We start from the raw sequence: 57,671 nt of genomic DNA on the forward strand, positions 1-57,671 counted from the left end.
GGAGAACGACGGAAACTCTTTGGATACGTAGAGCAGACTTTTCACATGGTGCCGGGAACCGTACGCGACCAGATTACATTATATGATGACCGGATCTCTGAGCGTCAGGTAAAGGCTGTTGCAGAGCTTACAGGTTTAAAAGAGGCGATTGAGAGTCTGGAAAATGGTTACGATACTTATTGCACCCCGGAGATTTTTTCCCAGGGACAGTGGCAGCTGCTATCCATCGCCAGGGCAGCAGTGGCAGAGCCCAAACTGCTTCTTCTGGATGAGATTACTGCAAACCTGGATGCGGAGACAGAGAAGGCTGTTCTGGCCGCATTGAAACGTGTGGCAAAGGATCGTACCGTTATTTCCATTTCACACAGAACGTCCGCAGAACTGGGAAGGACGATTCAGATTTAATCTGAGATTGTGAAAAGCACTTATAAAATTTTTATAAAGTGCTTTTCACAGTGGACTTTAAATGTTATAATTCTGATTACATTCTTAAATGTCTGATTCGAAGCTTTTTCAATCGCGCTTCGGAATAGCGGATATTTCATAATCACTAATTTTTTATCTTATTTATATTTATCATTTGCCGGAGATCGCCGACAGTATTCACTTAATTTATGCAGACAACGAGCTAGAGCCTGTTTGAAAAATCATTCCCGCAATCTGCACGCCCCACTTTGCGGGAGATTTCACCCGAATTCAGTTGCCGTAGCCCACTACGGCGCCCTCATCCGGGCGAAATCTCCCACAAATTGTGACGCACATCTTGCAGAAAGCCTTTTTCAAACACGCTCTAAAGCCTGTGCTTGCGTCAGACCTTGAAGCGTGTTTTGTCTCATTTTTGTTATTGAAAATAGTTACATGTTTTTATGAAAAAGAGGTGATTATCATCAATCTTACAGGTATGATCTTGAAAATGCGTTACTGTATCCTGGAGCAGGTGGGCGCAGGCGGGGAAGGGCATTTGTACCTTGCCAGGGATATGGAGCTTGGAAATTACTGGGCAGTAAAAGAGCTTCCCCTTGAGAAAAAACGTGAAGCCAGATTGCTGCGGCTTCTGGAACATCCATCCATTCCACGGATGGTAGATTATGTGGAAAATGGAGATCACTGTTATCTGATCATGGAATATATTCGTGGAAAGTCCCTTGGACAGATGTTAAAGGAGGGACATGTTTTTGCAGTGGATGAGCTTCTTTCCTACGGAGACACTGTGCTTGCAGTTCTGGAATATCTTCATGGGCAAAAACCGCCGGTATATTATGGGGACTTGAAACCGGATAATCTTATGCTTTCAGATTCAGGCAAATTGTATCTGGTGGATTTTGGGAGCGCGGTGTTTGGATTTGGAGAAAATCAGCGGATCTGTATGGGAACAGAAGGCTTTGCCGCTCCAGAACAATATGAGGGAAAAGTAAACAGCTCCAGTGATCTTTATGCTTTGGGAAAAACATTACAGGCGCTGGCAGGAAAAAACTGGTTATCCGTTTTGTGGAAAGCTCCGGGATTTGCTTTGTTTCTCTATAAATGTACCCGGCCTCAGGGGAAAAGACGATTTGAAAATGCGGCACAGGCAAGAAAAATGCTTTCTGGTATAGGAAAAAGAAAAGGGCTTGCCAGAAAAAATGCAGCGGTGGTGATTGGAACTACGGGGATTTTGCTGGCTGCAGGTGTATTTCTTGCAGGATCAGAGCAGCAGGCAACTTTCGAAAGTGCATTGGCAGAAGTAACGAAAGGATATTACGAGATAGAGGAAAATGAGTCTTCTTCGTTGTCAAAGAAATTTGCAGCAGAAGCGGATAAAAAAAGTACAGACAAAGAAGCAGATAAATTTCTTCTTAAAAAATGCGAGCATGCAGAAAGTGCTTTGCAAAAACTGCAAAAAGAATATACGAAAGATGAAGAGCAGAGAAAATTGCTTTTATTATTGGCGGTAAATGCGGAACTTCAGAAAGAGTGGGAACGGGCCGCCGTGTATTATGAGCAGCTGCTTTTGTATGCGCCGGAATTTGCAGAAGGGTATGGGAAATATGGACTGTTCCTTTTGCGAAGAGGTCAGAAGAATTCCAGCAGGAGACTTTATGTTTTATACAGAAGCAGTAAGGCAGATGGGACGGATTGTAAGAGCGTTGAAATCTGGGAAAAACAGATGGAAAGTGAAACAGGTAAGGGAAAATGAAAAGATGGAGAAGCATAAGGAGAAAAATTGCGAAAGGCTCAAATCGAAGAGGTATATATTCGCACAGCATCTGGAATAACTTTCGGAAACCTGGAATTTTTCTGGTGGTGACCGTGATTTTACTTATTACCAAAGGTGGTATGCTTTACACCTATGGTGGGGAATTTGGGGGATTTGATATCGATATTGGTGCTGATGAAGGTATATTTGATAATTGGGAGGAGGCTGAAGGAAATCAGGAAACTACGGAGCCAGAGCAGAAAGAAAATGGGGGCAGTAATGGTAATGAAAGTAATAACAACAGCAATAATGACAGCGCGAATAGCGGTACTAGCAGTAATGACATAGAAAATGACGGTAATAATAACAGTCATAATAGCGGTAGCAGTAACGATAACAACAGCGGAAATAATAACAGTAACAACAATAATAATAACAATAATAGCAATAATAGCAACGCAGGAGCTGGCTTGTCGAAAACAGAGAACGGTGACAACACAGGTGATAAGGAGGGCTGGGAAAAACCTCAAGCTGCGGGTTCTGAGAGAAGACCAAAAGAAAATAGGAAAGAAATAAAGAAAGAAAACAGTGTCACGGCAGCCTCACCGGCAAACAAAAACGCAGAGAATAAGAAAACGAATATAAATGCAGACAACAGTGCCAATGGAACTGAGTCTAAAAGCAATACTACAAAAAACACTTCTCGTGTAAAGAAGGATAGCTCAAAAAGCAAAGAAGAAAAGTCAGAAGATACCGCAGCAGATGAAAATATAAGTGAAAGCAGGATTACTGCCAGAGAAACAAAGAATACTTATCGGAAAAAAGAGAATAGGGTCAAAGCAAAAATTACGGAAAGTTCCAAAAAAGAAAATACCAGTGAGTACTTGAAGCTCACGGGGGCCGGCACGGTTTTTACAGCAGTAGGAATGGCAAAGACATCTCATGGACTTGGATTCTATAACAGAAATGATGAAAATAGAGAAAAAAATGAAAACATAAATAAAAACAATAACATAAATGATAATGAAAATGGCACAATACGTTTTGTACACGAAGAAACAGTCCCTGTAAATGAATATCCTGAAATACAAGTTATAAGAACTACCGGTGAGCAGGATGTTACAATTCTGTCTTTGAACTTAAATGGTGATGAGATTTTCTGGCACCAGGAGGGGGATACCCTTATATTTGACCAGCCGATTACAGCGAAGGAAAATACTGTGAAAGTGATTGCTGTAATAGATGGGAGAAGAATTGTGCATATGCCTATATGGGAGTTTTGAAAGTGTGCGTCAACTGTTACTGGTCACGGAGTGGTTACTGTTCACTGGTAACGTTCCGCGAGGCGTTTTTTGTGAACAAAGTTCACAGAAAACCCGAGAATTGCGGCGCGAAATCATGCGAATGCATGATTTCTGTGCATTGCGAAGCGCGTTACTGTGAACGGAGTGAACAGTAACACGGAGTGAATGGTAACCCTCAACTAAGATTTTGCCATCTGGACGTTATAAAGAAATGATGTTATAATTAACACCCATATAGCGAAAGACTTGAAAAATCAACGACAAAAATTACATGACGGTACAGGAGGCAAAACACAGATGTACAAAGCTATTTTATTTGATCTGGACGGAACTCTCACCGATTCCGGGGAGGGAATCACCAAATCCGTACAATATGCTCTGGAGAAGGTAGGAAAACCAGAACCAGATCTTCAGAAGCTGCGCATTTTTGTGGGACCGCCCCTTTTGGAGCAGTTTCAGGAATATGCGGGAATTGACGAAGAAACAGCAAGAAAGGCAGTTGAGATTTACAGAGAACGATACGCACCAGTGGGGATTTATGAGAATGAACTGTATCCTGGCATTCCGGAAATGTTATCCGGACTGAAACAAAGAGGATACAAGCTTGCCATTGCGTCTTCCAAACCAGAGAATTTCGTGAAGATCGTTGCGGAATATTTCCATATTGATTCTTATTTTGACGAGATGGTTGGAAGTGAGCCTGAGGGTAGACGAACCAATAAGACAGAGGTGATCGAGGAAACTCTGAAGCGGCTGGGATTTTCTGAACACCGTGACCAGGTGATCATGGTGGGGGATAAAGAGCATGATGTATTTGGGGCAAGACGGGCCGGATTGGAATGCATTGCAGTTTCCTATGGGTACGGAACCGAAGAAGAACTGAAAAATGCCCATCCTTTTAAAATTGTGAATTCGGCAGAGGAAATACTGGATTTTTTCGCCTGAGCCCCAGAAGAAAACAGAAAATGCCGGTTTTGGCATGGAAGTGTCTGTATCCGGTGGGAATCCATTTTGTGCTTTCCCAGCTTGTCTCCTATCTGGGACTGTATTTTCTGGTGCAGCGGACTGGCGCAGATATGAGTGCATATTACCAGCATGTGCTTATGCTGACTGGTCTGACAGGGATTTTGGCTGCAGTTCCCTGCATATTGTTGTATCGGGGCGATTTTTCAAGAAGAAAAGAAACCGGGATATTATATCCTGCAGCTGATCGTCACCTTCCTGTTCCTGAAATTCTGGGGTTTCTTATAATTGGCGCATTTCTTGGTCAATATGGAAACATTCTGGTAGGGCTTTTTCAGCAATATTTGAATCCGGAAGCTTATCAGGAAACTCAGTCCTTGATTTCCGAGGGGAAAAGTATCTGGAGTCTGATTTTCTGGATGGGGATTGCAGCACCTTTTGCAGAAGAGGTTATTTTCCGCTGGCTGGTATTTCTTCGTATGAGAGATAATATGCGCGTGATCACAGCTGCACTGTTTTCAGGACTGACATTTGGAATTTACCATATGAATCTGCTCCAGGGAGTGTATGCAACTATTATGGGATTGCTTTTCGCATTGATCCTGGAATGGAGAGGAAATCTGTTTGCCAGTGTATTTCTTCATATGGGGGCAAATATCTGGAGCCTGCTGGTCAGTGATGTGATGCTGTACATGCTGGATCATACAGGAGCCACATCCGTAATTGCACTGAATCTGTTTCTTGTTTTTGCAGGAACTTATGGTATCTGGAGATGCTATAAGAATTATCAGAAACGAGGATGTACGAGGCTGATATAAAGCATAATCAGAAATATATTAAGAAAAATAGAAGACCTTCTTACAAAATCCTGGAAAAACAGGGGAGATTGTGAGAAGGTTTTTTGTTGGCGCATTCCACTTTATAAACATTTAAGAATTTCCCGTCTTGAATTTAAAGTACACATATGCTATCTTAAGTGTATTAAACGTATTAATACACTTAGAAAGGAGGAGGCCTGTCTATGATCGTTTTAGATTATCAGGACAGAAGGCCACTGTACGAGCAGGTGGAGGAGAAATTCCGGAACCTGATCCTGAAGGGAGTACTGGAGCCAGGCTCCAGAATGCCCTCTGTGCGGCAGCTGGCCATGGAATTATCGATCAACCCCAACACCATCCAGCGAGCCTACATGCAGCTGGAACAGGAGGGACTGATCTACCCGGTTAAAGGAACAGGAAATTTTATCGCAGACAGTGAAGAAGTGCGTAAGCTTAGCAAAGCTTCCTATACAAAAGAACTAAAAGCCATGATTCAGAAGGGAAAGGCTATGGGAATGAATGAGGAAGAGCTGATCTATATTATCGGGGAGTGTTACAAGGAGGAGAAGCCATGATAGAAGTCAAAGAATGCAGTAAGGCGTTTGGCACTGTCAAAGCGGTCAATAAAGCAACTCTGGATGTTGGAGTGCGGGAAGTGTTTGGTCTTGTGGGCAGTAACGGCGCCGGGAAAAGCACCCTGCTTCGGATGATGGCTGGAATTATAAGGCCAGATGAAGGGGAAATCCAGATTGACGGTATGCCAGTGTATGAAAATGAAGAAGCAAAGAAACTGTTTTTCTATATCTCAGATGACAGTTATTTTCCGGCAAATTATACAGCAATGGATCTGGTGCGCTTTTACCGGAACTTCTATCCTCAGTTTCGAACCAGGTTTTTTCATGAACTGATGGAACAATTCCATCTGGAAGAAAATCGCAGAATTGCAACTTTTTCCAAAGGTATGAAAAAACAGGTTCTTGTAATCATCGGTGTGTGCGCGGCAACGAAATATCTGTTTTGCGATGAGACCTTTGATGGACTTGATCCGGTAATGCGTCAGGCAGTAAAGAGCCTGTTTGCGTCGGAGATTATGAACCGGGAATTTACTCCTGTGATCGCGTCTCACAATCTGCGCGAACTGGAGGATATCTGCGACCATGTCGGGCTTTTGCATAAAGGGGGGATTCTTCTTTCCAAAGATCTGGAAGACATGAAATTTCACATTCACAAGATACAGTGTGTGCTTAGCGGAAGACAGCAGGAAAAAGAACTGGAAAAGGAACTTCAGGTTTTGAAGGTGCAGCATCAGGGGTCTCTTCTTATGATAACAGCCCGGGGAACCAGAAGTGAGATCATAGAGAAGATCCAGGCCAAAAATCCTCTCTTTATGGAGGTGCTTCCTCTGACCCTGGAGGAAATTTTTATCAGTGAAACGGAGGTGGCAGGCTATGAAATCAAAAATTTATTCTAGCAGATATATGAAGGTGTCATCAAAAGGCATGATGTGGATTCCGGCTTTTGTGACCATCGGATTTCTTCTGGCATTTCCGGTGGCAGAGCTGATCATGCTGGGAAACTGGTTTGGAATGGGATACACCACCAGTGAGATCAATGCACTTTATGCAAATCTGTGGCAGGATGGATTTATGCTCACCGGACTTGCAGTTGCGGCAACTGCAGCATTGTTTAACGGAATCAGCCAGTTCTGGTATCTTTATTCACCGCGGAAAATTGATTTCTATCACAGTCTTCCGGTGAAACGAAGCAGAATGTTCTGGCATAAGACTTTGCAGTCCCTTTTGTATTATTTGCTTCCATATCTGGCAATGGAATTTTTCTCCGTCTGCATCGGGGCAATGAGGGGATTTTTCAGCCTTCATCTTATGAAACTGGCATTTTTGATGATGGTATTTCATTTGCTTTTATATCTGCTTTTGTATTTTTCGGTTGTGTTTGTAATCTGCATTACCGGCCATCTGCTTATGGGAGCTCTTCTGCTTATTGCAGTGGCTGCTTATGGACCGGTGCTTTCTGTTACTCTGCAGTTTTACGAAAAAGTTTTTTATTATACCAGCAGTGTAGGTGTCTATGGCTTTATAAAAGGCTTGAGAGAAATGGCGTCACCAGTCATCCTTGCCTACACCTTTGTGGGAAAATATGCAGAAGGAAATTATGGTGGCATTCTGGGAATTGTGCTTCTGGTGACAATCACTTTTGGCGTTCTTGGATATTATGCATTTGTAAACAGAAAATCCGAAAGAACCGGTATGGCCTTTGTTTTTCCATGGGTTGGCACAATCATAAGATTTATGATTGTGGTTCCCGGAGGACTTGGAATCGGACTTATTTTCTATATGCTTCCAAGTGACAATTCCAGAATTGTATGGTGGATTTTCGGATTGATTTTTGGAACCCTTCTTTCAGGAGGGATAATGGGAATTATTTATTACAGGGATTTCCGAAAATTTTTCTCCAATAAAATACAGTTTGTGGTAAGCGGGGCCTGTGTAGCATTTGTGGCCTGTATGTTCTTATTTGACCTGACTGGATACGACAACTATATCCCTTCTTATGATAAAATCGAAAATATTGCAGCTGAATTTACGGATGGCGGTGGATGGGAGAATACTTATAGCGTTGAAATAAATGAAGATGGCAAGATTTCCACACAGGATTCCGGATATTATAGGAATGGAGATCTTCTGGGCAATAATCTGGGCATTAGTCCTGATATTTATGCATGTGTGGAGCAGATTGTGAAGGAAAACAAGGTTATATGCCGATCCCTTTCAGAAGATAGTGACAACAGAGCGCTGTGGAACGGCGATATATGGGATTCTTCTAACGATACATCAAGACTTCAGATGCGTTATGACCTGAAATCCGGAAAAACTGTTTATCGCTCTTATATGGTCAGCACAGAGAATCAGAAGAACTTGTATAAAGAGGGATATGCGGAGGGAACCTTAAAGTCTGAGCGCTATTCCATTTTAAAGCTGGATGATAAATATGTGGATGAGGTGCGCTGTGATTTTATTACAGGAGAATCTATTTCCCTTTTCCAGGACAATAAGGCAAAGAGACAGCTGTTGGTGGATGCATTTCGTCAGGATGTAGAGGAGGCGGATCCGGAAGTGCTGACCGGAGAGCCATGTGCAAGCCTGAACATTGAGTATTCCGGAGTACCATCTGCAGAATCTGTTGATGCCATGGTGCCTGGCAGAACCGGAGACTATTATTTTTACGCATGCTTTTATGTATTCCCGCAGTTCAAAAGGACAGTTGAAATTTTGAAGGAAACAGGGTATCCTGTCTCTATGGAGGATGTGAAGCTGAGCGCTGTGGAAGTGGAATATTATATGAATGAGGAGCACAATGAATATTCTTCTCCTGTGGTTTACGATCAGCCGGAACAGCTGGAAGAACTGAAAAAGGTTCTGAGATGTTACCAGATGGTGCCATTCTGGGAAAAAAGGGAAGCTGATAAATGGGCCAGACTGAAGGTTGTGATTGACGGAGTGGAATCAGAGGCAGCGTGGTCCATAATGGCGAAGGATGTTCCGGAATTTATGAAAGAGGATTCACAGCGGGCATTATCCTTTGAGGTTTTTGAAAAGGAATAAAGAAGGAGAGCTACTATAAAGAATGGGAAAAGCAGTGAGACTGGACAGATTTCTGGCGGATTCAGGAGCAGGTACGAGAACGGAAGTGAAGAAGCTGATCCAGAAGGGATTGGTTCAGGTAAATGGTGAGAAGGCGAAAAAGCCGGAACTGAAAATAGATCCGGAGACGGATGTGGTAGAATTTGACGGAGAGCATATTGGAGCAAGGGCAGAGTTTGTGTACTATCTTTTGCACAAGCCTGCCGGATATGTAAGTGCCACAGAAGATACCAGGGAAAAGACAGTTCTGGATCTGGTGCCAAAGGATGGCAGACGGAATCTTTTTCCGGTAGGACGTCTTGATAAGGATACGGAAGGCTTGCTTCTTATTACAGATGATGGACAGCTTGCCCACAGACTGCTTTCCCCGAAGAAACATGTGGATAAGACGTATTTCGCGGTGACGGAAGGAAAAGTGGTGCCAGAGGATATAGAGAAGATCCGGTTAGGTGTGGATATTGGAGATGAGAAGCCGACCTTGCCGGGGAAACTGGAGATTCTCAGAACATGGAAAGAGGATGCTGACCGTAAAAATGTCGAAGGTGAATCAGGAGCAGTGATAGCCAATTCAAATGCTGCAGGACATAAGGCAGATCCGGAGGGCAGCATCTGGTGTTCTGAAATTCTTCTGACAATCCACGAGGGCCGTTTTCATCAGGTGAAGCGAATGATGGAAGCTGTTGGAAAGAAAGTAATTTATCTGAAACGGATTTCTATGGGGGCGCTGACTTTGCCAGATGACCTGCCGAAAGGAAAGGCCAGGGAACTGACGCCTGATGAACTGGCGGCGCTGAAATGCGAAAACTCCTAAAAGGGTATGTCTGCTTACGCAAATATTGTTGAATATGAAAGTCAGCTGCTTTGCAGCTGTTGACTGTATTTGTAATTCGGGCTATCGTCCTACTTACTCATACGGTATAGCCCGCCCGATATCCATGAATTCGCTCATGCAAGCCTGGCTCATTCATGGCTGCCGTCTGGGACTTTCATTGTAAAATAGCGGAAAAATTTGCAAAAACCCTCTTTACACGGAGGGTTTTGTCATGTTATAATGCAAAAGTTGCAAACCATCAAACACGCATGGAGATTCCCAGGATGGTGCCCTGCGGTGTGAGGCTGGGTCCGAGAGGAAAAGGATTCATGCGGAAGAATTTAACCAAAAGGAGAAAAAGACATGAGCGTTATTTCAATGAAACAGCTTTTAGAGGCAGGTGTTCATTTCGGACATCAGACAAGAAGATGGAACCCTAAAATGGCTCCATACATCTACACAGAGAGAAATGGTATCTACATCATCGACTTACAGCAGTCTGTAGGAATGGTTGACGATGCTTATAATGCAATCGCTGATATCGTAGCTAACGGCGGAAATATCCTTTTCGTTGGTACTAAGAAACAGGCTCAGGACGCTATCAAGACAGAGGCTGAGCGTTGCGGACAGTTCTATGTAAATGAGAGATGGTTAGGCGGTATGCTTACCAACTTCAAGACTATCCAGAGCCGTATTGCGAAACTGAAAGAGATTGAGACCATGGAGTCTGATGGAACATTCGATGTTCTGCCTAAGAAAGAAGTTATCGCTTTAAGAAAAGAATTAGATAAACTTCAGAAGAACCTTGGCGGTATCAAAGAAATGAAGAGACTTCCAGATGCTATCTTCGTAGTAGATCCTAAGAAGGAAAAGATCTGCATTCAGGAAGCTCATACACTGGGAATTCCGCTTATCGGAATCTGCGATACTAACTGTGACCCAGAAGAACTGGATTACGTAATCCCGGGTAACGATGACGCTATCCGTGCTGTAAAACTGATCGTTTCCAAGATGGCTGACGCTGTTATCGAAGCAAACCAGGGACAGACAGACGCTGAGGGAGAAATCCAGGCTGAGTCTGAAGAGTTCGCTACAGAGGAATAATTTGTGAAAATTCTGGACGTCAGCTGTGAATGAGCTATGCCTGCATAGGTATATCCGCAGCTGACGGACAGGTCCTTACAACACACTATTAATCAGGAGGAAATGAAAATGGCTATTACAGCAGCACAGGTAAAAGAGTTAAGAGAGATGACCGGCGCTGGTATGATGGACTGTAAGAAAGCTCTTACAGCTACAGAAGGCGATATGGATAAAGCAGTAGAGTTCCTTCGCGAGAAAGGTCTTGCTACCGCTCAGAAGAAAGCAAACCGTGTTGCAGCAGAGGGTCTTTGCAAGACACTTGTTGCTGACGATGCTAAGAATGCAGTTGTTGTTGAGGTTAACTCCGAGACAGACTTCGTTGCTAAGAATGAGAAATTCCAGCAGTATGTTGCAGATGTTGCAGCTCAGGCTCTGACAACTACAGCAGCTGATATCGATGCTTTCCTTGCAGAGGCATGGGCACTTGATACCACTAAGACTGTAAAAGAAGCTCTTGCAGCTCAGATCGCAGTTATCGGTGAAAACATGAACATCCGTAGATTCGCTCAGATGAAAGAGGAGAACGGTTTTGTTGCTTCCTACACACATATGGGTGGAAAGATCGGTGTTCTTGTTGACGTTGAGACAGATGTTGTAAACGACGCTGTCAAAGAGATGGCTAAGAACGTTGCAATGCAGGTTGCAGCTCTGAAACCTCTTTACACAAGCGACAGCGAAGTAAGCGCTGAGTATATCGAGCATGAGAAAGAAATCCTTATGGCTCAGATTCAGAACGATCCTAAGGAATCCCAGAAACCGGAGAAGGTTATTCAGGGAATGATCACAGGACGTATCAAGAAAGAGCTTAAAGAGATCTGCCTTCTTGACCAGATTTACGTAAAAGCAGAAGATGGAAAACAGTCCGTTGGAAACTACGTAGCACAGGTTGCTAAAGAGAACGGCGCTAAGATCACAATCAAAGGCTTCGTTCGTTACGAGACCGGAGACGGAATCGAGAAGAAAGAAGAGAACTTTGCTGAGGAAGTTGCAAAGCAGATGGGTAAATAATCCATTAACTTAAGTTTTCTTTCTATTATTTTAATAAGTCTGAATTTAAGTATTTAAAGGCCCTGAAAGCCTTATAAACACTACGTTTCACAGTGATTATAAGGTTTTCGGGGCTTTTTTCTATATTTTTCTAAAAAAGTCCTAAATACCGCCAAGCATCGCTGGAAATCACCAAGAATCTCCAAAAATTGAGTATTGAGTAAGGAAAAACTGAGTAAAAGCAAAGGCTTGCAATCTTCAGCGAAGTTACTCAAATTATCAGCGGTTTCATCAGATCGCCATAATTTTCAAAAATCAAATTATAAACTTAAAAACTAATTGCATAAGGAGGAAATCAATATGGCAAGTACAGCGATAGGCGCAGCTGGCGAGGATGCTCGCACAATAACTTTTATGAGCAAAGAACATAAGGAATTCTATTTGGAATATCTGCCTAAATGCAGATGGAAAGACGTATATCATGAAGCATTGGTATATTGTCTTGGAATTGACAGAGATACACGAAAACACGTTAACAAAATTTATGATTTTAAAAATGGCAGTGTGAAGCCAGAATGTCTGCAGGAAGGTGGAGGAAAGACCACTACCACTATCAATCTTGGAGTAGTGTTCCGATTACTTAGCCAATTATGTTGTAACATCGGAATGATTAAAACGCATTGCCATGAAAAGAAAATGGTTTTATTATAATGATATAGATTTTATGTGTGAAAATAATTCTATATTTTTTATTAACTCCATCGTAACTCCATATATCTAATGTATAATTACAGGAAATATTAAAAAGAAATTGTGGGGAGTGATTTTATGTATCGAATATTGGTTGTTGAAGATGAGGATGACATTCAGAAAATATTAGAAAACTATTTGATAGATCAAGGATATGCAGTTACACTGGCGTATGATGGTGTGGATGGGATTGCAAAATTTCACAATGGCGAGTTTGATCTTGTGCTGTTGGATGTTATGATGCCAAAGATAGACGGTTTTGGAGTATGTGAATTAATCCGTAGAGAATCGAATGTACCAATTATCATGCTTACGGCATTAGATGAAGAAGCGTATCAGATCAAAGGCTTTGATATGAATGCAGATGATTATGTCACCAAGCCGTTTTCTATACCCATTTTATTGAGAAAAATTGCAGCAATCTTGAGAAGGACACAAAGAGAAGATGAATTGCAGGTGATTTCTTATAAAACGTTAAGCGTGGATGTGAAGGGGCATCATGTTTATATTTGTAAAGCAGAAAAGGGAGAACAGATAGAGGTTGAATTAACACAGAAAGAATTTGAAATGCTATATGTTCTGCTGATTAACAAAGGAATCGTTTTGACACGCCAGAAACTTCTAAATATGGTATGGGGAGAAGATTATTATGGGGAAGAGCGAATTGTGGATACACATATTAAGAATATCCGCAAAAAGCTGGGAGTAAATCTGATTAGTACAATAAGAGGGGTGGGATACCGGATTGATAAAGAGAATTAAAAACAGTCTGACCATAAAAATTTGCACACTGATTGCTGTCTTACTGGCAGTATCCAGTGGAATTACATATGCGGTAATTGTAGGATTCCTTCCAACCTATTATAGTAAACAGCTACAGAAGGATATTGATTCGGTTTCACAGGAAATGATTGAAACCATTCATTCTTATGAAACGATTAATGAAGCTTCTTATGCCATTGAATTGTTTGAAGCAGGTTCGAAAGTTTCAGTCGTGATTTTGGATGAACAGGGAAATAGGATATGGCCGGCTGAGAGTACAGCCGTGACAGAAGATGTATTGGATAATGGTGTGGTAGAGCAGGTTTATATGGGTGATATGATATTGACACACGAAAATAGCGCAGAGCAAACCACTATCGTACAGGAAGAAAATGCGGCCTATGAAGAGGGAGTAATCGGCCAGGCGGACGTCGTAACAGAGGATGTCGTCCAACAGGCTGATGGAATTGCAGAAGTTGGAGATAATTCAGCAGTGAAACGGTACAGCGTTAAAGTGGGTGGAGAAACATATACAATGATTGTTTCTGGGGGAATGCAGCCAGTCAATCAGGCTCTTGAAATATTATATCAGATACTGCCGTATATCCTTGGAATCGCTATTGTAGTTTCCATATTGTTTGCACTGGGGGCATCCCTTTATTTGACATTTCCGATCGTTAGGTTAAGTCAACTGGCTCAAAATATGGCTGCGCTTGATTTTGACAGTTCCTATCAGGGGAAAAGAACAGATGAAGTAGGAGTATTAGGGGAAAGCTTGAATGAGCTTTCCAAAAACCTCTCACGAGCATTGGAAGAACTGAAGAGTGCAAATGAAAAGCTTAAGTCAGATATCGAAATGGAACGCAAGATAGAGAAAAAGAGAATTGCATTTTTTTCAGCAGTGTCCCATGAACTGAAAACACCGATTACAATATTGAAAGGGCACTTGTCCGGAATGCTGCAGGGAGTAGGGGAATACAGGGACAGAAATTACTATTTGCAGCGGTCACTGGAAACCACAGAAAAAATGGAAGACATGGTAAAGGAACTTCTGACTGTTTCACGGATCGAGAATAACAAATTTATTACACAAAAGACCGATATAGCAGAACAGCTCCGCTTGCAGATTGCTGATATGGCTGAACTGATAGAAAATAAAAAACTGGAACTGCAAGTGGAGATCCCAGAACATTTGTATGCAGATGTGAATCCGGTGATGATGGACAAAGTTTTTTCTAACCTTCTGCTTAATGCCATCCGTTATACGCCGGAAGAAAAAGGAAATTATATCAGAGTTTTGCTGAAACCGGGAACAGATACCGAGACGGTATATTGCCAGATTGAAAATACCGGGGTGTTTATTCCGGAAGAAGCATTAGTCCATTTGTTTGAAGCATTTTATCGTGTGGAACAGTCCCGTAACCGCCAGACCGGTGGAAGCGGATTGGGTCTTTATATTGTAAAAATGATCTTGGACCAGCATGGAGCAAGCTATCGTATGGGTAATACATGTGATGGGGTTTGTTTTTCCTTTTCTCTATAAATCACACACGAATCACATATAAACTCCAATTACATTACAAAATTCAATGGTATGGTATGGACATAATAAAAAATGTAAAGGAGTTGGATGTACAATGAAAAGAAAAATTGCAGCTTTATTAATGGGAACTACCTTATCTGTGGCAGTATGCGGCTACAGTGTGCAGGCAATGACTTACGGATATGATATGGGAGGAAAGGTATTTATCTCCGAAGATTCTTCATCTTCCAATCTGACAGAGGAAGAAAAGGAAAAATTATCCGACTGGCATAAGGAAGAAATGCGTAATGAACTTGCTTATCTTGAATGCTACGGTGTTACTTATGATGCAGACAGTGATACACTGTATTATCAGGGGAAAACCGTAAGATGGCTGATTGACCGACAGCTTGAGGATACTTATAAGTCGATCCAGATGCCGGAAGGTGAAATTGATGTCTATACGGTAAGGGAAGACGATTACAGATTAACGGGCGTTCGGATTGCTACACAGGAAGAATATGACCAGCGGACAAAGGAAATGGAAGCGTTGGAAGCAGCGGCTGGAAAAGAATCATCTTATGTACAAGAAGCTGTGGATACAGAAACGGGAAGTAGTATTCATATGTTTGCTTACGATGAGGAAACAGTAACGGAAGCCAATGATGGGTCAGCGACGGAAACAGCAGTAGTGACAGAAGATGTGGTGTCAAATTATGCGGAACAGAAGGATACAGTTGAAAATGCAGTGGAAACAGCAGAGGGTACCTGTGTAGTAGGAGATAATCTTAATTCAGAAATAAAGATTCAGGAATATAAGCAGAATGGCATAGACCTCGATTCTGCGACAGGTAGCTGGATGTGGCATGGAAAAGAAGTTCATTTACTAATGGACGAGGATGGAAGTTTTTACCAGAATGGAAGCAAGGAGGCAAAAGATAATAAGATATATCTGATAGTGAAACGGGAAGATGATGGCAGGATTAAAACTGTGAGACAGATTACAATGGAAGAAGTTATGGCAAGTATAGCGCATTTGAATTAGAAATTAGATATAAACGTTTGCAAGGTGAAGCATATTGGGAAAATGTTGATTTTGACATTTGAGGATCATGAAGAGAACATGATTGACTGGATTGTGTCATGTTTAGGCATAGGTGTAAAGTCTTTTCAGATTCAGAATACTAAAACGGAAAAATTAAAATTTCGAGATCTAAGAATAGATTTTAGTTGTCGTAAGGTTATAAAAAATAATAGACAAGAATGCACCACAGCTGCGGCTGTGGTGCGAGTTTTAGGCGGAAAATTTCTGGAAGTTCACATAGAATAAGAATTTACACCGACTCATAATTATGATACAATTATAGCACAAGAAAGAGAGGTGTTCATTATGCCAACAATTATGCCGATTAGAGATTTAAGAAAAACCAGTGAAATATCGGAACTGGCACATAAAAAGCAGGAACCAATATTTATTACGAAAAATGGATATAGTGACTTAGTTGTAATGAGTTCAGAGCTGTATGAACGTTTTGCCCAGACAAACAAGATTGATCAGGCAATTTATGAAGCAGAACAGGAAGTAACAGAAGGAGCAGAGCCGATTTCATTAGAAAGTGCAATGGAACAGCTCAACAAGAAATATTATGGATAAATATGAGATAATGCTGTATCCAAGAGCGTACCGGGATATTCATGATATTTATGCTTATATTGCACTTGAAAAATTGTCACCTGAAACTGCAAAAGAACAGACGGATCGGATTTGGCAGGCAATAAAAAAGCTGGAACTGTTTCCAAAATCGCACCAGGACCGTCTGGTAGGTCGCTATGCCGGAAAAGAATATAAACAGCTGATCATTGACAATTATATTGCTATTTTTAAAGTTGATGAAAACAAGAAAAAAGTATTTGTATTGACAGTGCAATATCAGGGAAGGCAGATGTAAACGAAAGGGTTGAACTGCTGTACAAAATAACATTTAAGAATGATAGTCAGATATAAAAAGGACACAGACAGTCAAGTTTCGATTGCCTGTGTCTTGTTTTGTAAAAATAAAAAATTTTTGAAAGCAAATTCCCATATTTTAAGTCTAATAGTTACAAAAACAAAAAGGGGGAATAAAATGGAGGCTTTGGTAACAGCTGCTAAAAATGGAGATAAAGAAGCGTTCGTTCAGCTGATCCGGATAAATAAGCAGAGCATGTATAAAGCTGCCTGGGTTTATCTTCGGAACGAACAGGACATTGCAGATGCACTGCAAAATACGATCCTGTCCTGTTATGAAAAGATACAGGGATTAAGGGAAGTGAAATATTTTAAAACCTGGCTGATGCGGATTCTGATAAATGAATGCAAAGACATTCTCCGTCAAAAGAACCATGACGCGGAACTGGATAATATCTCAGAAGGTGTACAGTGTGAAGATCTGGATCTCTGCGAATGGAAACAATTGCTTTTATGTCTGGATGAAGAAAGCCGGAAAATCGTGGAACTCTATTATTTTGATGAATTTTCCGTAAAGGAAATTGGTAATCTTCTTGAAATGAACAGCAACACCGTATCAACCAAACTTTCCCGGGCAAGAGCAAAATTAAAAAAGGTGATCAGGAGGTGAAGACTATGGATGAAAAAGAAATCAGAAAAATTTTAAAAGAAGAAACTGTGATACCGGACAATATTGATAAAGCTATGGAAGATGTTCTGAAGGGAATTTTGGATTCTCCAGATGAGAGAATGAGCAGCACGAAGAATCTAATTGTAAAATCAGATAAAGGAAGATCAAAAAATTCAGGGAATAAGAAAAAAATAATCCGGATTCTTCTTCCTGTGGCTGCTGTATTAGGCGTCAGCACCGGCGTACTTGCAACAAAACTTGGATGGCTTCACAAAGAACTGGAGCAGCAGGGTGTTACAGAACAGGAAGCTGTTCAAATGGTTGTCACAGAACCTGATTCAACTGCAGAAAATGTGGAAGATGTGACTTCTTATCATATAACGCCAAAGGAGAGGGATTGGAACCAGTCTATGCTGTCTGTTACAGAAGCGTATTTTGATGGCAGCGGTTTCAGCTTTCTTGGAGAGCCTTCCGGGGCGGTGGAGAATTATACGCTCAGCTGCCGTGACCATGCGACAGTGAATGGAGAAGATGCACTTGCAACTTTGAATAAGATAGACGGGGAAGATCTCTATTATGGACATATTACCCTGTATGATGATGCTTTGACAGAGAAAATATTAAATGAAGATTCCCAGGTAGAGGTTTCCATGACCATTCAGGCATATCCGGATTATAACGGCAGGATCTATTACACTTGGAAAGATGATGAAGCTTTCAGAAAGATTTTTAAAACTGGTTCTTTTACAGATTCAGAAGGAATGCTGGCTTATGCACTGCCTGCGGAGGATGCTTACAGAGGATATACGCCGCAGACCCTTACAGTAACCCTTCCGTTAAATGATGAAGTACGGGATATTATAGAAAAATACAGAAAAGAAGGAAAGATGCAGGCGGAAGATACTGGTGTAGAACCCATTTCGGATTCTACGGAAGAGAGTACACAGGAAACAACAGACTCAGAAAATCCTTCAGATGCTACGGGAGCGAATGAGAAATATGATCCGGAAACAGCAGTATTACAGGTAAAGGAAAGCCATGTAACAGCTTCTTTGCCGGGAAAATCTGGAACTCTTACGATAGAGGCTGATATTACCGGAAGTACCACCGATGTTTCGAAAGGAATTCTGGAAAAACGCAGCGTATCAGAGGAAGAAATCTGCTCCTGGTTTGGCGGGGAAGATGGCTGGGAAAAATCTGAGACAGATGAAACGGTCTGGGAAAATAAAGAGAAAGGATTGCAGTTATTCATTTCAGACGGAAGAATACAGTGTGACGGATTAAGTGAAAAAGACCTGGGAGCTTTAGAAAACAATACGGAAGGGGAATTAAATATTATAAATCAGCTGCTTTCCAAAGCTAATTTAACGGGAACTTCTGTAAGAAAATCAATCAGCAACATGACGGAGGGATATGATTATTACGATACAGAGATTCTGTTGAATGGGATCCCGGTGGGCGGGCTTTCTCAGCATGGTTATCTGGGAACTGCAGGCTTTGGCCCTGCGCCTGAAGACTGTTATTTCAACATACCGATTCCGCTTCAGTTGAAAGTGGAAGAAACAGTTACTATGCTTCCAATGGAAGAAATTATGAAGTCAGTGGAACAATATGTAAAAGAAGGCAAAATTGGTCTCTTCACGGAACAGGACACTGCGGAGGAAACAGAATCCACCACGATTCCAGTTACAAAAATATGTTTGGAATACTATATTGATGAAACCGCAGACGGAATCACATACAGACCTGTCTGGAGCTTTCGCTGCCCTTACCAGTGGAAAGATTCCCCGGACGAACAGGAACTGTTTTACATAGACGGGGAAACGGGGGCACTGATTCGTGATGCGTTTGGCTGGTAGGTATGAAAAAAAGAGCCGGATCCATTCCGAATTAGAATAAGTTCAGAACCCCCCCAGTTTATTCAGTAAGTTGCGTCAAATTTGCGTAAGCTTTATGGGCAGAACCTCGCAAATCCATATAAATAAAGGCTGTTCACAAATACTTTGCAAAGCAGATGGGTAAATAATCCATTAACTTAAGTTTTATTGTGCTGACCGGGGACAAACTGGGGGCAGATCCCTCCAAATGTGTGTTTTTCGGACAGGGATATTATGAGAAAACTGTCAGTGCATTGCAGGAATATGAGAATTATACGGAAATTGCTTATAATCCGGGTACTGATATTTAATGGAAATTTAGAGCACATTTTTTCAGGCATGATGCAGACCGCAGATACATATGGAGTGGACCTGCCGGGGAAAAGGTGGCTGTAAATCTAATATAATTTTAAGGAGGATTTGACTATGGCAGAGAACAAAATGACAAAGGAAGTTTTAAAAGCTGCAAAGGGAACCGGATCTGTGGAAGAACTTCAGAAACTGGCGAAGGAAAACGGCATGGAGCTTGATGCTGCACAGGCAGAAGAAATGTATGCCAGATTACACCCGGTAACCCAGGAACTTTCAGATGATGAGCTGGACAATGTAACAGGCGGTGATTCCTGCGACGTAGGATACAGCTGCCCGAAATGCGGAAGTACGGAGGCTTCTTCCAGAGAGCCGCTTTATGGCTGCACCTATGTAACCTGCGCCTGCTGCGGTGCAACCTACTGGGATCCTACTTCCACCAAAACACAGAATTAATTGATTTTGGATGGAGGGATATTTTTGATGGAAGACGAAATAACAAAAAGAGAGCTTTCAGATGATGAGTTGGACAATGTGTCCGGTGGAGGATGCGAGGAGAATGCGCGAAACTGCTGTCCACAATGTGGGAGTACAGAAGCGAAAACAATTTTCAGTAGAGAAGACGGTTCTCTGGTTGAATGCGCTGTTTGTGGTACGGGGTACTGGAAAATTTAAAGCGCATTCCCAAAGTCCCTGGCTCGCAGCCTTTTAGTGGAAAATCCCGCAGTCCGTATTGATGATAACGGATTGCGGGATTTTTTATAAAAAAGATACTTTAATATTGCTCTTTACAATAGGTATAATTATTTTAAATATGTTTAACATTGGCAATACACAGAATTTAACATAGACAGCTATAATATCTTTCAGAAAAGGAAAAAAGAATGATATTTTTGAGTTGCTGCGAAGTAACCGAACAGTAACGCTTTTTAAGGCAAGGAGGCTTCTTTTATGAGAAAGATATTACAGAGAAATGAGAAAGTGGAGCTTAACAGTTTTATAGATGAATTTGTAAAGGCAAGACAGAAATACTTTACACCAGGTCAGGAATGGCTGGAAGCAGAGCTGGCGGAGGAAAAGATTAGCGTGTATATGGATAAAGCACAGCTGGAAAAAGATCTGGATGAGCTTGTAAAGACCAGTTTGATGTATGGCAAGGTACGGAATCTGGAAATGAAGATTCAGGTGAAAAAGACTGCAGATGGTGCTGGAATCTGTTTCTCGGATAATGGTGTTGGAAACTGGAGAAATAAGAGCATCTGTGTAACAGGAAAGCCTGGCAGAGGCCTGGAAACAAAGAAAATCTGGGGCGTGCAGGTTGCCTGAGTGTCAGTTTATTAATGGTTTGAAAAAGGTTCTTTGCAAGACAAGTCAATATGGAAATCAGATCGCAGAGGATTATGAAAATACAGGATTTCTGCGGTCTGTTTTTATAGTATGTGGCAAAAAAAACGGCAGCCCGGTACTTTCCGGGCTGCCGTAAATTTTTCAGACACGCTTTAGAGCCTGTTTGAAAGATCAGATGTTCAGAAGATCGCTGAATACCTTAAGAGCACCGTCTGTATTGTGTGCAAGTACACGTTTCGCAAGAACTTTACCAAGCTGAACGCCTTCCTGGTCGAAGCTGTTCAGATTCCATACGAAGCCCTGGAACATGATCTTGTTCTCAAAGTGAGCAAGCAATGCACCAAGGGAAGCAGGGGTAAGCTGCTGACCGATGATAATGCTGGACGGACGTTTACCCTTGAAGTTCTTGTTCAGGTTCTCATCCTCTTTACCGCAGGCAAATGCAACAATCTGAGCTGCCACGTTAGCGCAGAGCTTCTGCTGGCTGGTGCTGTTCTCAATGTCAACATCTACGCCAAGCTGGCTGTTCTTAAAGCCGATGAACTGAAGCGGGACAATGTCAGAGCCCTGATGCAATAACTGATAGAAGGAATGCTGACCGTTGGTTCCTGGCTCTCCGAAGATAACCGGACCTGTTACGTAGTTAACCGGCTCGCCGAAACGGTTTACGGTTTTACCATTGGACTCCATGTCACACTGCTGAAGGTGTGCCGGGAAGCGGCTTAATGCCTGTGAATATGGAAGAACAGCTGTGGAAGGATATCCCTGCACATTTCTCTCATAGATACCGATCAGGGCATCCAGCATATCTGGGTTCTTCATAAGGTCACGGTTTGTTGCAAGCTGATCCTCAGCTGCAGCACCTTCAAGGAGCTGAGCAAATACTTCCGGTCCGAATGCCAGGGAAAGGATTGCTCCGCCTACGCCGGAAACAGAAGAGTAACGGCCTCCGATGTAGTCATCCATGAAGATGGCGGTAAGATAATCTTCACTCTTTGCAAGAGGGGAAGTCTCACTTGTAACGGCAAGCATGTGTTTGGAAGGATTCAGACCTGCTTTTGTCAGGGCATCCTTTACAAATGCTTCGTTGGTCAGTGTCTCAAGGGTTGTACCGGATTTGGATACAACGATGAATAAGGAGTGTGCAAGGTCTACAGAAGCAAGTACTGCAGCTGCATCATCCGGGTCAACGTTGCTGATGAACTTCGCTTCCATCTTGAATGTGTTATTGGCCTTCGCCCAGTTCTCCAGTGCGATGTAAAGAGCACGGGGACCAAGGTCACTTCCGCCGATACCAATCTGAACGACTGTGGTGAATTTCTCACCAGCTTCGTTGGTGATCTCACCAGCATGAACCTTATTTGCAAAATCAGCAGCTTTTTTCTGCTGGGCAACGTAGAATTCACGTTTGTCTACACCATCTACAACAACCGGGTTACCAAGCTGCTTACGTGCAAGGTGATGAAGAACCATACGGTTCTCTCCGGTGTTGATCACTGCACCATTATATAATTCCTGAAATTTGTCGATCAGCTGTGCCTCGTCAGCCAGTTTCGCAAGTGCGGATAAAACGGTTTCGTCTACTTCTTTGGCTGCATAGTTGTAAGAAAGACCAGCTGCCATTGGTGTACTATAATCAGCTACACGCTTGCCACCTTCTTCACCAGACAGAGCTGCCGCAATGTCTACGTGATTCTTAAGCTCTTTCAGTTTGCCAAAAGAATCAAGTGTGTCAAGATTTTTCCATGTTGCCATAATATAATTCCTCCTTTAAATGGTTGAGACTATAGTTGCTGTTCAAAGCTTGTTCAGCAACGGATTATGCTCTCAAAGGAGTCTCACTGTGAGACCCGTATCGAAATCATTATACTGAAAAATTTATAGAATTTCAATGCAAGGATGAAGATTCTTGAAAAATTAACATTAATATAAGAAAGAATGGGGCTGATATGAAAAAAAGAACATAAAAGCTGGAGAAAAAGAGGGGATAGAAGTAAAAAAACAGCCGACAGAAGCTGAAAAATGTTTCTGTCGACTGTTTGAACGGACCTTTGCAATAGGTTTCTGCATTGGTCAAGTTGAATGTGAGGGATGGATTACTCCTGTGTAATTCCGGTTACTTCATAGCCAGCGTCTTTGATTACCTGGCGGATTTTGTCCTCGTCCACTTTCTCTGGTGCTGAGAAAATAGTAGTTCCGGCATCATGGGAGGATACAACATCCTGTACCCCAAATGCTTCCTGGATTGCTTTGTTTACGTGTGCTTCGCAATGTCCGCACATCATTCCTGTTACATTAACTGTCACTTTTACCATGGTATTATTCTCCTTTTTGTTAGTATTGTTATTAATATCGCTGCATTCGTTCAAAAGCTTGCAGCTGTTATTAATCGTCTGTTCTGCGTCTGAAGTTTTATCTGTATTGAATGATTTTGAGAAAATCGCAGATAACGCTTCAGGGGAATCGGTAATATTTCCAGAATTGGATTCTATGGAAACCGGATTCTTGATTTTTTTATCTTTGTCTGCATCGTGAATCTTAAATAGGTTCAGTCTCAACGCGTTGGTAACTACACAGAAGCTGGAAAGGCTCATGGCAGCAGCGCCGAACATCGGGTTCAGGGTCCATCCGAAAATTGGAATCCATACGCCGGCAGCCAGCGGAATACCAATTACATTGTAGAAGAACGCCCAGAAGAGATTCTCGTGGATGTTGCGAAGAGTAGCGCGGCTCATACGGATAGCAGCTGGCACGTCGGAAAGCTGGCTTTTCATAAGGACAATATCTGCTGCATCGATGGCTATATCCGTTCCGGCACCGATGGCAATACCAATATCTGCTCTGGTAAGGGCTGGTGCGTCGTTGATTCCGTCGCCAACCATGGCAACCTTGCCTTTTTCCTTCAGGGAGCGGATGACGCTCTCTTTTCCATCTGGAAGGACGCCTGCAATAACCTGGTCAACACCTGCCTGTGCGCCGATGGCTCTGGCCGTGCGCTTGTTGTCTCCGGTAAGCATAACTACGTGGATACCCATATTCTGAAGCTCTTTGACTGCCTGTGCACTGTCCGGTTTGATTACATCAGCAACTGCAATGATTCCAAGAAGTTTTCCATCTTTTGCGAAAAGAAGAGGAGTTTTTCCTGCTTCGGCAAGCTTCTCGGCCTGGTTCATAAGAGACGGAGAGACAGCTGCCAGAGTGTTGATGTATTTCATGCTTCCGCCGATAAGCGTGGAAGCGCCAAGCTTCGCAGAGAGTCCATTGCCGGGAAGAGCCTGGAATTCTGTGACTTCCTGGGCTGTAAGACCAAGGCTTGCAGCTTTTTCCAGAATGGCTTTCGCAAGAGGGTGCTCGCTCTTTTTTTCAAGGGCGTAGGCAAGGGTGAGAAGATCGTTCTCAGATACGTCGTCTGCAGGGAGAATGTCAGTAACCTCCGGCTGACCGTTTGTGATGGTTCCGGTTTTGTCAAGGGCTACGATCTGAACCTTTCCGGCTTCCTCAAGGGAGACGGCTGTTTTGAAAAGGATACCGTTTTTGGCACCCATTCCGTTTCCAACCATAATGGCAACCGGAGTGGCAAGACCAAGGGCGCATGGGCAGCTGATGACCAGAACGGAAATTCCTCTTGCCAGGGCGTAGCCAGCCTCATGACCGGTAAGCAGCCAGACAATAGTTGTTATAATTGCAATGGTGATAACAGCAGGTACGAAAACACTGGAAACACGGTCTGCGATTTTTGCAATAGGAGCTTTGGTGGCTGCAGCATCACTGACCATTTTGATGATCTGGGAGAGGGTGGTGTCTTCGCCAACGCGGGTAGCTTCACATTTGATGAAACCAGACTGGTTGACTGTGGCTGCAAAGACAAGATCTCCGGCAGCTTTGTCAACAGGGATACTCTCACCTGTAAGGGCAGATTCGTTGACTGCACTGGAGCCTTCGATAATCACACCATCCACCGGGATGTTTTCACCAGGGCGAACAACAAAGGTGTCACCTTTTACAACCTGGTCAATGGGAACGGTGGCTTCCTGGCCGTTTCGGATGACAACGGCAGTCTTGGGAGCAAGCTTCATAAGACCTTTTAAGGCATCCGTGGTCTTGCCCTTGGAACGGGCTTCCAGCATTTTTCCAACGGTGATCAGGGTCAGGATCATAGCGGCAGATTCGAAATAGAATTCCATCATGTAGTGCATGACAAGTTCGGAATTGCCGTCAACCTGGGCTCTGGTCATGGCGAACAGGGCGTAGACACTCCATACAAAGGAGGCCATGGAGCCGAGAGCTACTAGGGTATCCATGTTCGGAGAGCGGTGCCACAGACTCCTGAAGCCACTGATGAAAAATTTCTGATTGATGACCATGACGATTCCTGCAAGAAGCAGCTGTACAAGTCCCATGGCGATATGGTTGCCATCAAACCAGGCTGGCAGCGGCCATCCCCACATCATGTGTCCCATGGAAAAGTACATCAGCACCAGAAGAAAACCTACTGAGGCAATAAGCCGTTTCCTGAGGAGTGGCGTTTCGTGATCTTCCAAGGCTTTCTCAGCATCGGAAACGGATTCCGTCTGACCGGAAGCACCCTTCAGGCTGCAGCCGTATCCGGCTTCTTCTACAGCTGAGACAATGGCAGAGGCTGAGGCAGTTCCTTCCACTCCCATGGAATTGGTAAGCAGGCTTACGGAGCAGGAAGTAACTCCCGGAACCTTGTTTACCGCTTTTTCCACACGGGCGCTGCAGGCTGCACAGCTCATGCCGGTGACGTTGTATTGTTCCATAATAAATTCCTCCTTCGAATACAGTGTTTCGATACCAACGGACTGCTCTGCGCATTCGTACCTCCGCAGGCAGGTACACATTCGGAATGCGCTGGTATCTCACTTCATTAGCTTCTGCAAAGTTGCAACCAGCTCATCAATGGTTTCGTCTTTACCATCACGGATATCTCTTGCCACACAGGTTCGGATATGATTGGCGAGAAGTTCCTTATTAAATGCATTCACAGCGGCATTTACAGCTGCTGACTGAATAAGAATATCGTTGCAGTAAGCGTCATTCTCCAGCATTCCTATAATCCCCCTTATCTGGCCTTCAATACGTTTCAGACGGTTTACCAGCTTCCTGCGCTCTGCTTCGGAACGATCGGTGTGCTTGGTACAACAGCAGGAACAGACCTTCTTGGTAGGTTCCTGGCTGGAAAGAGTTGCAGGATCGGCTGCGGTGTGGCTGCAGCAGGATTCGGATTTATAATCAGCTGTCATAGGCGGACTCCTTTCCTTATATACCCCTTAGGGGTATGTATTTGATGAAACCAATATATACCCTGGCGGGGTATTTGTCAATAAGTAATTCACAGAAAACCTGAGAATTGCGGCGCGAAACCATGCGAAAGCATGATTCCTGTGTATCGCGAAGCGTGTTGCTATGAACGGAGTGAATAGTAATCTGTTTGAAAAATTATTCCCGCAATCTGCACGCCCCACTTTGCGGTATATTTTGCCCGAATTCAGTTGCCGTAGCCCGCTACGGCGCCCTCATCAGGACAAAATCTCCCACAAATTGTGACGCACATCTTGCAGAAAGCCTTTTTCAAACATACTTTAGTTCATAAAAAATACATAAAAAGTTCATAAAAAATATATAATAATATGGTACATATTAAATATCCGAGTCGAATATGTATAATGGTTATAGCGCGAAGGTTGCATCATGAACATGATGCGCAAAAGAGAATCCGGTGAGAGTCCGGAACGATGCCGTCACTGTGTAAGGGAACTGCTTCAGAGCCCACTGGGAAACCGGGAAGGGGGAGCAGTGTTGACCGAAGTCAGGAGAACTGCCTTGGCGTGGAATCTTAGGTCTGCGGTACACAGAACCTGTATTCTCATAACGATACATGAATATTTCCTGAATGTTTTTTGGAAGAAAAGTGTGTATATGAGAATGTGTGCAGTCGCAGAAAATGCGGCTGTTTTTATGCAATGGGAGATTGGTGATAGATTTCCCATGGGATTCTTTATACGTGATTCTATCCGGAAATACAAAAAAAAGAGGAAAAAGAAATGAAAAGAAAATCTTTATTAGCAATCCTTCTTGCAGCTTCTATGGCAGCAAGCATGACAGCAGCAACAGCAACTGTTGCATTTGCAGAGACAGAGGAAGCAGCAGAGGAGACAACAGACGATGCTGAGACAGCTGATGATGCTGAGGCAGCTGACGATGCTGAAGCAGCTGATGATGCTGAGACAACAGACGATGCAGAAGCAGCTGATGACACTGCAGATGCAGATAAGGAAGCGGCTGATAAAGTAGCAGCACTTATCGATGCTATTTATGTTCAGGAGAGAACAGATGATACAGATGAGCAGTGCAAGGAAGCTAAAGAAGCATGGGATGCCCTTACAGATGCTCAGAAAGAGCTTGTAGAGGGAGAAGAGGCAAGTCCAGAGTATTTCGGACGTGACACAGGTGATGCTTCCAAGGATGATCCGCGTAATCAGGACGAGATCGGTGAGAATGAGCTTCTTGTAGTAAGCTTTGGTACTTCCTTTAACGACAGCCGTGCAGAGGATATCAAAGGAATCGAGGATGCTCTTGCAGAAGCATTCCCGGATTGGTCTGTAAGAAGAGCATTTACCGCTCAGATCATTATCAACCATGTACAGGCAAGAGATGATGAGAAGATTGATAACATGCAGCAGGCACTTGACCGTGCAGTAGCAAACGGTGTTAAGAATCTTGTAGTTCAGCCTACACATCTTATGCATGGTGCTGAGTACGATGAGATGGTAGAAGCTATTGATGCTTACAAAGATAAATTTGAATCTGTAGCAATCGCTGAACCAATGCTTGGTGAGGTTGGCGATGACGCTACCGTTATCAACGATGACAAAGCTGCTGTTGCTCAGGCAATCACAGATGAAGCTGTAAAAGAAGCTGGATATGACAGCATGGAAGCAGCTGCAGAAGATGGAACCGCATTTGTATTCATGGGACATGGTACTTCCCATACAGCAAACGTTACATATGATCAGATGCAGACCCAGATGGAGAAACTTGAATTCACAAACGCATTCATCGGTACTGTAGAAGGTGAGCCAGAGGATACAGCTTGTGATGAAGTTATCAATAAAGTAAAAGATGCCGGATTCAAGAAAGTAATCCTTCGTCCGCTTATGGTTGTTGCTGGTGACCATGCAAACAATGATATGGCTGGTGATGATGATGACTCCTGGAAGAGCATGTTCGAGGCTTCTGGAGATTTCGATGAGATTGACTGCCAGATCGAAGGTCTTGGAAGAATTGACGCTGTTGAGCAGCTTTATGTAGCTCATACTCAGGCAGCTATTGATTCCATCGCGAAATAATTATCCTGGTATAAATTGTTATTGCAACAGAACAAAAGCAGCTGCTCCTACACTGTGGGGCAGCTGTTTGAGTAATAAAACAAATACGGCACACACAAGTGTACCGTAAATAAAGAAAAAGCAAGGAGAGTTATTATGAAACGTTCATTAGTCATTTTATTAACAGCTGTAAGTATTTCCGCTATGACAGTAGGAACTGCATTCCCGGCATTTGCAGAAGCCACAGAGGCTGAGGCAGAGGAAACCACAGATGGTGCAGAGAATGCCGCAGACAGCGAACTTGAAGACGGTGTTTATGGTGTAGAGTTTGACACAGACAGCAGTATGTTCCATGTAAATGAGGCTTGCAACGGAAGAGCTACCCTCACTGTAAAGGATGGTAAAATGACCGTTCATATTACTCTCGTTTCCAAGAATATTGAGAATGTTTTCCTTGGAACAGCAGAGGATGCACAGAAAGACGGTGCCGAACTGATTCAGCCTACTATTGATAAGGTAACTTACAGCGATGGCATGACAGAGGAGGTTTATGGATTCAATGTTCCAGTAGAGAAGCTTGATGAAGAATTTGACCTGGCAATCATTGGTAAAAAGGGCAAATGGTATGACCATAAGGTAAGCGTTACGGATGTGCAGGAGCAGACTGAGGAAGAAAAAAATGCAGTTGAGATCGGTGAGGAAGAGAAAAGCGAAGATGCTGATACAACTACAGATGCAGCTGCCGAGGAAGAGAATAAGGATTGATCAATAATCTGAAAGGGACATCACATGAGCGAAAACGGTTCATGCGATGTCCCTTTTTATATTTATTTTGTTTTGCCCTCACCGGCAAAATATTCTTTTGTCAGCTTCACAACTGTACCGGAAAGCAGGAACAAAGCAATCAGGTTGGGAATTGCCATAAGACCGTTAAATGTCTCGGCAATGCTCCACATCAGTCCAAGGTTGGCAGTTGCGCCAAGGATGGCAACCAGGGAATAAATAACCATAAAAGGTTTGATCACTTTTTCAGAGAACAGGAACTCGATGCAGCGGGCACCGTAAAGTCCCCATCCGACTGCTGTGGAAAAAGCGAAGCAGCACATGGCAACTGCTGTAAAAATGGATACCCAGCTTCCATATGTAGAAGTAAATCCAAGGATCGTAAGCTCTGCGCCAGCTGCTTTTCCATAATCAACAGCAACGCCGCTGCAAAGGATAACCAGTGCAGTCAGTGTACAGATCACGATGGTATCTGTAAAGACTTCGAAAATACCGAACATACCCTGTTTTACAGGCTTTTTGGTATCTGCACACGCATGGGCAATGGATCCGGTACCAAGACCAGCCTCGTTAGAGAAGATACCACGGGAAACACCTTTTTTTAAACTTGTGAACATACTTAAAACAATGCCGCCTGTTACAGCTCTGGGCTGAAATGCCCCTCTGAAAATAGAAACGAATACAGCTGGTACATTCTGAATGTTCAGAAGGATAACTCCCAGTCCGAGAAGAATGTAAAGCAGAGCCATAAATGGGACCAGCTTTTCGGTGACATGGCCAATTCGTTTGATTCCGCCAAGAAGGATCATGGCGATCAGAATGGCAATTATGATTCCGATGATCAGGTTGGAAGTAGAAACGGCGCTTTCGCTGATCACGTTATAATTCAGCAATGCAGAATTGATGGCAGTGGTGATAGTATTGACCTGTGTAGCGTTACCGGTACCAAATACAGTGAGCACGCCGAATGCTGCGAACAGATAAGCCAGCCAGTGCCATTTTTTGCTAAGACCGTTCTTGATGTAATACATGGGACCGCCTACCAGTTCACCGTTGGCATTGATCTCGCGGTAGTGTACCGCCAGAGTAACCTCAGCATATTTGGTACACATGCCAAACAGTGCAGAAACCCACATCCAGAATATGGCTCCGGGACCGCCAATTGCGATAGCACCTGCTACACCGGCAATATTGCCAGTACCGACCGTGGCTGCAAGTGCTGTACACACTGCCTGGAAAGGCGTGATAGCACCGTCAGATGCGTCACGTTTGCGGAAAATACGTCCAAGGGTTGTTTTGATTGCGTAGGGGAATTTGCGAATCTGAAGAAAATTGGTGCGGATACTAAGATAAAGACCAACTCCGAAAATACAGACCATTGCAGGAACGCCCCAGATAAAATTATTTACAGCGGTGTTGATGGTTTCGATTATTTGCAGCATAAAATACCTCTCTGGAAGTTTTTTTTGATGTATGCGAACGGAACTTCTTCCATGTCACACACATTATTAAACTGGTGCAGCCAGAGCCTGTTTGAAAAATCATTCTTGCAATCTGCACGCCCGCTTTGTGGGAAATTTTGCTCGAATTCAGTTGCTGTAGCCTGCCACGGCGCCCTCATCCGAGCAAAAACTCCCACAAATTGTGACGCACATCTTGCAAAAAGCTTTTTTCAGATATGCTCTGGAGCTCCATTTATGTGAAGACATGACAACTACTGCACCATATTTAGCGGATAAAATTTGTCTTGATCTTATCTTCCGCCTGAGGAACTGCAATACCTGCCGCTTTCCCTGCTTCCAGGGATTTCAGAAGCCATGCCATATTGTTTCCAAGTGAGCGCATGATCTGAAGTCCTTCTTCATCCTGTGCAACTTCTGCAGGAGTATTTCCGTGAACCATGTTCCAGTAGTTAGCAGATACAACAGGCATTTCATGATAGCTGAAATATTTCTGAAGAACGTCTAAAGTAGCTGTGGTGCCGGCTCTTCTTGCAGAAGCAACTGCTGCAGCTGGTTTGTGGAGCATGTCTTTGCCTGCCATGGAGCAAAGCTTATCCATAAATTCAATGATCTGTCCGGATGGGGAAGCCCAGTATACCGGAGAACCAACTATAAGCGCATCTGCTTCTTTTAATTTCGCCGCGGCGGCTTTTACATTATCTGTATCCGGATTTCCAGCTTGGAAAATCTCAGTATCAATTCCATTATGATTCAGTGTTTTTGCCACTTCACTAAGTGCGGTGAACGTACAGCCTTCCTTGCGCGGGCTGCCATTTAAGAGTAAAACCTTCATGTTTTTCATCCTTTCTGAAGTAAGTTATATCAGACTGCGATAGCCGCAATCTGCATGCATCATCTCTCTAAAGCGGTAATGTATCTTCTTATTATACGATAGAAATAGTTGGATTTCAAGAGAATGGTTTTATTTTAAAAACACAATATGTTCACAATTTAAGATTATAATAAAAAATATTTGAACTATTCAGCAAATATTATTCCGCAAGGTATTTTATGTGAATCTGACTCACATAAAAATCGAAATCTTCGGCGCCCCACTTTGCGGTATATTTTGCCTGAATTGGTGAATGGTTATAAACATTTATTATGCGACAGAAAGGAAGTAGTAAGTGCTTCAGATCAAAGACATACACAAAGAATACAGAACAGGAAATTTGGTACAGCGTGCCCTGGACGGAGTGAGCCTTAGTCTTCGGGACAATGAATTTGTGGCAATTCTTGGTCCCAGCGGTTCGGGAAAAACCACTCTTCTGAATATTATTGGTGGTCTTGACCGGTACGATAGTGGCGATCTGATCATCAATGGGATTTCTACGAAAAAATATAAAGACAGGGACTGGGACTCTTATCGAAATCATACCATAGGATTTGTGTTTCAGAGTTATAATCTGATCCCACACCAGACAGTTCTTGCAAACGTGGAGCTTGCCCTTACCATTTCCGGTGTATCAAAAAGTGAGCGGAGACGCCGTGCAAAAGAAGCTCTGGAAAAAGTAGGCCTTGGTGCCCAGATCCACAAAAAGCCAAGTCAGATGTCAGGCGGTCAGATGCAGCGAGTGGCAATTGCCAGAGCACTTGTAAATGACCCGGAAATTCTTTTGGCGGATGAGCCAACAGGAGCCCTGGATTCAGATACCAGTGTACAGGTTATGGATCTTTTGCAAGAGGTCGCAAAGGAACGATTGGTAGTAATGGTCACCCATAATCCGGAGCTTGCTCAGCTTTATGCCACCAGAATCGTGACGGTAAAAGATGGGCGGATCCTTTCTGATACAGATCCGTTTGTGATAGACAGCGAGAGCATGGCACCTCCTGTTCACAAGAATATGGGAAAATCCTCCATGTCCTTTTTTACTGCACTTTCCCTTAGCTTTCAGAATCTGAAGACTAAGAAAGCCCGGACCTTACTTACTTCTTTTGCAGGCTCCATCGGTATTATCGGAATTGCGCTGATCCTTTCCATATCAAATGGTGTAGACAAATACATTACAAATATGGAAGAAGAAACACTTTCAGAATATCCGTTGCAGATACAAAGCACAGGAGTGGATCTTACCTCTATGATGATGGGAGCAGCCACAGCGCAGAGTGGGAAAAAAGATGGGGAAGTAGGAGTTGCCCAGATGGTGACTAATATGTTCTCCAAAATGAATTCCAATGATCTGGAGTCTCTGAAGGTTTACCTGGACAGTAATGAAAGCAGCATTTCCCAGTATGCGAATTCAGTGGAGTGTACATATTCTGTATCTCCCCAGATTTTTTTGGAAAATAGAAAAAATATCCGACAGGTAAATCCGGACAAATCTTTTTCGGCTATGGGTTTGGGCTCTGGTTCCTCCAACAGCATTATGTCTTCTACCATGAGCACTGATGTTTTTCATGAAATGCCGGAAGATGCTGATCTTTATAAGGATCAATATGACGTGAAAGCGGGAAGATGGCCTGAAAATTATAAAGAATGTGTACTGGTGCTTACTTCACAGGGCGATATCAGTGATTTTCTCCAGTACACTCTTGGGCTTCGGGACGGTAAGGAACTGGATGATATGGTTCAGAAATTTATGGCAGAAGAGGCAGTGGAAACGCCAGAAAACGAGGGCCCATACACCTATGATGAAATCCTGGGGAAGAAATTTAAGCTGGTAAACAGTACCGATTATTATGAATATGATGAAGAATATAAGGTCTGGAAGGATAAATCAGACAACAGCTCTTATATGAAAAAACTGGTGAAAAACGGAGAAGATCTGACAATTGTGGGAATTGTCCAGCCTGTGGAAGGTGCCACTGCTTCCATGCTCACTGCAGGAATCTGTTATACCCCGGAGCTTACCAAACATGTGATCGAGAAGGCTGCTTCCAGTGAAATTGTGAAGCAGCAGCTGGCGGATGAAAAGATAAATGTTTTTACCGGAGAGGAATTTGGAAAAGAAGACAATGAGAACAGTAAGTTTGACATGGAATCCCTTTTTTCCATTAACGCGGATGCCCTGCAGGAGGCCTTTCAGGTAGATCTCAGTGGATTTAATATGGACCTGTCCAGTCTTTCGGGGCTGTCCTCCGGATTGAATGTGGAAATGCCGGATATGCCTGACATGTCAGCTCTGGCTGGAAATATAAATCTGGATGAGAGCAGTATGCCGGATCTTTCCAAGCTTATCAAGCTGGATGACCTTGATCTGGATCTTTCCCATATGATTGATCCGGAAGAAATTCTGAAAAATCTTCCGGCAGACCAGGTTCCGGATATGAGTCAGGCGCTGAAGTCAGTGAAGTTTGATTTTACAGAAGAGAAGGTAACTGCTTTGCTGAAAGAGGTTCTTACTGGTTATCAGGAAAGCATTAAAGATAAACCGGAAGCAGATATGGATAAAATGCAGGCAGCATTGAAGCAGTATCTGACATCAAAAGAGATGAACGAACGTCTGTGCAAGGATCTGCAGGAGCTGGTGAAAAATAACGTGAACGTGGATATGTCTTCGGAAAAACTGATCGCAGTGGCTGTGGGGCTGATGAACCAGTATCAGGAGTATGCCAAGGCAAATGGTATCACCCAGACAGATGTGGCTAGCATTCTTGCCTTTTTAAGTCAGGGGGAAATCCAGCAGCAGATCAAAGAGGAAGCAGAGAATCTGGTTAAAAACAGCGTGACAGTGAATATTACCACAAAACAGATACGGGATCTTCTTATGCAGGACGTTGTAGCTGCTTATCCGGAGTATGCCAGAAATAATTCCCTTCCGGACCCGGCTAATCTGGGAACCTATTTTCTGGAATATATGCAGACAGAGGATGGGCAGAATCGTCTCATGAATGGACTTATGACTCTTGTGGATACCAGCGAGGTGCAGACGCAGTTTTCCCAGGCAATGGAAACTTACATGAAATCCATGATGACTTCTTTCACAGATGCGATCGCAAAGGGGATTGAGTCAAAATTCACAGAGATAATGGAACAGGTGGAAAAACAGCTTACGAAGGGAATCCAGACTGCTATGGAGCAGATGATGGGAAATATCAGTTCCGGTATGCAGGAGGCAATGCAGTCTGTGATGACCAGTGTATCATCGAGTCTTACTTCTGCCATGAGCCAGGCTATGAGCGGACTTGGCGGATTGGGAAGCGGCATGGGAAATATGGAAGATGCGCTTTCCATTAATCCGGAGGCTTTTGCAAAAGCAATTCAGATGAACATGAATGAGGACGACCTCTCAGAGCTCATGATGTCCCTGCTGTCATCTGAAAATTCTTCTTATGACGGAAATCTGAAAAAGCTTGGATATGCAGATCTAAATGTTCCTGGCGGAATTAATATCTATCCAAAGGATTTTGAAAGTAAATCAGAAATTGTAGGTATTCTGGATCAGTATAACGCGGATATGGAAGCGGCAGGAGAGGATGAGAAGGTGATCACTTATACGGATCTTGTGGGAACGCTGATGTCGTCAGTTACGGATATTGTAAATATTATCAGTTATGTTCTGGTGGCTTTTGTAGCGATTTCCCTTGTGGTTTCTTCCATTATGATCGGTGTTATCACGTATATCAGTGTTCTGGAGAGGAAAAAAGAAATTGGTATTCTAAGAGCGATTGGTGCTTCCAGGCACAACGTGTCACAGGTGTTCAATGCGGAGACGTTTATTATCGGATTTTGCGCAGGTGCTATGGGGATTGGAATTACATTGCTTCTTCTCATTCCTGCGAACAGCATTATCCGGTCACTGGCTGACGGAGTGAATGTGAAGGCGGCTCTTCCTCCTGTGGCAGCAGTAGTTCTGATTGGACTGAGCGTGGTTCTGACTCTTCTTGGCGGACTGATCCCATCAAGAAAAGCTGCTAAAAGTGATCCGGTGACAGCGCTTCGAACTGATTAAAATAACAGAATTTGATGACTGATTTTGACCATCATTATAAAATACAGAAAAATGCAGGGTTCAGGTTGGGGCACAGCCTGATATCTGCATTTTTTTTGTGATTTATGGATATTACTATTCGTACAGCCAATAGTAAATAACCGCCATATTGATCTGTCTGATCTGTCATATACTGCGCCAATGTGGCAGATACTTAATTTTCACTGTACTGGAGCGCGTCTGAAAAATCATTCCCGCAATCTGTACGCCCCACTTTGCGGTATGTTTCGCCCGAATTCGGTTTCCGTAGCCTGCTACGACGCCCTCATCCGGACAAAATCTCCCACAAATTGTGACGTACATCTTGCAGAAAGCTTTTTTGAACATGCTCTGGCACATCGTTGCATATAAAAAATCAAAAAACAGTCAAAATAATTCATATTTGTGCAATTGGAATAAATCATAAGTGAAAATCTTGTGAAAAAGATTGATTGACTTTGACTGTATATGAAAGTATAATAAGCACAACAAATCAAAAACAAGCAAAAATAAGCAGGAGGCAGAAATGATTTACACTGTGACTTTTAATCCGTCACTGGATTACATCGTGTCGGTAGAGAACTTCCAGCTTGGTCTTACCAATCGAACCAGTTCGGAGATGCTTTTGCCGGGAGGCAAGGGAATTAATGTTTCTACAGTTCTTATGAATCTGGGAATTGAGAGTACAGCCCTTGGATTTACAGCCGGATTTACCGGAGATGAGATTATCAGACGTCTTGAGGAGATGGGTGTGAGGAATGGTTTCATCCAGGTAGGGGAAGGCTTTTCCAGAATCAATCTGAAGCTGAAGAGTATAGACGGTACAGAAATCAATGGACAGGGACCGAAGATCGGAACTGATAAGGTGGATCTGCTGATGAAGCAGTTAGGAGAGCTTGGACAAGGCGATGTACTTTTCCTTTCCGGAAGCATTCCATCATCCATGCCGGATGATGCCTACCAGAAGATCATGGCTATGCTGGACGGCAGAGGCGTAAGAATCGCAGTGGACGCGACGAGAGATCTTCTGATGAAGGTTCTCCCCTATCATCCATTTCTTATTAAGCCAAATAACCATGAACTTGGTGAGATCTTCGGCGTAGAACTGAAAGACCGCCAGTCCGTGATCCCATATGGTAAGAAACTCCAGGAGATGGGAGCTGTGAATGTACTGATTTCCATGGCAGGAGAGGGCGCGGTCCTTATTGCTGAGAATGGAGACGTTTATGAGGAGCCTGCACCGAAAGGCAAGCTGATCAATGGTGTTGGAGCCGGAGACTCCATGGTTGCCGGATTTATGGCAGGATATATGGAGAAGCAGGATTATGAATATGCGTTCCACATGGGAATCGCAGCTGGAAGTGCCAGTGCGTTTTCTGAGAATCTTGCTACCAGAGAAGAGATTGAAGCTGTATATCAGCAGATCACAGGAAAGGATCAGGAGGAAAGGAAGAAATGAGGATCACAGATTTACTGGACGTAAGAAGTATTTCGTTAAATGCTGCCCCAGCAGATAAGTCTCAGACTCTGGATGCAGCGGTTTCCCTTATGACCAGAAGTGGCAAGATTAATGATGAGGAAGCGTACCGTAAGCAGGTCTATGCCAGAGAGGAAGAAAGTACTACAGGAATCGGGGAGGGAATCGCCATTCCTCATGGTAAATGTGATGCAGTAGAGAAACCAGGACTTGCCGCTATGGTGATCCCGGGAGGGGTTGACTTTGACTCTCTTGACGGAGAGCCGGTTACCTTGCTGTTTCTTATTGCTGCGCCAAATACAGAGGATAATGTTCATCTGGATGTGCTCAGCAAGCTTTCCATGATGCTGATGGATGAGGACTTTACCAAGAGCCTTCGTGCAGCGAAGACACCAGAGGAATTTCTTGCGATCATTGATCAGGCAGATGAGGAGAAGAAGAGCGTAGATGAGCGTCTGGCCGATATGGGAGAGGCTGAAGCGGATCAGTTTAAGATTCTGGCTGTTACTTCCTGTCCTACAGGAATTGCCCACACCTACATGGCAGCAGAAGGAATTGAGAAGGCTGCCAAGGCGAAGAACTGTTTTGTGAAAATTGAGACAAGAGGCTCTGGCGGAGCCAAGAATGTGCTTACAGAGCAGGAGATTCAGGATGCAGACTGCATTATCGTTGCGGCCGATGCCCAGGTTCCCATGGATCGTTTCGATGGAAAGAAAGTGATTCAGCGTCAGGTTTCTGATGGAATCAATAAGGCTGATGAGCTTGTAGAGCTTGCCATGTCTGGAAACGTACCGGTTTATCACAGCGGAAATGCATCAGCCTCATCACAGAGTCAGAATAAGGCCGGCGGCAGTGTGGGACACAAGATTTACACCCAGCTGATGAATGGTGTTTCCCATATGCTTCCGTTTGTAGTTGGCGGTGGTATTCTGATCGCCATTGCCTTTTTGATCGATGGTCTTATGGTAGATATGAATGCCCTGGATGTAGCCGAGCGCTCTAATTTTGGGTCTATTACTCCGGCGGCAGCTATGTTCAAACAAATCGGTGATGTGGCATTTGGTTTTATGCTTCCGGTTCTGGCGGGATTTATTGCCATGGCAATCGGTGACAGACCGGCACTTGCACTTGGCTTTGTGGGTGGAATGATGGCACACAGCGGAACTTCAGGTTTTCTGGGTGCTCTGGTAGCTGGTTTTGCAGCAGGATATATTATTCTGGGACTTCGTAAGGTATGTGAGAAGCTTCCGGAAGCCCTTGAGAAGATTGCGCCGGTTCTGATTTATCCGGTTGTTGGTATTCTGATCATGGGACTTCTGATGCTGTTTGTTGTAGAGCCCATCATGGGGGGTATCAATACAGCACTGAATAACGGACTTACCTCCATGGGAAGCTCCAGTAAGATCATTCTTGGACTGATCCTTGGCGGAATGATGGCAATCGATATGGGTGGCCCGTTTAACAAGGCAGCATATGTATTTGGTACTGCAGCGATTGCAGCTGGTAACTATGATATTATGGCAGCCGTTATGGTTGGTGGTATGGTTCCGCCATGCGCCATCGCACTTGCTACACTTCTTTTTAAAGACAGATTTACGAAAGAAGAAAGGGAGTCTGGTCCTACCAACTTTATTATGGGACTTGCCTTTATCACAGAGGGAGCCATTCCTTTTGCAGCAGCCGACCCGCTTCATGTGCTTCCGGCATGTATTGTGGGATCTGGTCTTGCAGGTGCAATGTCCATGGCATTTGGCTGTACCCTGATGGCACCTCACGGTGGAATCTTCGTAGTTCCGGTTATGGGAAATGCAGTGCAGTATGTGAGTGCACTGGTAGTGGGAACTGTTGTTTCCGCAGTGCTCCTGGGAGTTCTGAAAAAGAAAAATGCCTGACAATGGATGTTCAAACAGGCTCTAATATTGGCTGCGGAATGAATGGTAACTCATGTCTGGAAAAGATATGCAGGTATAATCGTGTTATTGTGAAGGTCATGAACAGTAACATAATCGTGAATAGTGATTGACACAGAATGTGAAATCAGATATAAAGAAATCAAATAATAAGAAAATCAATAGAGACCAAAGATAAAAAGAAAAATGGAGGAATGAATCATGAGAGAATTTAAATATGTTGTAACAGACCCGGAAGGAATCCACGCACGTCCAGCAGGAGAGCTTGTAAAAGCAGTAAAGGCTTTTTCTTCTGATATCAAGATCGCAAAGGGCGGCAAGGCTATGAATTGTAAGGCAATCTTCGGAATTATGGGACTTGCAGTGAAGAAAGGTGACGAGGTTACTCTTACATTTGAAGGTGCAGATGAAGACGCTGCATATGAGGCAGTGAGCAAATTCATGCAGGAAACTCTGTAAGACAGGAAGGGGACATACCTGCGGGTATGTCCCTGTTTGTTTGTAAACAGCTTGTCAAAGTGATATTTGCGTGAGACTTTGGTGAGTATCACGAGAACGGGATAGGATGGCAGGAGCGTTTGGTCTCCTGTCAGCAGATCAAATAAGTGGGAGAGAAAAAATGCAGATATATAATGGAAAAAGTGTTTTCGGTGGTATTGCCATCGGTAAGATCAGCGTATATCAGAAAAAAGAGCAGCAGGTTAAGCGTGTGAAGATTGATGATCCGGAACAGGAGATGGCGCGCTATGAGAAAGCTAAAGCAGAAGGGATTAAACAGCTTCAGGGACTTTACGATAAGGCCTTGAGAGAAGTCGGGGAAGCCAATGCAGCAATCTTCGAAGTTCATCAGATGATGATGGAGGACGATGGATATAATGAATCTGTAGAGAATATCATTCGCAGCCAGGGCGTAAATGCAGAGTATGCAGTGGCAACTACAGGTGACAATTATGCGCAGATGTTTTCGGCAATGGACGACGATTATATGAGAGAGCGTGCAGCTGATGTTCGTGATATTTCTGAGCGGCTTCTCACCATTTTAAATGGAGAAGAGACAGGGGCTGTAGATGCAGACGAGCCGAAGATCATTGTGGCAGAGGATCTGGCGCCATCAGAGACTGTACAGCTGGATAAGGATAAAGTTCTCTCTTTTGTTACAGTGAAAGGCTCCTTGAATTCCCATACAGCGATTCTTGCAAGGACCATGGCGATTCCTGCACTTGTAAATACTTCCGTGTCTCTTGAGAGTGAGATGGATGGCAGACTTGGAATTGTAGACGGGGCAGACGGTACATTTTATGTAGATCCGGATGAGGAGACTCTGGCAGAGATGAAGAAGCGCCAGGAAGAAGATCTTTCCAGAAAGCAGCTTCTTTTGACCCTTAAAGGAAAAGAGAACGTTACACTTGACGGACAGAAAGTAATGCTGTACGCTAATATTGGCAACATCAAGGATCTGGCAACAGTCATTCAGAATGATGCCGGTGGAATCGGTCTTTTCAGAAGTGAGTTTATTTATCTGGAGAAAGAAGATTTCCCAACAGAGGAAGAACAGTTCCAGATTTACAGACAGGTTGCACAGACTATGGCAGGCAAGAGAGTGATCATCCGTACATTGGACATTGGTGCAGACAAGCAATGCGATTATTTCCACATGGAGCATGAAGAGAATCCAGCACTGGGATGCAGGGCAATCCGTATCTGTCTGACAAGACCGGGGATTTTCAAGACACAGCTTCGTGCTTTATTCCGTGCCAGTGCATTTGGCAAGATCGCAATTATGTATCCTATGATCACCAGCGTACAGGAAGTGCGTAAGATCAAGGAAATCGTAGAGGAAGTGAAAGCGGAGCTTACCTCTCAGGGCGTAGAGTTTGGTAATCCGGAACAGGGAATTATGATTGAGACTCCGGCAGCAGCAATCATCAGTGATGATCTTGCGAAAGAGGTTGATTTCTTCAGCATCGGAACCAACGATCTCAGCCAGTATACTATGGCAATCGATCGTCAGAATCCTCAGCTTGACCTGTTTTTTGATCCTCATCATCCGGCAGTGTTGCGCATGATTTCCCTGGTTATGGAGAATGCTCATAAGGCTGGTATCTGGGCTGGAATCTGTGGAGAACTTGGTGCTGACCAGTCACTTACAAAAGAGTTTCTGGCAATGGGAGTGGACGAGCTTTCTGTTTCACCGGGAAGTATTCTTCCACTGCGTAAGATCATTCTGGAAACCAATGTTACAGATTATAAGGCGGGAAAAGAATGTTAACACAGCAGCGACATGAGATCATTTTGGAGCTTCTGAGAGAGAAAGGAAGTATTACTGTCACAGAAGTGAAGGATCTTTTAGATACATCAGAGTCAACAGTGAGAAGAGATATCACTGCACTGGATAAGGAAGGCAAGCTGGAGAAAGTTTTCGGTGGTGCCGTGGAACTGAAGGAGCGGGTAACTGCATATGAATATTCAGTTGCCGAGAAAATGGGACTGAAGCTGGAGGAGAAGGACCGGATCGCAAAATATGCAGCAGGTCTTATCCAGGATGAGGATTTTGTCTATATTGATGCAGGTACTACTACTGGGGATATCCTGAAGTTTCTTAAGGTTACAAGGGCAGTATTTGTTACCAATGCAGTGGTACATGCCCAGACACTGGCAGGAAGAGGCTTTAAGGTTCTTCTTGTAGGTGGAGAGCTGAAGAGCACTACAGAAGCAGTAATTGGTAATCAGGCTATGAATACGATTCGTGGTTATCATTTTACCAAAGGCTTTTTTGGAACCAATGGACTTACCAGAAAGAGTGGCTGTACTACCCCGGATGCCAATGAAGCGGCAGTTAAAGCTGCTGCCATGGAGCAGTGCAGGGAGTGCTATGTGCTCTGCGATAGTTCCAAGTTTGACAATATCAGTTCTGTGACCTTTGCAGATTTTTACAGATCTACGATAATTACAGACAGGATTCCGTCTGGCTATGAAGATTGTGCTAATATTATAGAAGTACAGAAGGAACAGTAACTGTCTTGTTACTGTTCACTGGTAACGTTCCGCGAGGTGTTTTTTGTGAACAAAGTTCACGGAAAACCCGAGAATTAAGTTTGCGCAGCAAACGCTACTTCTTGTGCTTGTCACAAGAAGGTTCGTCTTTCTGTGCATCGCGAAGCGTGTTACTGTGAACGGAGTGAACAGTAACACTGTCTTTGGAATTGCAGGAATGATTTTTTTAATATACTCTAGATAAAGTGTTCCTTTCATAGTATAATAGTCCACAGGATTTCTGACAGATAAAGGTTGGGAGTTCTGTGGATTTTTATGGAATAGAAAATATGTTGGAATCCCCTGTTATGTACTAGCAGAATACATGAGGTAGAGCTATGATAAAACTGATCGCATCAGATCTGGATGGTACACTTCTGAAAGAAGGCACCATGGATATTAATCCGGAAATTTATGACATTATCCGAAAGCTGAAGGCTAAGGGAATTGTATTTGCGGCTGTCAGCGGCAGAGAATATGACAGTATTGAAAGAGTGTTTGCACCTGTAAAAGATGATATTTATTTTATTGCAGGAAATGGTGGAATCATTTCCTATCAGGGAGAAATTATTGAGAAAATGGCAATTCCTGCAGATATACTCAAAGAGGTTGTGGAGTATGTGAGAGCCCAGGAGGGAGCTTCTTTCATGACAGCAGGCAGTGCCCAGGCATACGTGGAGCGGGCAGACCAGGCTTTTGTGAAGAAACTTCGGGAAGGGTACAAGCTTCATGTAAATGAAGTGGACGATGTACTGAATGCTCCAGAAACTATGACAAAAGTTGCCATGTACAATGAAGAAGTGGATGCAGCTGTAGGAGCAGAGGAAGCGAAGCTGCGTTTTGGAGATAAGATTCAGATCATGGCTTCCGGTGATTACTGGGTGGATTTCGTGGATGTACATTCCGGAAAAGGAAATGCTCTTCAGAAACTTTGTAACCGTCTTGGAATTACGAAGAGAGAAGAGGTTGTTGCTTTCGGAGATAACTGCAATGATGTGAGCATGCTTCTGGAAGCTGGAAAGAGCTATGCGGTTACCACAGCCCGTGAGGAAGCCAAGCAGGCCGCCAGATACGTACTGGAGAAACCAGGTCCGGACAGCGTACTGAATGTGTTAAAGATGATTTTGGAGTTATAAGAGAAAAGAAGAATAAAGAAGAATAAAGAAATGGGAGTACATTCAATTTTGTAATTCCATTGGAGAAATCTTTGATATTGTAGTGGAAGATATGATTCATCAATCAAAGGGATTACAGGGATAAAAAATCCGGGCTGTGTGGAGCAGTCCGGATTTTTGTGGGGCAAAATCAGGCAAGAATCCTTCCATCTGTGGAGATGGTGTACACCTGCCATGGAAGAAATTTTCCGCTGGCTTTCATGGCATTTATGGCTGCATTCTGGATTCCGCCGCAGCATGGAACTTCCATACGCACGATGGTAACACTCTTGATATTGTTCTGACGGATGATTTCGGTGAGCTTTTCGCTGTAATCTACAGAGTCCAGTTTCGGACAGCCGATAAGAGTAATCTTACCTTTGATAAAATCCTGATGGAAGTTAGCGTAAGCATAGGCTGTGCAGTCTGCAGCAATAAGAAGGTCAGCATCGTCAAAATATGGAGCATTGATAGGAACTAACTTAATCTGTACCGGCCACTGTTGAAGCTGGGAGTGTGCTTCCAGCTTTTTCTTATTTTCCAGAACTGCGGTTTCGTCGTAAGCAGCTGCCTCCTTTTCTACAAAAGAAATGGCATTTGTTGGACAGGCAGGGAGGCAGTCGCCCAGACCGTCGCAGTAATCTTCACGAAGCAGTTTTGCTTTACCATCTATAATTCCAATTGCACTTTCGTGGCAAGCGCGGGCACAGAGCCCGCAGCCGTTACATTTTTCTTCATCTATATGAATGATTTTTCTGATCATGAGAGTATCCTCCTTATCCCAACAACGTTTTCAAGTCTTCCTCTGGCGTAGTAATCGCAGCGATCCCAAAGTTTTCTACCAGATAATTCAGCACATTCTGTGATAAAAATGCCGGAAGGGTCGGGCCAAGACGGATGTTTTTGATTCCAAGGTGAAGCAAGGTAAGCAGAATGGAAACTGCTTTCTGCTCATACCAGGAGAGCACCATGGAAAGAGGAAGCTCATTTACCCCACATCCAAATGCTTCTGCAAGAGCGCCCGCAACCTTGATCGCGCCGTAAGCATCGTTGCACTGTCCCATATCCATCAGTCTTGGAAGCCCACCGATGGTTCCAAGGTCCAGATCGTTAAATCTGTATTTTCCACATGCAAGTGTAAGAATTACGGAATCAGAAGGAGACTGCTTTACAAAATCGGTATAGTAATTGCGTCCGCTTCTTGCGCCGTCGCAGCCTGCTACCAGGAAAAAGTGACGGATAGCACCTGCTTTTACAGCATCAATTACCTGATCTGCAACGCCAAGAATGGTTCCATGGGAGAAGCCGGTTGTAACGGAAGTTCCGCCGTTGATTCCGGTAAAATGCTGGTCTTCCTGATATCCGCCAAGCTCCAGGGCACGCTGGATAACTGGTGTGAAATCTTTTTCTTCATTAATGTGAACAGTTCCAGGGAAAGTGACAGTTCCTGTAGTAAATACCCGGTCCATGTAGCTTGGTTTCGGCGGCATCAGGCAGTTTGTGGTAAAAAGAACAGGAGCTGGGAGCTCTGCAAATTCTTTTTGCTGGTTCTGCCATGCAGTACCGAAGTTTCCTTTCAGGTGACTGTACTTTTTCAGTTCCGGATAAGCATGACAGGGAAGCATTTCACCGTGGGTGTAAATATTAATGCCTTTTCCTTCTGTTTGTTCCAGAAGAAGTTTCAGGTCATGCAGGTCGTGACCGGTAATGACGATGAATGGGCCTTTTTCCACAGTAAGAGGTACTGTAACAGGAGCTGGTGTGCCGTAAGTGGCAGTGTTAGCGCGGTCAAGAAGCTCCATGCAGGAAAGATTGTATTTACCTGTTTCCATTACAATAGGAAGAAGCAGGTCCATATCCCAGTCCTCGCCCAGTGCAAAAAGTGCTTTTGCGAAAAATTCGTTTACTTCTGTGTCAGTATATCCAAGTGTCATTGCATGGTAGGCATAAGCCGCCATTCCGCGGATTCCAAAGAGAATCAGGGATTTCAGGGAGCGGATGTCTTCCTGGGCGTTCCAGAGAAGCTTCATATCGTAGTCGTCGTTATGTCCGCAAGGGGAAGCGCAGCCGCCACAGTCTGGGCGAAGCCGGGCTTTTTCCTGGTGGATGCGGTCTGTGATTTCTGCGATGGCTTTGTCATCGAAGCTTACGTTGGTAAGGGTAGCAAACAGACCTTCCACCATCAGTTTCCATGTGGTTTCTGCAAGTGGTGTATTCTCATCTGCTGCATGGGCAAGTCCGATGAGAGCTCCGGTAAGTTCATCCTGAAGTCTGGCTGTATCAGCGGTTTTTCCACAGACTCCTTTGGCACCTGTACAGCCGGTACATCCGGCAGTTTGTTCACACTGAAAACAAAACATGTTCTGTTCCATAAATAGTTTCCTCCTGAATTTGATCATATTGTTCTATAAGGTATAAGTATTTCGTAAAAATAAGTTGATTGGGTTCTGAATGTTTTGTAATTGCAAAAGGAAAAGTAACAGGAAATTCTTTTCGCTTCGCATGAGAAAGTCAGAGATGGATAATTTATTTCTGCCACCGTCCTTGACTTTGTACGCATACTATAATATAATCCAACCAACAAGTATGTTGTTATAACAACAAAAGGAGAAAAATGAATTATGAATTTCTTTCCAGGACTTTTCTCTTTCAGGGAACAAGTCCAGAAGAAACAAAGCACATGCTTTCCTGTCTGAAAGCCACTCCGCAAAGCTTTGCCAAGGGCAGCACGATCTGGCAGGTGGGAGACCAGGTGAAGATGATGGGACTTGTGCTTAACGGCAGTGTTCATATTGAGAGCATTGACATGATGGGAAACAAGAGTATTCTGAACCGGATTGCGCCAGGCCAGGTTTTCGGAGAGACATATGCCTGCATTCCAGGGGAAAAGCTGCTCATAGGGGTGACGGCTGCAGAGGATTGCCAGATCCTTTTTCTGGAGGTGGGAAAGATTTTTCACACCTGTCCGGATACCTGTCCCTGCCATGAGAAACTGATCCGTAACATGCTGATGGTCATGGCGAAGAAGAACCTGGAACTTTCCAGAAGAAGCCTTCATACGGCACCGAAATCCATCCGGGGGAGGCTGCTTTCCTATTTTTCCCAGGAGATGGTGCAGCAGGGCAGCAGCCAGTTTATGATCCCCTTTAACCGGCAGGAACTGGCTGATTATCTTGGAGTAGACAGAAGTGCGCTTTCCAATGAGCTTGGCAAAATGCGAAAAGAAGGGATTATTGAAGTAAACAGAAACCAGATCCATTATCTGGAGCGTGTTTGAAAAAGGCTTCATAGCAGGAGGGAAAATTTAAAATGAATCTGACACCATATTTTAAAAGTATTATCGATCAGGATGTTGCATCCGTTGTTATCTGCAACCTGAAGCATGAAATTATCTACATGAATCCGAAGGCTGTGGAGAGTTATCATAAATGGGGTGGTGAGGCACTGCTTGGAAAAAGTCTTATGAATTGTCACAATCCGAAGTCTAAGGAAATAATTGAAAAAGTGGTTGCCTGGTTTGAAGAAGATAAGGAGCATAACCGGATCCATACTTTTTATAATGAGAAACAGGCGAAGGACGTATATATGGTGGCCCTGCGTGATGAGGATGGAGCTTTGATCGGCTATTATGAGAAGCATGAGTACCGGGCACGGGATGAGGAACCGTATTACAATTTCTGAAGCTAAAAACATGTTGCTGTCTATGATCTAACCGGCAGCACGCTTCGTGATGTACAGAAATCATGCATTCGCATGATTTTGCGCCGCAATTTTCGGGTTTTCTGTGAACAGGAACAAAAACATTAATTAAAAAATGAGTGGGAAAAGAAACTAGAGCGTGTTTGAAAAAGGCTTTCTGCAAGATGTGCGTCACAATTTGTGGGAGATTTTGCCCGGATGAGGGCGTCGTAGCGGGCTACGACAACCGAATTCGGGTGAAATATACCGCAAAGTGGGGCGTGCAGATTGCAGGAATGATTTTTCAAACAGGCTCTAAGACGAGCGAAAACGACAGAGGCTTGTTTTAGTTTCTTTTAAGGCATAAAAAAGTATATGAGTTTATTCGTAATCAGATAAACTTCATATACTTTTTCTTGTAATCCTGTCAGCTGAATACTGCAAATAATGCCCCAAAAAGTCCTGCACTTGCAGCGCCCATAATAAGACCAGCCAGAATGACACCAAGCATTACAGCCAGAACACTGGACTTAAAGTCCATGTCCAGAAGGCTGGCAGCCAGGGTTCCGGTCCAGGCACCTGTGCCGGGAAGAGGAATTCCTACGAAGAGCAGAAGTGCTACGAATAATCCGCGGCCGGCCTTTGCCTGAAGGGCCTTTCCTCCTTTTTCTCCTTTTTCAAGACAGAAGGTAAAGAAGCGCCCGATCACCGGTTTATCCTTGCCCCACTCCAGAACCTTGCGGGCGAAGAAGTAGATGAACGGTACTGGAAGCATGTTTCCGATAATGGCGATAATATACGCCGGAACCAGCGGAATTCCGAAACCTACAGCATACGGAATCGCGCCTCGCAGCTCGATCAGCGGTACCATAGAAATAAGAAAAACGATTAGATAACTTTTCATGTTTAAAATCTCCTCTAATTTCAATCCAATAATATCTGACTTATTATACACGAAAAAAAATGAATTGAACAGCGCAAAAAAAGAAATTACTATATTAATACAGGAAAAAGAAAGCATTTATGCTAAATCATAGAAAAAGAAAGATTTTATGCCAAACCTATTGACAGAAGTTATTTAAATGCTATAATAAAAACAAACATATGAATAATTGTTCATATGAAAAAGAGAACATTTTCTAAAGGAGACCACTACCATGAAAAAAACTTACAAGATCGATGTTGACTGCGCAAACTGTGCAAACAAGATGGAGGAAGCTGCTAAGAACACTGCTGGTGTTAAGGATGCGACTGTAAACTTCATGACTCTGAAAATGATCGTTGAGTTTGAAGATGGACAGGAACCGAAGGCTGTTATGCAGGAAGTCCTGAAGAACTGTAAGAAAGTAGAAGACGACTGCGAGATCTTCTTATAAAAACAATGAGGAAAAGCAGTTACTAGAGCGTGTTTGAAAAAGGCTTTCTGCAAGATGTGCGTTACAATTTGTGGGAGATTTTGTCCGGATGAAGGCGCCGTAGCGGGCTACGGCAACTGAATTCGGGCAAAATATACAGCAAAGTGGGGCTTGCAGATTGCGGGAATGATTTTTCAAACAGGCTCTAGGCACAGAGTGAACAGTAAGACAATAACCGGACAGGATGTACTCTGTTCAGTCACGCAAATGAATTAAGCGAATATGTCGCGTGCCAGCGACATCATTATAATGGAGGCCGTGCCCTCAAGGCATGTGAAAGAATATGAACAAGAAGCAGAAAAAAGTATTGACCAGAATTATTATTGCTTTTGTCCTTTTGGTTTTGCTGCGCTTTCTTCCGGTAGATGGCTATCTTCGAATGGCACTTTACATGGTCCCGTATCTGGTGATCGGTTATGATATTCTGAAAAAAGCGTTTAAGGGAATTAGGAACCGTCAGGTATTTGATGAAAATTTTCTGATGGCAGTTGCCACAATTGGTGCCATTGCTCTCGGCGATTATCAGGAAGGCACTGCGGTTATGCTGTTCTACCAGATCGGAGAACTTTTCCAGAGTTATGCCGTTGGAAAGAGCAGAAGAAATATCAGCGAGCTGATGGATATCCGTCCGGATTATGCAAATATCGAGCAGGACGGCAAGCTGGAAAAGGTAGACCCGGACGAGGTAGAGGTTGGAACTATCATTGTGGTTCAGCCAGGAGAGAAGATTCCAATTGACGGAACGATTGAAGACGGAAATTCCACATTAAATACAAGCGCATTGACAGGAGAAAGCCTTCCGCGAGATGCGAAAGTGGGAGATGAGATCATCAGCGGCTGCATTAACATGACAGGTGTATTGAAAATCCGCACCACGAAGGAATTTGGTGAATCTACGGTTTCCAAGATCCTGGACCTTGTTGAGAACTCCAGCTCCAAGAAATCCAGATCTGAAAACTTTATTTCAAAATTTGCAAGATATTATACCCCGGCAGTCTGCTACAGTGCTCTGGTACTTGCAGTTATTCCGCCTCTTTGCAGAATGCTGTTTATGGGACTTTCTCCGGAATGGGGAGACTGGATCTACCGTGCCCTGACGTTCCTTGTAATCAGCTGTCCATGTGCACTGGTGATCAGCATTCCCCTCAGTTTCTTTGCTGGAATCGGTGGTGCCAGCAATCAGGGCGTTCTGGTAAAGGGCTCCAACTATCTGGAGACACTTTCTCAGACGAAGATTGTTGTTTTTGATAAAACAGGTACTATGACAAAGGGCGTATTCGAGGTCAACGGAATCCACCATAATGAGATGGAGGATGCAAAGCTTCTGGAATATGCAGCATATGCAGAGTGCTCTTCCTCACACCCCATCAGCAAGAGCCTTCAGAAAGCATATGGCAAGCCAATTGACCGCAGCCGTGTCACAGACATTGAGGAAATCGGTGGAAACGGTGTTATTGCAAAGGTGGACGGTGTGTCTGTAGCTGCCGGCAACGCGAAGCTGATGAACCGTCTTGGTATTGCGTACAAAGAGTGCCATCATGTAGGAACGGTTGTCCATATGGCTGTGGATGGAAAATATGCAGGTCATATCCTGATTTCTGACATTATCAAACCTCATGCCAAAGAGGCAATTGAGAACCTGAAAAAAGCAGGCATTACAAGAACGGTTATGCTCACTGGTGACGGAAAAAAAGTGGCAGAGTCTGTAGCAGCTGACCTTGGAATCGGAGAGGTTCACAGCGAGCTTCTTCCGGCGGATAAGGTTTCCAAGGTGGAAGAGCTTCTTTCAAACAAGTCTGAAAAAGAGAAGCTTGCCTTCGTTGGAGATGGAATCAATGATGCACCGGTTCTTTCAAGAGCGGATATTGGTATTGCAATGGGTGCTCTTGGTTCTGATGCTGCAATCGAGGCGGCTGACGTTGTCCTGATGGACGATGACCCGTTGAAGATTGGGAAAGCCATTCGCATTGCCAAGAAGTGTATGCGAATTGTATATGAAAATATTTATTTTGCAATTGGCGTGAAACTGATCTGCCTGGTACTTGGTGCCCTCGGCATTGCAAACATGTGGATAGCCATTTTTGCAGATGTAGGAGTTATGGTACTGGCAGTGCTCAATGCAATCCGTACTTTGTTTGTGAAAAATCTTTGATGATGATATCGAGGTATTCAGAATGAAAAAAGACATAGATAAAGAAGTGGAAATTTGTGATTGCTGTGAGGTTCATGAAAATCTTCTGCAAATTGTAAACGAGACCATCCCGGAGGAAAACGAGTTGTACGATCTGGCAGAGCTGTTCAAGGTGTTTGGAGATTCTACCAGGATCCGGATCCTGTTTGTACTTTTTGAAGCAGAGGTGTGCGTGTGTGACCTTGCAAAGGCATTGAACATGACTCAGTCAGCTATTTCCCACCAGCTTCGTATCCTGAAACAGAATAAACTGGTAAAAAGCCGCAGGGATGGAAAATCTATATTCTATTCTCTGGCAGATGAGCATGTTCGGACAATCATTGACCAGGGAAGAGAGCATATAGAGGAAGATTAAAGGTTGACTTCTTAACAGCAATTTGGTATATTAACTACACATATGGATTCTGTGAGGGAGTAGTTTGCGTGAAAACGTGGTTTGTCAACAGTCGCGGCTTTGATCGGATCTGATTCTGGCCTGGCAAATCTTAAAGAATGAGACTCATGTATGCATGTTATGGCATACATGAGTCTTTTTACATTTTGGGCAGATGTAATTCCAAAGAAGCAGGCTTATGAAGTAAATGCTGTTTTGTAACACCCATTTTGCAGAAAGACTTTTTCAAACACACTCTGGAGAATCCGTAAAGGTAAAATATGCGGATAACAAAAGGAGAATATTATGCAAAATATTATTAATGGATTGCCAATTGCAGCTGTTATCCTGCTGCTGGCAGTGGGATTTGCCTTTCTGGTAAAAGGGGCTGACTTTTTTGTGGAGGGAAGTTCCAGCATTGCGAAGAAGTTAAAGGTTCCGCCCATCATCATTGGTCTTACGATTGTGGCTATGGGAACTTCACTGCCAGAAACAGCCGTGAGTGTGACTGCTTCTCTGGTACAGAATAATGAACTTGCGGTCAGCAATGTAGTAGGATCCAATATTTTTAATCTGATGTTTGTAATTGGTGTCTGTTCAATTCTGACGCCGATTATGGTCCAGAAAGCAACTGTGGTAAGAGATATTCCCTTGTCTTTAGGCTGTGCACTATTTCTGCTTGTACTGGGAGTTTCAGGACTGGGAGATAAGGCGGGAATGACGCTGGGTCATGCAGATGGAGTTATTTTCCTAATCGTGTTTGCCGGATACATTTTCACAATGGTACGAAGCGCAATGAAAGCCCGTGCTGCAGGACAGAAGGTTGAAATAGAAGGCGTTGAAGAATGTGACAATATGAAAGAGCTGTCATACGGCAAAAGTATTCTCTTTCTGATCGTGGGTGCAGCTGCAATTGCTTTTGGCGGTGACCTTACCGTTGATACAGCCAGCAGGATTGCAATAGAGCTTGGAATGAGCCAGACTCTGGTCGGGCTTACCATTGTGTCTATCGGAACTTCACTTCCGGAGCTTGTAACCTCTGTAGTTGCAGCAAGAAAAAATGAAGTTGATATGGCAGTTGGAAATGCAGTCGGATCCAATATTTTCAATATTCTGATGGTTCTTGGAATCTCATCTGCTATCAGTCCGGTAGCTTTGATCCGGGAAAACATAATCGATATAGTGCTTCTTATGGTATTTTCGGTTATGGTCTGGATCTTTGCAGGAACCAGGAAAAAAATTGAGCGCAAAGAGGGTATTATAATGGTGGTGGTATATCTGGTTTATTGCGCATATATTATTGCCCGCTAATAAAAGCAGAAAAAGCTTTCATCCATCCCGTAAAGGGAGAGATGAAAGCTTTTTTTGATTGGACAACAGGTAAAAATCAACGCTTATATAGTAAAACACCTTGCGGAACAGTACCTATTAAATAGTGATAAATATGCTGAAAAAATTAAAACATATTGCTCATAAAAATTTCCAGACCAATTGCAATAAGAATGACGCCGCCGAGAATATCCGCCTTGTTGGAAAGCCTGGTTCCGAAGCGTTTTCCAAGGGAAAGTCCGGTCATGCAGATAAAGAATGTGACTATGGCAATGATCAGGGAACAGACAAGAGCCATCAGCCAGTCATACTCTGAGATGGTGAATCCTACGGACAGGGCGTCAATGGAGGTTGCAATGCCCTGAACGAAAAGGGCTTTGGGACCAACTCCCGGAATTTCATCACCCTCATCGGTTCCCCGGATACCATTGATCAGCATGGAGCCACCAATATAGCCAAGAAGGATCAGCGCGATCCATGGAATAAATTTCTCAAATGTCCTGAAGTATTCTACAATGGTGTGGACACATAACCATCCGGTCATTGGCATGATGGCCTGGAAAGCACCGAATGTGCCTGCAATGCCGCACATTTTTTTCATGCGCATCTTAGGCTCGTGAAGGCCGTTTGCCAGGGACACAGAAAAAGCATCCATTGCAAGTCCGACTCCAAGCAGGGCGCTGTTCAGAAAAAACACAAAACTGTAGTTCATTTTTACGTTCCTCCGTAATGTATTTTATTACTGGTTTCCATTTTTTTATTTGCTGTGGAAACAGATCTCTCGGCGAAGCTTTTTACAGCATGAAAAAAGACCCAATATATAACCACAGGCTATATATGGGTCATCTGCATTCTTATAAAAGGACAGACTCCATGTATAGCATAACGTTATACATGAGTCTCGCAATTTAATGCAAGCCAGATCGAAACACTGCTCTGAAATCTGCTGTTCATTCAGTGAACAGCAATCTATACAAACAGATTCATACGGTCGGTATGTTGACTTGCCACGCGTCTGTGGACACGCTTGCTACTCCCTCACAGGGAAACCTTGTTTCGTAACTTTATCAGATAATGATAAAATTGTCAATAATTTTTCTCAATAATATTGACATCCTGATGATATTAGAATAAACTAACTCCTGTAACATTAATGATAAAATTTATCATTAGCAGACGAATTTTATCAAAAATGGTTGCTGCTTAGTTTTGAACAGCAACAAAAATCTTACATATGGGAAAAGAGGACAAGTACATATGACATTAAAAGACCTTCCCATCGGGAAAACTGCCACAGTTACAGTAGTAGGAGGAGAGGGTGCCCTGCGGCAGCATTTCCTGGATATGGGAATCATTCCCATGGCGGACGTGACCATGGTAAAATATGCACCTATGGGTGACCCTGTTGAAGTCAGGATACATAGCTATGAGCTGACCCTGCGTCTTGCAGATGCTGCCCAGATTCAGATTGATAATGTAAGGGATGAAAAAGAACAGAAACGAGGCAGCCGTGTCAGGGCGATTCCTCATCCAGGTCTGGGCGAGGGCGGTAAATATCATGAAAAAGCAGATGAACATCCCCTTCCGGATAGTGAGCTTCTTACCTTTGCGCTGGCAGGAAACCAGAACTGCGGTAAAACAACCCTGTTTAATCAGTTAACCGGCTCCAGTCAGCATGTAGGCAACTTTCCGGGAGTTACTGTAGACCGCAAGGATGGTATTATCCGTGGGAAAAAGAATACTCTGGTGACAGACCTGCCGGGAATTTATTCCATGTCCCCCTATACCAGCGAGGAAATCGTAACCAGAAGCTTTATTCTGGAACAGCATCCAAAAGGAATTATCAATATTGTGGATGCAACCAATATTGAAAGAAATCTATATCTTACCATGCAGCTGATGGAACTGGATGTTCCTATGGTCCTGGCATTGAATATGATGGACGAGGTAAGGCAGAATGGCGGTTCTGTACGTGTGAACCAGATGGAAGAGGCGCTTGGAATTCCTGTAGTACCTATTTCAGCAGCGAAAAATGAGGGAATCGATGAACTGGTAGCCCATGCGATCCATGTGGCAAAATATCAGGAAAAACCAAAGCGTCTGGATTTCTGCGATGCAAACGATGATGGCGGTGCTGTTCACAGATGTCTTCATGGAATTATGCATCTCATTGAGGATCATGCTCAGCAGGCAGATATCCCGGTACGTTTTGCAGCCAGTAAGCTTGCGGAAGGGGATGAACTGATCCTGGAAAAACTTGGACTGGATCAGAATGAAAAAGAAACCCTGGAGCATATTGTAAAGCAGATGGAGACGGAGCGTGGGCTTGACCGGTCCGCAGCGATTGCCCATATGCGCTTTGATTTTATTGAAAAAGTCTGTGCGGAGACCGTGATTAAGCCTCATGAGAGCAAGGAGCATCTGCGCAGTCAGAAGATGGATAAAATACTTACAGGCAAATATACAGCCATTCCATGCTTCGCAGGTATTATGGCTCTGGTTTTCTGGCTGACCTTTGGCGTGATCGGAAAGGGACTTTCAGATCTTCTGGATATGGGGATTACCTGGCTGACTGCAGTGGTGGATCAGGCAATGACTGCATGGAACGTAAATAATGTGCTTCATTCACTTGTAATTGACGGTATTTTCAATGGAGTTGGAAGTGTGCTCAGCTTTCTGCCGATTATCGTCACCCTGTTTTTCTTCCTGTCACTTCTGGAAGACAGTGGCTACATGGCCAGAGTGGCATTTGTAATGGATAAGCTGCTTCGAAAGATTGGACTTTCCGGACGAAGCATTGTCCCAATGCTTGTAGGCTTTGGCTGTACAGTTCCCGGCGTTATGGCAAGCAGAACCCTGCCCTCAGAGCGTGACCGTAAGATGACGATCCTCCTTACTCCTTTTATGAGCTGTTCGGCAAAGCTTCCTATTTATGCTTTCTTTACAGCTGCCTTTTTCCCGAAATACGGTGCACTGGTAATGATAGCACTTTATTTCGGCGGAATTATTATGGGAATCCTGATGGCACTGATTTTTGGAAAAACCATGTTTAAGGGAGAAGCGGTTCCCTTTGTAATGGAGCTTCCTAATTATCGTCTTCCAGGTGCAAAAAACGTTGGCCAGCTTCTTTGGGAAAAAGCAAAGGATTTTCTTCAGAGAGCCTTTACTGTTATTTTTGTGGCAACCATTGTGATCTGGTTTTTACAGACCTTTGATCTGCATCTGAATATTGTGACAAATTCCAAAGACAGTATTCTTGCAGTACTTGCCGGATTTATTGCACCGGTATTTAAGCCTCTTGGCTTTGGAGACTGGAGATTTTCCACAGCTCTTGTAACAGGTTTCATGGCAAAGGAGAGCGTGGTTTCCACATTGTCCATATTATTTGGAAGCACAGCGGCACTGGTGGAGGTGCTTTCTCCGCTGGCAGCAGTGTGCCTTCTTACCTTCTGCCTTTTATATACCCCTTGTGTAGCCGCAATCGCTTCTGTAAAACGTGAGCTTGGCGGAAAGTGGGCAGCAGGAGTGGTAATCGGTCAGTGTGTGATCGCCTGGATTGCGGCATTTTTGGTAAAAATCGTCGGCGTTTTGATCGGATTTTGAGAAAAATGACTATTTTTCATTTTTGTTAAAAATAATATTGACTATTGGTCATTTTGGGTTATACTATAGTACGAAAGAAATGAATTTAAGGAGATGACATCAATGGTCAAAGTAGGAAAATGGATAGCCAAGCATAAGGTCCTGGTGCTTTTGATCGGACTTTTGCTGGTAATCCCGTCTGTGATCGGAATCGCAGAGACGAGAGTCAATTATGATCTGTTAAGTTACCTGCCGGATACCCTTGAGACAGTAAAAGGTCAGGATATTCTGGTAGATGAGTTTGGTATGGGCGCCTTTTCCATGGTAATTGTGGAGAATATGGATATGAAGGATGTCCAGAAGCTGGAAGAGAAATTCAGTGAAGTAGAGCATGTAAAGGATGTTCTTTGGTATGATGATGTGGCGGATATCACTCTTCCGGTAGAGATGATTCCTGAGAAGTACAGAAAGGTATTTATAAATGGCGATGCAACCATGATGCTGGTTCTGTTTGATAATACCACATCTTCAGATACTTCCATGGAAGCTATCACAGAACTACGTAAGATTGCCAACGAGCAGTGCTTCCTCAGTGGCATGACAGGAGTTGTTACAGATATTAAGAACATTGCCATGCAGGAGCTGCCGATTTACGTTGTGATCGCAGCAGTACTCAGTCTGATCGTTCTGGAGCTGACAAGCGGATCCTTTGTTGTTCCGTTTTTGTTCCTGCTTAGCATCGGACTTGCTATTCTTTACAACCTGGGAAGCAATGTTATTTTAGGCGAGACTTCTTATATTACGCAGGCACTTACCGCGGTACTTCAGCTTGGTGTTACCATGGATTATTCCATTTTCCTTCTGAACAGCTATGAGGAAAATAAGAAGCGTTTTCCTGGAGAAAAGGACCGTGCCATGGGGCATGCCATTGCAAATACTTTTAAGTCTGTAGCTGGAAGCTCTGTTACCACAGTAGCCGGCTTCGTTGCACTTTGTGTTATGACCTTTGCTCTTGGACGTGACCTTGGTATTGTTATGGCAAAGGGCGTTATTATTGGTGTTATCTGCTGTGTAACCATTCTTCCGGCACTGGTTCTGTTTTTTGACAAGCCTATTGAGAAGACACAGCATAAGCTGCTTCTTGCCAGAATGGATAAACCGTCTGCATTTATTACGAAGCATTATAAGCTTTGGACTGTGATTTTCCTGGTGCTTCTGCTTCCGGCTATTTATGGAAACAATCATACAAAGATTTACTATAATATTGCAGAATCCCTTCCATCCACTTTGGATTGCAACATTGCCAATGATGAGCTGGAGAAAACTTTCGCAGTAGGCAATATCCATATGATTATGATGGATAAGAATATGGACTCCAAGCAGAAACAGCAGATGTTAAATGATATTGATAAGGTTGAGGGTGTGAAGTGGAGTCTGGGTATGAATTCCCTGATCGGACCTACCGTTCCGGAGTCTATGATCCCGGATGATCTGAAGAAGATTTTCAAAGGAGATCAATATGAGCTTGCATTTGTATGCTCTGAATATGGTTCTGCTACAGATGAGGTAAATGCCCAGCTTGCAGAAATTGATAAAATAGTAAAGAAATACGATAATACTGCAATGGTAATCGGTGAGGCACCGCTTATGAAAGATCTTCAGGATACCACAGATGCCGATCTGGTTCGTGTAAATGTAATCTCCATCGGTGCCATTTTCCTGATCATTATGATTATCTTTAAATCAATTTCCCTTCCGATCATTCTGGTTGCGGTTATTGAGTTTGCGATTTTTGTCAATATGGCCATTCCGTACTATCAGGGAATCAGCCTTCCGTTCGTTGCAAGTATTGTTATTGGTGCCATCCAGCTGGGTGCAACCGTTGACTATGCGATCCTGATGACTACCCGTTATCAGAGAGAGAGACAGCACGGTA

Annotated in this window: 52 protein-coding genes, 9 pseudogenes and 1 riboswitch (2 of these 62 cut by a window edge); of the genes and pseudogenes, 46 read left to right on the top strand and 15 right to left on the bottom strand. The window is 43.6% G+C overall.

The genetic code is table 11. The annotated features are described in order from the left end of the window. Positions 1-405: the final stretch of an ABC transporter ATP-binding protein gene (locus I4V84_RS07025; protein WP_330608487.1), read on the top strand. 1,461 nt of this gene lie to the left of the window's left edge; 405 of the gene's 1,866 nt are visible here — the last part of the coding sequence; the start codon falls outside the window, past its left edge; it ends in the stop codon at positions 403-405. Positions 406-612: 207 nt separating this feature from the next. Here I4V84_RS07025 and I4V84_RS20390 read toward each other — a convergent pair. Continuing rightward, positions 613-750 (bottom strand): annotated as a pseudogene (locus I4V84_RS20390) (DUF6783 domain-containing protein). Here I4V84_RS20390 and I4V84_RS20395 point away from each other — a divergent pair. The 23 genes and pseudogenes from I4V84_RS20395 to I4V84_RS07130 form a co-directional block, all read left to right on the top strand. Then, positions 700-819: pseudogene (locus I4V84_RS20395) on the top strand (DUF6783 domain-containing protein); the annotation flags it as partial. The pseudogenes I4V84_RS20390 and I4V84_RS20395 sit on opposite strands and share 51 nt — an antisense overlap. A 25-nt stretch (positions 820-844) precedes the next feature. Continuing rightward, positions 845-2,176 carry a serine/threonine-protein kinase gene (locus I4V84_RS07030; protein ID WP_207748631.1) on the top strand — a complete coding sequence of 444 codons (1,332 nt, stop codon included), beginning with the start codon at positions 845-847 and terminating at the stop codon, positions 2,174-2,176. Next, positions 2,173-3,459: a hypothetical protein gene (locus I4V84_RS07035; protein ID WP_195991477.1), complete on the top strand. Its 1,287-nt coding sequence runs from the start codon at positions 2,173-2,175 to the stop codon at positions 3,457-3,459. Before I4V84_RS07030 ends, I4V84_RS07035 begins: the two co-directional genes overlap by 4 nt. Positions 3,460-3,777: 318 nt before the next feature. After that, entirely contained in the window at positions 3,778-4,425 is a 648-nt protein-coding gene (locus I4V84_RS07040) for an HAD-IA family hydrolase (protein ID WP_148461902.1), read from the top strand. A gap of 20 nt (positions 4,426-4,445) precedes the next feature. Beyond that, complete coding sequence (locus tag I4V84_RS07045; RefSeq protein ID WP_118579453.1) at positions 4,446-5,261, top strand: CPBP family intramembrane glutamic endopeptidase; 816 nt, start codon at positions 4,446-4,448, stop codon at positions 5,259-5,261. A gap of 203 nt (positions 5,262-5,464) precedes the next feature. Next, entirely contained in the window at positions 5,465-5,836 is a 372-nt protein-coding gene (locus tag I4V84_RS07050) for a GntR family transcriptional regulator (protein WP_118579456.1), read from the top strand. After that, positions 5,833-6,732, top strand: a complete 900-nt coding sequence (locus I4V84_RS07055) for an ABC transporter ATP-binding protein (protein WP_173715908.1) — start codon at positions 5,833-5,835, stop codon at positions 6,730-6,732. Before I4V84_RS07050 ends, I4V84_RS07055 begins: the two co-directional genes overlap by 4 nt. Further along, the gene (locus I4V84_RS07060) at positions 6,710-8,884 is read left to right on the top strand and encodes a DUF6449 domain-containing protein (protein WP_195991478.1); all 2,175 of its coding nucleotides are present in this window, start codon (positions 6,710-6,712) and stop codon (positions 8,882-8,884) included. Before I4V84_RS07055 ends, I4V84_RS07060 begins: the two co-directional genes overlap by 23 nt. Positions 8,885-8,906: 22 nt before the next feature. Further along, positions 8,907-9,734 (top strand): pseudouridine synthase, encoded by an 828-nt coding sequence (locus I4V84_RS07065; protein ID WP_195991479.1) that lies wholly within the window; start codon positions 8,907-8,909, stop codon positions 9,732-9,734. 363 nt (positions 9,735-10,097) lie between these two features. After that, the gene (gene rpsB / locus I4V84_RS07070; RefSeq protein ID WP_118579468.1) at positions 10,098-10,838 is read left to right on the top strand and encodes a 30S ribosomal protein S2; all 741 of its coding nucleotides are present in this window, start codon (positions 10,098-10,100) and stop codon (positions 10,836-10,838) included. 108 nt (positions 10,839-10,946) lie between these two features. Beyond that, on the top strand, positions 10,947-11,885 hold the full coding sequence (tsf, locus tag I4V84_RS07075) for a translation elongation factor Ts (protein WP_148461897.1): 939 nt from the start codon (positions 10,947-10,949) through the stop codon (positions 11,883-11,885). 339 nt (positions 11,886-12,224) lie between these two features. Beyond that, on the top strand, positions 12,225-12,575 hold the full coding sequence (locus I4V84_RS07080) for a DUF6075 family protein (RefSeq protein WP_118579471.1): 351 nt from the start codon (positions 12,225-12,227) through the stop codon (positions 12,573-12,575). A gap of 117 nt (positions 12,576-12,692) precedes the next feature. Beyond that, positions 12,693-13,376 carry a response regulator transcription factor gene (locus I4V84_RS07085; RefSeq protein WP_173718324.1) on the top strand — a complete coding sequence of 228 codons (684 nt, stop codon included), beginning with the start codon at positions 12,693-12,695 and terminating at the stop codon, positions 13,374-13,376. Continuing rightward, positions 13,360-14,919, top strand: coding sequence for a HAMP domain-containing sensor histidine kinase (locus tag I4V84_RS07090; protein ID WP_195991480.1), 1,560 nt, complete (start codon positions 13,360-13,362; stop codon positions 14,917-14,919). The genes I4V84_RS07085 and I4V84_RS07090 overlap by 17 nt, the downstream gene beginning before the upstream one ends. 94 nt (positions 14,920-15,013) lie before the next feature. Further along, the gene (locus I4V84_RS07095; protein ID WP_195991481.1) at positions 15,014-15,943 is read left to right on the top strand and encodes a hypothetical protein; all 930 of its coding nucleotides are present in this window, start codon (positions 15,014-15,016) and stop codon (positions 15,941-15,943) included. Positions 15,944-16,288: 345 nt separating this feature from the next. Then, on the top strand, positions 16,289-16,552 hold the full coding sequence (locus I4V84_RS07100; RefSeq protein ID WP_118579486.1) for a type II toxin-antitoxin system prevent-host-death family antitoxin: 264 nt from the start codon (positions 16,289-16,291) through the stop codon (positions 16,550-16,552). Further along, positions 16,545-16,847, top strand: coding sequence for a type II toxin-antitoxin system RelE/ParE family toxin (locus I4V84_RS07105; protein ID WP_173715914.1), 303 nt, complete (start codon positions 16,545-16,547; stop codon positions 16,845-16,847). The genes I4V84_RS07100 and I4V84_RS07105 overlap by 8 nt, the downstream gene beginning before the upstream one ends. Before the next feature lie 177 nt (positions 16,848-17,024). After that, positions 17,025-17,516 carry a sigma-70 family RNA polymerase sigma factor gene (locus I4V84_RS07110; protein ID WP_195409698.1) on the top strand — a complete coding sequence of 164 codons (492 nt, stop codon included), beginning with the start codon at positions 17,025-17,027 and terminating at the stop codon, positions 17,514-17,516. Between the two features lie 5 nt (positions 17,517-17,521). Further along, a complete protein-coding gene (locus I4V84_RS07115; protein WP_243284046.1) occupies positions 17,522-19,375 on the top strand; it encodes a hypothetical protein in 1,854 nt (617 codons plus the stop codon). Positions 19,376-19,563: 188 nt separating this feature from the next. Continuing rightward, the gene (locus tag I4V84_RS19590; protein WP_207748632.1) at positions 19,564-19,704 is read left to right on the top strand and encodes a hypothetical protein; all 141 of its coding nucleotides are present in this window, start codon (positions 19,564-19,566) and stop codon (positions 19,702-19,704) included. Positions 19,705-19,819: 115 nt separating this feature from the next. Beyond that, the gene (locus I4V84_RS07120) at positions 19,820-20,158 is read left to right on the top strand and encodes a hypothetical protein (protein WP_118579495.1); all 339 of its coding nucleotides are present in this window, start codon (positions 19,820-19,822) and stop codon (positions 20,156-20,158) included. 27 nt (positions 20,159-20,185) lie between these two features. Next, complete coding sequence (locus I4V84_RS07125; protein ID WP_118579498.1) at positions 20,186-20,377, top strand: bacteriocin; 192 nt, start codon at positions 20,186-20,188, stop codon at positions 20,375-20,377. 276 nt (positions 20,378-20,653) lie between these two features. After that, on the top strand, positions 20,654-21,028 hold the full coding sequence (locus I4V84_RS07130) for a hypothetical protein (protein ID WP_148461890.1): 375 nt from the start codon (positions 20,654-20,656) through the stop codon (positions 21,026-21,028). Between the two features lie 192 nt (positions 21,029-21,220). On the opposite strand, the gene I4V84_RS07135 is transcribed toward I4V84_RS07130, so the two are convergent. The 4 genes and pseudogenes from I4V84_RS07135 to I4V84_RS20400 form a co-directional block, all read right to left on the bottom strand. Further along, a complete protein-coding gene (locus tag I4V84_RS07135) occupies positions 21,221-22,804 on the bottom strand; it encodes a glucose-6-phosphate isomerase (RefSeq protein ID WP_118579504.1) in 1,584 nt (527 codons plus the stop codon). Positions 22,805-23,145: 341 nt separating this feature from the next. Next, entirely contained in the window at positions 23,146-25,830 is a 2,685-nt protein-coding gene (locus tag I4V84_RS07140) for a heavy metal translocating P-type ATPase (RefSeq protein WP_195991482.1), read from the bottom strand. A gap of 99 nt (positions 25,831-25,929) precedes the next feature. After that, a complete protein-coding gene (locus I4V84_RS07145; protein ID WP_118579507.1) occupies positions 25,930-26,313 on the bottom strand; it encodes a metal-sensing transcriptional repressor in 384 nt (127 codons plus the stop codon). Positions 26,314-26,474: 161 nt separating this feature from the next. Then, positions 26,475-26,585 (bottom strand): annotated as a pseudogene (locus I4V84_RS20400) (DUF6783 domain-containing protein); the annotation flags it as partial. On the opposite strand from I4V84_RS20400, the pseudogene I4V84_RS20405 reads away from it, so the two are divergent. From I4V84_RS20405 to I4V84_RS07155, 3 genes and pseudogenes are all read left to right on the top strand, one after another. Next, positions 26,562-26,663 (top strand): annotated as a pseudogene (locus tag I4V84_RS20405) (DUF6783 domain-containing protein); the annotation flags it as partial. The pseudogenes I4V84_RS20400 and I4V84_RS20405 overlap by 24 nt on opposite strands. Positions 26,664-26,734: 71 nt before the next feature. Continuing rightward, positions 26,735-26,911, top strand: a riboswitch (cobalamin riboswitch). A 203-nt stretch (positions 26,912-27,114) separates the two neighbouring features. Then, positions 27,115-28,419, top strand: a complete 1,305-nt coding sequence (locus tag I4V84_RS07150) for a sirohydrochlorin cobaltochelatase (RefSeq protein WP_173715925.1) — start codon at positions 27,115-27,117, stop codon at positions 28,417-28,419. Between the two features lie 135 nt (positions 28,420-28,554). Next, entirely contained in the window at positions 28,555-29,163 is a 609-nt protein-coding gene (locus I4V84_RS07155) for a hypothetical protein (RefSeq protein WP_243284047.1), read from the top strand. A gap of 62 nt (positions 29,164-29,225) precedes the next feature. Here I4V84_RS07155 and I4V84_RS07160 read toward each other — a convergent pair whose 3' ends face one another. After that, positions 29,226-30,623, bottom strand: coding sequence for a sodium:alanine symporter family protein (locus I4V84_RS07160; protein WP_118579513.1), 1,398 nt, complete (start codon positions 30,621-30,623; stop codon positions 29,226-29,228). Positions 30,624-30,674: 51 nt separating this feature from the next. On the opposite strand from I4V84_RS07160, the pseudogene I4V84_RS20410 reads away from it, so the two are divergent. Further along, positions 30,675-30,806, top strand: a pseudogene (locus tag I4V84_RS20410) (DUF6783 domain-containing protein); the annotation flags it as partial. Here I4V84_RS20410 and I4V84_RS20415 read toward each other — a convergent pair. Both I4V84_RS20415 and I4V84_RS07165 read right to left on the bottom strand, forming a co-directional pair. Continuing rightward, positions 30,771-30,890 carry a DUF6783 domain-containing protein gene (locus I4V84_RS20415; RefSeq protein WP_334286030.1) on the bottom strand — a complete coding sequence of 40 codons (120 nt, stop codon included), beginning with the start codon at positions 30,888-30,890 and terminating at the stop codon, positions 30,771-30,773. The pseudogene I4V84_RS20410 and the gene I4V84_RS20415 sit on opposite strands and share 36 nt — an antisense overlap. A 19-nt stretch (positions 30,891-30,909) precedes the next feature. Then, positions 30,910-31,476: a flavodoxin family protein gene (locus I4V84_RS07165; protein WP_118579516.1), complete on the bottom strand. Its 567-nt coding sequence runs from the start codon at positions 31,474-31,476 to the stop codon at positions 30,910-30,912. A gap of 334 nt (positions 31,477-31,810) precedes the next feature. Here I4V84_RS07165 and I4V84_RS07170 point away from each other — a divergent pair, with 334 nt between their 5' ends. Further along, positions 31,811-35,575 (top strand): ABC transporter ATP-binding protein/permease, encoded by a 3,765-nt coding sequence (locus I4V84_RS07170; protein WP_195991483.1) that lies wholly within the window; start codon positions 31,811-31,813, stop codon positions 35,573-35,575. A 165-nt stretch (positions 35,576-35,740) separates the two neighbouring features. Here I4V84_RS07170 and I4V84_RS20420 read toward each other — a convergent pair. Continuing rightward, positions 35,741-35,878: pseudogene (locus tag I4V84_RS20420) on the bottom strand (DUF6783 domain-containing protein); the annotation flags it as partial. Between I4V84_RS20420 and I4V84_RS20425 the strand changes: the two are divergent. The 7 genes from I4V84_RS20425 (at position 35,837) to I4V84_RS07200 (ending at position 43,149) form a co-directional block, all read left to right on the top strand. After that, positions 35,837-35,965, top strand: a complete 129-nt coding sequence (locus I4V84_RS20425; RefSeq protein WP_306467805.1) for a DUF6783 domain-containing protein — start codon at positions 35,837-35,839, stop codon at positions 35,963-35,965. The pseudogene I4V84_RS20420 and the gene I4V84_RS20425 sit on opposite strands and share 42 nt — an antisense overlap. Before the next feature lie 154 nt (positions 35,966-36,119). Further along, positions 36,120-37,052, top strand: a complete 933-nt coding sequence (gene pfkB, locus I4V84_RS07175) for a 1-phosphofructokinase (protein ID WP_148461884.1) — start codon at positions 36,120-36,122, stop codon at positions 37,050-37,052. Further along, the gene (locus I4V84_RS07180; protein ID WP_118579525.1) at positions 37,049-38,962 is read left to right on the top strand and encodes a fructose-specific PTS transporter subunit EIIC; all 1,914 of its coding nucleotides are present in this window, start codon (positions 37,049-37,051) and stop codon (positions 38,960-38,962) included. Before pfkB ends, I4V84_RS07180 begins: the two co-directional genes overlap by 4 nt. Positions 38,963-39,181: 219 nt before the next feature. Next, positions 39,182-39,439 (top strand): HPr family phosphocarrier protein, encoded by a 258-nt coding sequence (locus I4V84_RS07185; protein WP_118579528.1) that lies wholly within the window; start codon positions 39,182-39,184, stop codon positions 39,437-39,439. A 160-nt stretch (positions 39,440-39,599) separates the two neighbouring features. After that, positions 39,600-41,249: a phosphoenolpyruvate--protein phosphotransferase gene (gene ptsP, locus I4V84_RS07190; RefSeq protein WP_195991484.1), complete on the top strand. Its 1,650-nt coding sequence runs from the start codon at positions 39,600-39,602 to the stop codon at positions 41,247-41,249. Continuing rightward, the gene (locus I4V84_RS07195; protein WP_118579534.1) at positions 41,243-41,995 is read left to right on the top strand and encodes a DeoR/GlpR family DNA-binding transcription regulator; all 753 of its coding nucleotides are present in this window, start codon (positions 41,243-41,245) and stop codon (positions 41,993-41,995) included. The genes ptsP and I4V84_RS07195 overlap by 7 nt, the downstream gene beginning before the upstream one ends. 356 nt (positions 41,996-42,351) lie before the next feature. After that, on the top strand, positions 42,352-43,149 hold the full coding sequence (locus tag I4V84_RS07200) for an HAD family hydrolase (protein ID WP_195991485.1): 798 nt from the start codon (positions 42,352-42,354) through the stop codon (positions 43,147-43,149). A 169-nt stretch (positions 43,150-43,318) separates the two neighbouring features. Here I4V84_RS07200 and I4V84_RS07205 read toward each other — a convergent pair whose 3' ends face one another. Both I4V84_RS07205 and hcp read right to left on the bottom strand, forming a co-directional pair. Next, positions 43,319-43,930 carry a 4Fe-4S binding protein gene (locus I4V84_RS07205; protein WP_195991486.1) on the bottom strand — a complete coding sequence of 204 codons (612 nt, stop codon included), beginning with the start codon at positions 43,928-43,930 and terminating at the stop codon, positions 43,319-43,321. Between the two features lie 13 nt (positions 43,931-43,943). Then, a complete protein-coding gene (gene hcp, locus I4V84_RS07210) occupies positions 43,944-45,539 on the bottom strand; it encodes a hydroxylamine reductase (RefSeq protein WP_243284048.1) in 1,596 nt (531 codons plus the stop codon). Between the two features lie 242 nt (positions 45,540-45,781). On the opposite strand from hcp, the gene I4V84_RS07215 reads away from it, so the two are divergent. Then, positions 45,782-46,444: a Crp/Fnr family transcriptional regulator gene (locus I4V84_RS07215; protein WP_173715932.1), complete on the top strand. Its 663-nt coding sequence runs from the start codon at positions 45,782-45,784 to the stop codon at positions 46,442-46,444. A 32-nt stretch (positions 46,445-46,476) separates the two neighbouring features. Further along, complete coding sequence (locus tag I4V84_RS07220) at positions 46,477-46,848, top strand: PAS domain-containing protein (RefSeq protein ID WP_148461878.1); 372 nt, start codon at positions 46,477-46,479, stop codon at positions 46,846-46,848. 122 nt (positions 46,849-46,970) lie between these two features. Here the strand turns inward: I4V84_RS07220 and I4V84_RS20430 are convergent, their stop codons facing one another. Beyond that, a complete protein-coding gene (locus I4V84_RS20430) occupies positions 46,971-47,111 on the bottom strand; it encodes a DUF6783 domain-containing protein (RefSeq protein WP_308768423.1) in 141 nt (46 codons plus the stop codon). Here I4V84_RS20430 and I4V84_RS20435 point away from each other — a divergent pair. Continuing rightward, positions 47,070-47,195: pseudogene (locus I4V84_RS20435) on the top strand (DUF6783 domain-containing protein); the annotation flags it as partial. The gene I4V84_RS20430 and the pseudogene I4V84_RS20435 sit on opposite strands and share 42 nt — an antisense overlap. Positions 47,196-47,272: 77 nt before the next feature. Here I4V84_RS20435 and I4V84_RS07225 read toward each other — a convergent pair. Continuing rightward, positions 47,273-47,749 carry a small multi-drug export protein gene (locus I4V84_RS07225; RefSeq protein ID WP_118579636.1) on the bottom strand — a complete coding sequence of 159 codons (477 nt, stop codon included), beginning with the start codon at positions 47,747-47,749 and terminating at the stop codon, positions 47,273-47,275. A 253-nt stretch (positions 47,750-48,002) separates the two neighbouring features. Here I4V84_RS07225 and I4V84_RS07230 point away from each other — a divergent pair, with 253 nt between their 5' ends. Continuing rightward, a complete protein-coding gene (locus tag I4V84_RS07230; RefSeq protein ID WP_118579549.1) occupies positions 48,003-48,221 on the top strand; it encodes a cation transporter in 219 nt (72 codons plus the stop codon). On the opposite strand, the pseudogene I4V84_RS20440 reads toward I4V84_RS07230, so the two are convergent. Next, positions 48,216-48,338: pseudogene (locus I4V84_RS20440) on the bottom strand (DUF6783 domain-containing protein); the annotation flags it as partial. The gene I4V84_RS07230 and the pseudogene I4V84_RS20440 sit on opposite strands and share 6 nt — an antisense overlap. Here I4V84_RS20440 and I4V84_RS20445 point away from each other — a divergent pair. The 4 genes and pseudogenes from I4V84_RS20445 (at position 48,288) to I4V84_RS07245 (ending at position 52,135) form a co-directional block, all read left to right on the top strand. After that, positions 48,288-48,476: pseudogene (locus I4V84_RS20445) on the top strand (DUF6783 domain-containing protein). The pseudogenes I4V84_RS20440 and I4V84_RS20445 sit on opposite strands and share 51 nt — an antisense overlap. Before the next feature lie 67 nt (positions 48,477-48,543). Then, positions 48,544-50,412, top strand: coding sequence for a heavy metal translocating P-type ATPase (locus tag I4V84_RS07235; protein ID WP_195991487.1), 1,869 nt, complete (start codon positions 48,544-48,546; stop codon positions 50,410-50,412). A 22-nt stretch (positions 50,413-50,434) separates the two neighbouring features. Beyond that, positions 50,435-50,806, top strand: a complete 372-nt coding sequence (locus tag I4V84_RS07240) for a metalloregulator ArsR/SmtB family transcription factor (RefSeq protein ID WP_148461875.1) — start codon at positions 50,435-50,437, stop codon at positions 50,804-50,806. Positions 50,807-51,130: 324 nt separating this feature from the next. After that, a complete protein-coding gene (locus tag I4V84_RS07245; protein ID WP_118579561.1) occupies positions 51,131-52,135 on the top strand; it encodes a calcium/sodium antiporter in 1,005 nt (334 codons plus the stop codon). A 145-nt stretch (positions 52,136-52,280) separates the two neighbouring features. Here the strand turns inward: I4V84_RS07245 and I4V84_RS07250 are convergent, their stop codons facing one another. Beyond that, positions 52,281-52,865, bottom strand: a complete 585-nt coding sequence (locus tag I4V84_RS07250; RefSeq protein WP_195991488.1) for a manganese efflux pump MntP family protein — start codon at positions 52,863-52,865, stop codon at positions 52,281-52,283. Between the two features lie 545 nt (positions 52,866-53,410). On the opposite strand from I4V84_RS07250, the gene feoB reads away from it, so the two are divergent. Next, a complete protein-coding gene (feoB, locus tag I4V84_RS07255) occupies positions 53,411-55,756 on the top strand; it encodes a ferrous iron transport protein B (RefSeq protein WP_195991489.1) in 2,346 nt (781 codons plus the stop codon). Between the two features lie 102 nt (positions 55,757-55,858). Continuing rightward, positions 55,859-57,671, top strand: partial view of an MMPL family transporter gene (locus I4V84_RS07260; protein WP_195991490.1) — the 5' portion only. It continues 275 nt past the right edge of the window; only the first 1,813 of its 2,088 coding nucleotides appear in the window; its start codon is at positions 55,859-55,861; the stop codon falls past the right edge of the window.

It is taken from the genome of Ruminococcus sp. 1001713B170207_170306_F1 (assembly GCF_015668065.1).
Classification (GTDB): Bacteria; Bacillota; Clostridia; order Lachnospirales; family Lachnospiraceae; genus Blautia_A; species Blautia_A faecis.

Excerpts from the sequence above, each read along its gene's own strand:
- I4V84_RS07220 (WP_148461878.1), top strand. The coding sequence starts at position 46,477 with ATGAATCTGACACCATATTTTAAAAGTATTATCGATCAGGATGTTGCA.
- I4V84_RS20415 (WP_334286030.1), bottom strand. The coding sequence starts at position 30,890 with ATGTCTTCACATAAATGGAGCTCCAGAGCATATCTGAAAAAAGCTTTT.
- I4V84_RS07225 (WP_118579636.1), bottom strand. The coding sequence starts at position 47,749 with ATGAAAAGTTATCTAATCGTTTTTCTTATTTCTATGGTACCGCTGATC.
- I4V84_RS07215 (WP_173715932.1), top strand. The coding sequence starts at position 45,782 with ATGAATTATGAATTTCTTTCCAGGACTTTTCTCTTTCAGGGAACAAGT.
- I4V84_RS07065 (WP_195991479.1), top strand. The coding sequence starts at position 8,907 with ATGGGAAAAGCAGTGAGACTGGACAGATTTCTGGCGGATTCAGGAGCA.
- I4V84_RS07120 (WP_118579495.1), top strand. The coding sequence starts at position 19,820 with ATGGCAGAGAACAAAATGACAAAGGAAGTTTTAAAAGCTGCAAAGGGA.
- I4V84_RS07235 (WP_195991487.1), top strand. The coding sequence starts at position 48,544 with ATGAACAAGAAGCAGAAAAAAGTATTGACCAGAATTATTATTGCTTTT.
- I4V84_RS07240 (WP_148461875.1), top strand. The coding sequence starts at position 50,435 with ATGAAAAAAGACATAGATAAAGAAGTGGAAATTTGTGATTGCTGTGAG.
- I4V84_RS07035 (WP_195991477.1), top strand. The coding sequence starts at position 2,173 with ATGAAAAGATGGAGAAGCATAAGGAGAAAAATTGCGAAAGGCTCAAAT.
- I4V84_RS07115 (WP_243284046.1), top strand. The coding sequence starts at position 17,522 with ATGGATGAAAAAGAAATCAGAAAAATTTTAAAAGAAGAAACTGTGATA.
- I4V84_RS07185 (WP_118579528.1), top strand. The coding sequence starts at position 39,182 with ATGAGAGAATTTAAATATGTTGTAACAGACCCGGAAGGAATCCACGCA.
- I4V84_RS07085 (WP_173718324.1), top strand. The coding sequence starts at position 12,693 with ATGTATCGAATATTGGTTGTTGAAGATGAGGATGACATTCAGAAAATA.
- I4V84_RS07130 (WP_148461890.1), top strand. The coding sequence starts at position 20,654 with ATGAGAAAGATATTACAGAGAAATGAGAAAGTGGAGCTTAACAGTTTT.
- pfkB (WP_148461884.1), top strand. The coding sequence starts at position 36,120 with ATGATTTACACTGTGACTTTTAATCCGTCACTGGATTACATCGTGTCG.
- I4V84_RS07155 (WP_243284047.1), top strand. The coding sequence starts at position 28,555 with ATGAAACGTTCATTAGTCATTTTATTAACAGCTGTAAGTATTTCCGCT.
- I4V84_RS07045 (WP_118579453.1), top strand. The coding sequence starts at position 4,446 with ATGCCGGTTTTGGCATGGAAGTGTCTGTATCCGGTGGGAATCCATTTT.
- I4V84_RS07080 (WP_118579471.1), top strand. The coding sequence starts at position 12,225 with ATGGCAAGTACAGCGATAGGCGCAGCTGGCGAGGATGCTCGCACAATA.
- I4V84_RS07230 (WP_118579549.1), top strand. The coding sequence starts at position 48,003 with ATGAAAAAAACTTACAAGATCGATGTTGACTGCGCAAACTGTGCAAAC.
- I4V84_RS07150 (WP_173715925.1), top strand. The coding sequence starts at position 27,115 with ATGAAAAGAAAATCTTTATTAGCAATCCTTCTTGCAGCTTCTATGGCA.
- I4V84_RS07145 (WP_118579507.1), bottom strand. The coding sequence starts at position 26,313 with ATGACAGCTGATTATAAATCCGAATCCTGCTGCAGCCACACCGCAGCC.
- I4V84_RS07040 (WP_148461902.1), top strand. The coding sequence starts at position 3,778 with ATGTACAAAGCTATTTTATTTGATCTGGACGGAACTCTCACCGATTCC.
- I4V84_RS07245 (WP_118579561.1), top strand. The coding sequence starts at position 51,131 with ATGCAAAATATTATTAATGGATTGCCAATTGCAGCTGTTATCCTGCTG.
- I4V84_RS07050 (WP_118579456.1), top strand. The coding sequence starts at position 5,465 with ATGATCGTTTTAGATTATCAGGACAGAAGGCCACTGTACGAGCAGGTG.
- I4V84_RS07205 (WP_195991486.1), bottom strand. The coding sequence starts at position 43,930 with ATGATCAGAAAAATCATTCATATAGATGAAGAAAAATGTAACGGCTGC.
- I4V84_RS07200 (WP_195991485.1), top strand. The coding sequence starts at position 42,352 with ATGATAAAACTGATCGCATCAGATCTGGATGGTACACTTCTGAAAGAA.
- I4V84_RS07095 (WP_195991481.1), top strand. The coding sequence starts at position 15,014 with ATGAAAAGAAAAATTGCAGCTTTATTAATGGGAACTACCTTATCTGTG.
- rpsB (WP_118579468.1), top strand. The coding sequence starts at position 10,098 with ATGAGCGTTATTTCAATGAAACAGCTTTTAGAGGCAGGTGTTCATTTC.
- I4V84_RS07195 (WP_118579534.1), top strand. The coding sequence starts at position 41,243 with ATGTTAACACAGCAGCGACATGAGATCATTTTGGAGCTTCTGAGAGAG.
- I4V84_RS07180 (WP_118579525.1), top strand. The coding sequence starts at position 37,049 with ATGAGGATCACAGATTTACTGGACGTAAGAAGTATTTCGTTAAATGCT.
- I4V84_RS07250 (WP_195991488.1), bottom strand. The coding sequence starts at position 52,865 with ATGAACTACAGTTTTGTGTTTTTTCTGAACAGCGCCCTGCTTGGAGTC.
- I4V84_RS07060 (WP_195991478.1), top strand. The coding sequence starts at position 6,710 with ATGAAATCAAAAATTTATTCTAGCAGATATATGAAGGTGTCATCAAAA.
- tsf (WP_148461897.1), top strand. The coding sequence starts at position 10,947 with ATGGCTATTACAGCAGCACAGGTAAAAGAGTTAAGAGAGATGACCGGC.
- I4V84_RS07160 (WP_118579513.1), bottom strand. The coding sequence starts at position 30,623 with ATGCTGCAAATAATCGAAACCATCAACACCGCTGTAAATAATTTTATC.
- I4V84_RS07135 (WP_118579504.1), bottom strand. The coding sequence starts at position 22,804 with ATGGCAACATGGAAAAATCTTGACACACTTGATTCTTTTGGCAAACTG.
- I4V84_RS07110 (WP_195409698.1), top strand. The coding sequence starts at position 17,025 with ATGGAGGCTTTGGTAACAGCTGCTAAAAATGGAGATAAAGAAGCGTTC.
- I4V84_RS20425 (WP_306467805.1), top strand. The coding sequence starts at position 35,837 with ATGTTTCGCCCGAATTCGGTTTCCGTAGCCTGCTACGACGCCCTCATC.
- I4V84_RS07105 (WP_173715914.1), top strand. The coding sequence starts at position 16,545 with ATGGATAAATATGAGATAATGCTGTATCCAAGAGCGTACCGGGATATT.
- hcp (WP_243284048.1), bottom strand. The coding sequence starts at position 45,539 with ATGGAACAGAACATGTTTTGTTTTCAGTGTGAACAAACTGCCGGATGT.
- I4V84_RS07140 (WP_195991482.1), bottom strand. The coding sequence starts at position 25,830 with ATGGAACAATACAACGTCACCGGCATGAGCTGTGCAGCCTGCAGCGCC.
- feoB (WP_195991489.1), top strand. The coding sequence starts at position 53,411 with ATGACATTAAAAGACCTTCCCATCGGGAAAACTGCCACAGTTACAGTA.
- ptsP (WP_195991484.1), top strand. The coding sequence starts at position 39,600 with ATGCAGATATATAATGGAAAAAGTGTTTTCGGTGGTATTGCCATCGGT.
- I4V84_RS07125 (WP_118579498.1), top strand. The coding sequence starts at position 20,186 with ATGGAAGACGAAATAACAAAAAGAGAGCTTTCAGATGATGAGTTGGAC.
- I4V84_RS07165 (WP_118579516.1), bottom strand. The coding sequence starts at position 31,476 with ATGAAGGTTTTACTCTTAAATGGCAGCCCGCGCAAGGAAGGCTGTACG.
- I4V84_RS07055 (WP_173715908.1), top strand. The coding sequence starts at position 5,833 with ATGATAGAAGTCAAAGAATGCAGTAAGGCGTTTGGCACTGTCAAAGCG.
- I4V84_RS07100 (WP_118579486.1), top strand. The coding sequence starts at position 16,289 with ATGCCAACAATTATGCCGATTAGAGATTTAAGAAAAACCAGTGAAATA.